General features: G+C 32.8%; 55 protein-coding genes (1 of these 55 running past the window's edge). 17 read left to right on the plus strand and 38 right to left on the minus strand.

The window, feature by feature from the left end:
* Nucleotides 1-68: 68 nt before the first annotated feature.
* The 3 genes from ASE21_RS20500 to ASE21_RS20510 all read right to left on the minus strand — a co-directional run bounded on the left by ASE21_RS20500 (nt 69) and on the right by ASE21_RS20510 (nt 5,834).
* Nucleotides 69-2,297 (minus strand): TonB-dependent siderophore receptor, encoded by a 2,229-nt coding sequence (locus tag ASE21_RS20500; protein WP_057124562.1) that lies wholly within the window; start codon nt 2,295-2,297, stop codon nt 69-71.
* A 222-nt stretch (nt 2,298-2,519) separates the two neighbouring features.
* Complete coding sequence (locus ASE21_RS20505) at nt 2,520-3,245, minus strand: DUF4198 domain-containing protein (RefSeq protein WP_057124563.1); 726 nt, start codon at nt 3,243-3,245, stop codon at nt 2,520-2,522.
* 138 nt (nt 3,246-3,383) lie between these two features.
* Nucleotides 3,384-5,834: a TonB-dependent receptor gene (locus tag ASE21_RS20510; protein ID WP_057124564.1), complete on the minus strand. Its 2,451-nt coding sequence runs from the start codon at nt 5,832-5,834 to the stop codon at nt 3,384-3,386.
* Nucleotides 5,835-6,078: 244 nt separating this feature from the next.
* On the opposite strand from ASE21_RS20510, the gene ASE21_RS20515 reads away from it, so the two are divergent.
* Complete coding sequence (locus ASE21_RS20515; protein WP_057124565.1) at nt 6,079-7,239, plus strand: MFS transporter; 1,161 nt, start codon at nt 6,079-6,081, stop codon at nt 7,237-7,239.
* A 306-nt stretch (nt 7,240-7,545) separates the two neighbouring features.
* Here ASE21_RS20515 and ASE21_RS20520 read toward each other — a convergent pair whose 3' ends face one another.
* The 5 genes from ASE21_RS20520 to ASE21_RS20540 all read right to left on the minus strand — a co-directional run bounded on the left by ASE21_RS20520 (nt 7,546) and on the right by ASE21_RS20540 (nt 13,663).
* Nucleotides 7,546-8,019, minus strand: a complete 474-nt coding sequence (locus ASE21_RS20520; RefSeq protein ID WP_057124566.1) for a hypothetical protein — start codon at nt 8,017-8,019, stop codon at nt 7,546-7,548.
* A 107-nt stretch (nt 8,020-8,126) separates the two neighbouring features.
* A complete protein-coding gene (locus ASE21_RS20525; protein ID WP_057124648.1) occupies nt 8,127-8,603 on the minus strand; it encodes a DUF6265 family protein in 477 nt (158 codons plus the stop codon).
* Nucleotides 8,604-8,929: 326 nt separating this feature from the next.
* The gene (locus tag ASE21_RS20530; RefSeq protein WP_057124567.1) at nt 8,930-11,233 is read right to left on the minus strand and encodes a type IA DNA topoisomerase; all 2,304 of its coding nucleotides are present in this window, start codon (nt 11,231-11,233) and stop codon (nt 8,930-8,932) included.
* A 214-nt stretch (nt 11,234-11,447) separates the two neighbouring features.
* Entirely contained in the window at nt 11,448-12,896 is a 1,449-nt protein-coding gene (locus ASE21_RS20535) for a hypothetical protein (protein WP_057124568.1), read from the minus strand.
* Between the two features lie 236 nt (nt 12,897-13,132).
* On the minus strand, nt 13,133-13,663 hold the full coding sequence (locus ASE21_RS20540) for a hypothetical protein (RefSeq protein WP_057124569.1): 531 nt from the start codon (nt 13,661-13,663) through the stop codon (nt 13,133-13,135).
* 191 nt (nt 13,664-13,854) lie between these two features.
* Here ASE21_RS20540 and ASE21_RS20545 point away from each other — a divergent pair, with 191 nt between their 5' ends.
* Nucleotides 13,855-14,646, plus strand: a complete 792-nt coding sequence (locus tag ASE21_RS20545) for a DUF5995 family protein (protein WP_057124570.1) — start codon at nt 13,855-13,857, stop codon at nt 14,644-14,646.
* A 416-nt stretch (nt 14,647-15,062) separates the two neighbouring features.
* Here ASE21_RS20545 and ASE21_RS20550 read toward each other — a convergent pair whose 3' ends face one another.
* Complete coding sequence (locus ASE21_RS20550; RefSeq protein WP_057124571.1) at nt 15,063-15,299, minus strand: helix-turn-helix domain-containing protein; 237 nt, start codon at nt 15,297-15,299, stop codon at nt 15,063-15,065.
* A 109-nt stretch (nt 15,300-15,408) separates the two neighbouring features.
* On the opposite strand from ASE21_RS20550, the gene ASE21_RS20555 reads away from it, so the two are divergent.
* The gene (locus ASE21_RS20555; RefSeq protein ID WP_057124572.1) at nt 15,409-15,756 is read left to right on the plus strand and encodes a hypothetical protein; all 348 of its coding nucleotides are present in this window, start codon (nt 15,409-15,411) and stop codon (nt 15,754-15,756) included.
* Between the two features lie 181 nt (nt 15,757-15,937).
* On the opposite strand, the gene ASE21_RS20560 is transcribed toward ASE21_RS20555, so the two are convergent.
* The 5 genes from ASE21_RS20560 to ASE21_RS20580 form a co-directional block, all read right to left on the minus strand.
* Nucleotides 15,938-16,276 carry a hypothetical protein gene (locus tag ASE21_RS20560; RefSeq protein ID WP_057124573.1) on the minus strand — a complete coding sequence of 113 codons (339 nt, stop codon included), beginning with the start codon at nt 16,274-16,276 and terminating at the stop codon, nt 15,938-15,940.
* 115 nt (nt 16,277-16,391) lie between these two features.
* Nucleotides 16,392-16,859 carry a hypothetical protein gene (locus ASE21_RS20565; protein ID WP_057124574.1) on the minus strand — a complete coding sequence of 156 codons (468 nt, stop codon included), beginning with the start codon at nt 16,857-16,859 and terminating at the stop codon, nt 16,392-16,394.
* Nucleotides 16,860-16,946: 87 nt separating this feature from the next.
* A complete protein-coding gene (locus ASE21_RS20570) occupies nt 16,947-17,840 on the minus strand; it encodes a ComEC/Rec2 family competence protein (RefSeq protein WP_057124575.1) in 894 nt (297 codons plus the stop codon).
* Nucleotides 17,840-18,529: a hypothetical protein gene (locus tag ASE21_RS20575; RefSeq protein WP_057124576.1), complete on the minus strand. Its 690-nt coding sequence runs from the start codon at nt 18,527-18,529 to the stop codon at nt 17,840-17,842. Before ASE21_RS20575 ends, ASE21_RS20570 begins: the two co-directional genes overlap by 1 nt.
* Nucleotides 18,530-18,577: 48 nt before the next feature.
* Entirely contained in the window at nt 18,578-19,588 is a 1,011-nt protein-coding gene (locus ASE21_RS20580; protein ID WP_057124577.1) for a ComEC/Rec2 family competence protein, read from the minus strand.
* Between the two features lie 285 nt (nt 19,589-19,873).
* Between ASE21_RS20580 and prfA the strand changes: the two genes are divergently transcribed.
* Both prfA and ASE21_RS20590 read left to right on the plus strand, forming a co-directional pair.
* The gene (gene prfA, locus ASE21_RS20585) at nt 19,874-20,950 is read left to right on the plus strand and encodes a peptide chain release factor 1 (protein ID WP_057124578.1); all 1,077 of its coding nucleotides are present in this window, start codon (nt 19,874-19,876) and stop codon (nt 20,948-20,950) included.
* A gap of 463 nt (nt 20,951-21,413) precedes the next feature.
* Nucleotides 21,414-22,745, plus strand: coding sequence for a DUF5723 family protein (locus ASE21_RS20590; RefSeq protein ID WP_057124649.1), 1,332 nt, complete (start codon nt 21,414-21,416; stop codon nt 22,743-22,745).
* Nucleotides 22,746-23,088: 343 nt separating this feature from the next.
* Here the strand turns inward: ASE21_RS20590 and ASE21_RS20595 are convergent, their stop codons facing one another.
* The 11 genes from ASE21_RS20595 to ASE21_RS20640 form a co-directional block, all read right to left on the minus strand.
* Entirely contained in the window at nt 23,089-23,484 is a 396-nt protein-coding gene (locus ASE21_RS20595; RefSeq protein ID WP_057124579.1) for a hypothetical protein, read from the minus strand.
* 33 nt (nt 23,485-23,517) lie between these two features.
* Nucleotides 23,518-23,871, minus strand: a complete 354-nt coding sequence (locus tag ASE21_RS20600) for a hypothetical protein (RefSeq protein ID WP_057124580.1) — start codon at nt 23,869-23,871, stop codon at nt 23,518-23,520.
* Nucleotides 23,872-23,907: 36 nt separating this feature from the next.
* Nucleotides 23,908-24,192, minus strand: coding sequence for a YtxH domain-containing protein (locus ASE21_RS20605; protein WP_057124581.1), 285 nt, complete (start codon nt 24,190-24,192; stop codon nt 23,908-23,910).
* A 49-nt stretch (nt 24,193-24,241) separates the two neighbouring features.
* Nucleotides 24,242-24,394: a lmo0937 family membrane protein gene (locus tag ASE21_RS21790; RefSeq protein WP_128414735.1), complete on the minus strand. Its 153-nt coding sequence runs from the start codon at nt 24,392-24,394 to the stop codon at nt 24,242-24,244.
* Nucleotides 24,395-24,427: 33 nt separating this feature from the next.
* Nucleotides 24,428-25,075, minus strand: coding sequence for a porin family protein (locus ASE21_RS20610; RefSeq protein ID WP_057124582.1), 648 nt, complete (start codon nt 25,073-25,075; stop codon nt 24,428-24,430).
* A gap of 50 nt (nt 25,076-25,125) precedes the next feature.
* Nucleotides 25,126-25,590 (minus strand): DUF4142 domain-containing protein, encoded by a 465-nt coding sequence (locus tag ASE21_RS20615; RefSeq protein WP_242410315.1) that lies wholly within the window; start codon nt 25,588-25,590, stop codon nt 25,126-25,128.
* Nucleotides 25,591-25,836: 246 nt separating this feature from the next.
* Entirely contained in the window at nt 25,837-27,621 is a 1,785-nt protein-coding gene (locus ASE21_RS20620; RefSeq protein WP_057124584.1) for a CHASE3 domain-containing protein, read from the minus strand.
* Between the two features lie 9 nt (nt 27,622-27,630).
* Nucleotides 27,631-28,080 carry a response regulator gene (locus tag ASE21_RS20625; protein WP_057124585.1) on the minus strand — a complete coding sequence of 150 codons (450 nt, stop codon included), beginning with the start codon at nt 28,078-28,080 and terminating at the stop codon, nt 27,631-27,633.
* Nucleotides 28,081-28,101: 21 nt separating this feature from the next.
* Complete coding sequence (locus ASE21_RS20630) at nt 28,102-28,653, minus strand: helix-turn-helix domain-containing protein (protein ID WP_057124586.1); 552 nt, start codon at nt 28,651-28,653, stop codon at nt 28,102-28,104.
* A gap of 161 nt (nt 28,654-28,814) precedes the next feature.
* Complete coding sequence (locus ASE21_RS20635) at nt 28,815-29,000, minus strand: CsbD family protein (protein WP_012024385.1); 186 nt, start codon at nt 28,998-29,000, stop codon at nt 28,815-28,817.
* Nucleotides 29,001-29,147: 147 nt separating this feature from the next.
* On the minus strand, nt 29,148-29,624 hold the full coding sequence (locus ASE21_RS20640; protein WP_057124587.1) for a Dps family protein: 477 nt from the start codon (nt 29,622-29,624) through the stop codon (nt 29,148-29,150).
* A 152-nt stretch (nt 29,625-29,776) separates the two neighbouring features.
* Between ASE21_RS20640 and pyrF the strand changes: the two genes are divergently transcribed.
* The 3 genes from pyrF (at nt 29,777) to ASE21_RS20655 (ending at nt 33,546) form a co-directional block, all read left to right on the plus strand.
* Nucleotides 29,777-30,595, plus strand: coding sequence for an orotidine-5'-phosphate decarboxylase (pyrF, locus tag ASE21_RS20645; RefSeq protein ID WP_057124588.1), 819 nt, complete (start codon nt 29,777-29,779; stop codon nt 30,593-30,595).
* Between the two features lie 98 nt (nt 30,596-30,693).
* The gene (locus ASE21_RS20650) at nt 30,694-31,494 is read left to right on the plus strand and encodes an ABC transporter substrate-binding protein (protein WP_057124589.1); all 801 of its coding nucleotides are present in this window, start codon (nt 30,694-30,696) and stop codon (nt 31,492-31,494) included.
* Nucleotides 31,495-32,052: 558 nt separating this feature from the next.
* A complete protein-coding gene (locus ASE21_RS20655; protein WP_057124590.1) occupies nt 32,053-33,546 on the plus strand; it encodes a catalase in 1,494 nt (497 codons plus the stop codon).
* A gap of 214 nt (nt 33,547-33,760) precedes the next feature.
* Here ASE21_RS20655 and purU read toward each other — a convergent pair whose 3' ends face one another.
* The 6 genes from purU to ASE21_RS20685 all read right to left on the minus strand — a co-directional run bounded on the left by purU (nt 33,761) and on the right by ASE21_RS20685 (nt 39,096).
* Nucleotides 33,761-34,615, minus strand: coding sequence for a formyltetrahydrofolate deformylase (gene purU / locus ASE21_RS20660; RefSeq protein ID WP_057124591.1), 855 nt, complete (start codon nt 34,613-34,615; stop codon nt 33,761-33,763).
* 110 nt (nt 34,616-34,725) lie between these two features.
* A complete protein-coding gene (locus tag ASE21_RS20665) occupies nt 34,726-35,436 on the minus strand; it encodes a DUF4197 domain-containing protein (RefSeq protein ID WP_057124592.1) in 711 nt (236 codons plus the stop codon).
* Nucleotides 35,437-35,540: 104 nt separating this feature from the next.
* Nucleotides 35,541-36,101, minus strand: coding sequence for a hypothetical protein (locus ASE21_RS20670; protein ID WP_057124593.1), 561 nt, complete (start codon nt 36,099-36,101; stop codon nt 35,541-35,543).
* A 208-nt stretch (nt 36,102-36,309) separates the two neighbouring features.
* Nucleotides 36,310-36,729 (minus strand): cytochrome c oxidase assembly factor Coa1 family protein, encoded by a 420-nt coding sequence (locus tag ASE21_RS20675; protein ID WP_057124650.1) that lies wholly within the window; start codon nt 36,727-36,729, stop codon nt 36,310-36,312.
* A gap of 239 nt (nt 36,730-36,968) precedes the next feature.
* Nucleotides 36,969-37,310 (minus strand): hypothetical protein, encoded by a 342-nt coding sequence (locus ASE21_RS20680; RefSeq protein WP_057124594.1) that lies wholly within the window; start codon nt 37,308-37,310, stop codon nt 36,969-36,971.
* A 178-nt stretch (nt 37,311-37,488) separates the two neighbouring features.
* Nucleotides 37,489-39,096 (minus strand): murein L,D-transpeptidase, encoded by a 1,608-nt coding sequence (locus tag ASE21_RS20685; protein WP_057124651.1) that lies wholly within the window; start codon nt 39,094-39,096, stop codon nt 37,489-37,491.
* A 290-nt stretch (nt 39,097-39,386) separates the two neighbouring features.
* Here ASE21_RS20685 and ASE21_RS20690 point away from each other — a divergent pair, with 290 nt between their 5' ends.
* Nucleotides 39,387-42,827, plus strand: coding sequence for a methylmalonyl-CoA mutase family protein (locus tag ASE21_RS20690; protein WP_057124595.1), 3,441 nt, complete (start codon nt 39,387-39,389; stop codon nt 42,825-42,827).
* An 82-nt stretch (nt 42,828-42,909) separates the two neighbouring features.
* Complete coding sequence (locus tag ASE21_RS20695; protein WP_128414736.1) at nt 42,910-43,689, plus strand: hypothetical protein; 780 nt, start codon at nt 42,910-42,912, stop codon at nt 43,687-43,689.
* Nucleotides 43,690-44,242: 553 nt separating this feature from the next.
* On the opposite strand, the gene ASE21_RS20700 is transcribed toward ASE21_RS20695, so the two are convergent.
* Nucleotides 44,243-44,554, minus strand: a complete 312-nt coding sequence (locus ASE21_RS20700) for a hypothetical protein (protein WP_057124597.1) — start codon at nt 44,552-44,554, stop codon at nt 44,243-44,245.
* Between the two features lie 204 nt (nt 44,555-44,758).
* Here ASE21_RS20700 and ASE21_RS20705 point away from each other — a divergent pair, with 204 nt between their 5' ends.
* A complete protein-coding gene (locus ASE21_RS20705) occupies nt 44,759-45,175 on the plus strand; it encodes a helix-turn-helix domain-containing protein (protein WP_057124598.1) in 417 nt (138 codons plus the stop codon).
* Nucleotides 45,176-45,438: 263 nt separating this feature from the next.
* Here ASE21_RS20705 and ASE21_RS20710 read toward each other — a convergent pair whose 3' ends face one another.
* The 4 genes from ASE21_RS20710 to ASE21_RS20725 all read right to left on the minus strand — a co-directional run bounded on the left by ASE21_RS20710 (nt 45,439) and on the right by ASE21_RS20725 (nt 48,171).
* The gene (locus ASE21_RS20710; RefSeq protein WP_057124599.1) at nt 45,439-45,825 is read right to left on the minus strand and encodes a hypothetical protein; all 387 of its coding nucleotides are present in this window, start codon (nt 45,823-45,825) and stop codon (nt 45,439-45,441) included.
* A gap of 373 nt (nt 45,826-46,198) precedes the next feature.
* Complete coding sequence (locus ASE21_RS20715) at nt 46,199-46,600, minus strand: T9SS type A sorting domain-containing protein (protein ID WP_057124600.1); 402 nt, start codon at nt 46,598-46,600, stop codon at nt 46,199-46,201.
* A 422-nt stretch (nt 46,601-47,022) separates the two neighbouring features.
* The gene (locus ASE21_RS20720; protein ID WP_057124601.1) at nt 47,023-47,385 is read right to left on the minus strand and encodes a secretion protein; all 363 of its coding nucleotides are present in this window, start codon (nt 47,383-47,385) and stop codon (nt 47,023-47,025) included.
* Nucleotides 47,386-47,769: 384 nt separating this feature from the next.
* Nucleotides 47,770-48,171 carry a hypothetical protein gene (locus ASE21_RS20725; RefSeq protein ID WP_057124602.1) on the minus strand — a complete coding sequence of 134 codons (402 nt, stop codon included), beginning with the start codon at nt 48,169-48,171 and terminating at the stop codon, nt 47,770-47,772.
* Between the two features lie 447 nt (nt 48,172-48,618).
* On the opposite strand from ASE21_RS20725, the gene ASE21_RS20730 reads away from it, so the two are divergent.
* From ASE21_RS20730 to ASE21_RS20740, 3 genes are all read left to right on the plus strand, one after another.
* Nucleotides 48,619-49,491, plus strand: coding sequence for an AraC family transcriptional regulator (locus ASE21_RS20730; RefSeq protein ID WP_057124603.1), 873 nt, complete (start codon nt 48,619-48,621; stop codon nt 49,489-49,491).
* Nucleotides 49,492-49,744: 253 nt separating this feature from the next.
* Nucleotides 49,745-50,614, plus strand: a complete 870-nt coding sequence (locus ASE21_RS20735; protein ID WP_057124604.1) for an alpha/beta hydrolase — start codon at nt 49,745-49,747, stop codon at nt 50,612-50,614.
* 84 nt (nt 50,615-50,698) lie between these two features.
* Nucleotides 50,699-51,220, plus strand: coding sequence for a hypothetical protein (locus tag ASE21_RS20740; RefSeq protein ID WP_057124605.1), 522 nt, complete (start codon nt 50,699-50,701; stop codon nt 51,218-51,220).
* Between the two features lie 66 nt (nt 51,221-51,286).
* Here the strand turns inward: ASE21_RS20740 and ASE21_RS20745 are convergent, their stop codons facing one another.
* The gene (locus ASE21_RS20745; RefSeq protein ID WP_057124606.1) at nt 51,287-52,255 is read right to left on the minus strand and encodes a TerC family protein; all 969 of its coding nucleotides are present in this window, start codon (nt 52,253-52,255) and stop codon (nt 51,287-51,289) included.
* A 220-nt stretch (nt 52,256-52,475) separates the two neighbouring features.
* Nucleotides 52,476-53,492, minus strand: coding sequence for a glutamine synthetase beta-grasp domain-containing protein (locus tag ASE21_RS20750; protein ID WP_057124607.1), 1,017 nt, complete (start codon nt 53,490-53,492; stop codon nt 52,476-52,478).
* A 428-nt stretch (nt 53,493-53,920) separates the two neighbouring features.
* Between ASE21_RS20750 and ASE21_RS20755 the strand changes: the two genes are divergently transcribed.
* From ASE21_RS20755 to ASE21_RS20765, 3 genes are all read left to right on the plus strand, one after another.
* Nucleotides 53,921-56,110, plus strand: coding sequence for a glutamine synthetase III (locus tag ASE21_RS20755; protein WP_057124608.1), 2,190 nt, complete (start codon nt 53,921-53,923; stop codon nt 56,108-56,110).
* A gap of 163 nt (nt 56,111-56,273) precedes the next feature.
* Nucleotides 56,274-57,452 (plus strand): AIR synthase related protein, encoded by a 1,179-nt coding sequence (locus tag ASE21_RS20760; RefSeq protein ID WP_057124609.1) that lies wholly within the window; start codon nt 56,274-56,276, stop codon nt 57,450-57,452.
* A gap of 91 nt (nt 57,453-57,543) precedes the next feature.
* On the plus strand, nt 57,544-57,671 hold the start of the coding sequence (locus ASE21_RS20765; protein WP_057124610.1) for a hypothetical protein. It continues 229 nt past the right edge of the window; only the first 128 of its 357 coding nucleotides appear in the window; the start codon lies at nt 57,544-57,546; its stop codon lies beyond the right edge, outside the window.

Consider the following 57,671-nt stretch of genomic DNA (forward strand, 5'->3'; position numbering starts at 1 on the left):
AAAAAACCTCACCTTTTAAAGATGAGGTTTAAGTTTTCGAAATTAAAAAATAAATCTAATTCAAAAGTTTAGAATTTATATCGCAGACTTGTCATAACCTGACGAGGTGCAATTGGGTTTACACTATAATTTTCGTGAACCGTATAATTTAATTCGTTTGTAATGTTTGATAATTTGCAAAGAATTGAGATTTTTCTCCAGGTATATCCGGCAGAAACATCAATTGTCGTGTAGCCTTCTAAAGGGATTTCTCTGTGGTAAATACCATCAGGATATTTGGTGGTGTCAGTACTATATTGGTCATTCCATCCGCCTAAACGGTCACCAATATAATTTCCAATCGCGCCCAGAGATACTCCTTTAAACAAGCCATCTTGTACAGTGTAAAAGAAACTTAGGTTTGCGGTATTTGCAGGAGTTCTGACAAGACGGTCACCTTCTATAAAACTTCCGTTTAAACCAGATGTTTTTGTATAACGCATATCGTTGTAGCTGTAACCTGCAATAATGCTAAGTCCTTCAATTGGTCTTGCGGTAACATCAACTTCAACACCTTTACTTTTAGTTTCTCCACTTAAAACTTTCACGTTTGTATCTGTGTTTAAGCTTCCGTCAGCTTTAAATTCAGCTGTTTGAGCAAGATTGCTGTTTGTGATTTGATAAACAGTAACATTAGTGCTTAATAATCCCTTAAGGAAATCAGTTTTAATACCTGCTTCATATTGATCAATAATAGAAGGCTCAATTGGTTTTAAATCTGCTGTAGTTCCTGTGTTTGGAGTAAACGAAGTAGAATAACTTCCAAAGATAGAAACGTCTTTTCTTGGCTGATATATTAAACCAAATTTTGGAGAAAAAGCGTTATCTAATTTTTTAGCCCCAATCGTTGGAACAGCATTTTCCGGACTTACTGTTTGTACTCCTGAAACCAAAGTTTCTTTGTAAGTGCTGACTTCTGCTTCCTGCCATGACCAGCGAATTCCCGCAAGAACTTTGAATTTTTCTGTAATTGAAATTAAATCCTGAAAATAAACACCAAAACGATTGGTTTCTGTTTTTGCAATTTGAGTTGCTCTGGCGTCAGGAATATCATTTCTTTGAGTCGATGGATCAAAGGTGAAAAGATTTATTGTGTCATAATTTGCAGGACTAAATGCAAAAGTATAAGCTGTTACAAAAGAGTTTTCCCAGTCTGCACCTGTAAATATTTGATGTTTTACAGATCCGGTATTAAAGTTCCCCTGAAGACTTAACTGATCTCCTAATACTTGCTCTGAATTTTCGTTTTGCACTAATGGTCTTGTCCAATTTCCAGTTGAAGTTACAGTAGATAATTGTGCTGTCGATTTTGAAGTTCTGTCATAAGTTTGGTAAGAGCTATTGAAATTAAGCTTCCAGTTTTTATTGAAATCGTGATTTAACAATACAGATGCACTAGCAGATTTTGTATTACCATTTGACCAAAGTGATCCGTAAAAATTATTACGAGGTAAATCAAGGATTTTTGTACCAATAATTCCCGTTCCAAAATCAGGAGTCCAGTCGGCAGTTAAATAATCTCCCTGAACCGTAATTTGTGTTTTAGGATTAATAACAAAAAGCAAGGACGGATTAATATATAAACGCTCGTTTTTAACAACATCTCTAAAGCTTTCTGAATTTTCATAAGAACCATTAATTCTAAAAGCAATGGATTTACTAAGACCGCCATAAAAATCAAAAGCAGGTTTATAATAGTTAAAACTTCCCATTTGCATCGATATTTCGCCGCCGCTCTTAAATTGAGGTGTTTTGGTTACAAGGTTTAGAATTCCTCCCGGAGCAACATTTCCGAATAATAATGCCGAACCTCCTTTAAGAAACTCAACTTTATCTAAACCGGAAACATCTGGAATTGAACCAGCATTGTAACGAAATCCGTTTTTAAACATATTATTGGCAGACATGTCGTAACCTCTTGAGAAAAAAGATTCCTGAGCACCGCCTCGGGCAGAACCTACATAAACGCCATTTGCATTTTTTAATACTTCACTTAATCGAATTGCCTGTTGTTGTTCAATAACTTCAGAACCAATAACTTGAATAGTTTGCGGATTATCCATTGGTTTTAAACCGGAACGAACTGCAGTTACCGGTTTCGGTTCATTGGTTTTAGTTACTACAACTTCATCTAGGATTTCTTCTTTTTTGTTTTTTACAGTATCGCTAACTGAGGAATTTCTTTTGTCGTTCGTATAATTTTGACCGTAAGAGACAAAACTAAACAACCCGACTACAATAAGTAAAGTATATTTCATGGTATTTATTTGGATTCAATTAAAATAATGGCCGCAAATATACAATTGGCATTTGTGTTAACAAAATTTATGAACGTGTTTTATTGTTTAAAATTTATTTATTTTTTTAAATATTTTTATTTTTTTTTTGTTCTGTTCTTTTTTTTCAAATAATAAAAAAAACCTTGCCGTGAAGCAAGGTTTTTTAAATTGAAATTAATCTAAGAATGAAGTTAAAGAATATTATTTTACTGTAATTTGGCAGGTAGCCATTTTCCAGATTTCATCATATTTTTTGCCGTTATGTTCTCCGGCAGTTTTTTCAGTATAAGCAAATTCTACCATGTAATTTCCTGACCATAAAGGAGTAAAAGAAACCTCACCTTTATCATTTGACCATAGTTCTTTTTCCCATCCGTTTGGAGCAATAACTTTGATTTTTTGCTCTTTTGCAATAGCACCATTATATAAAGCAGCAACATTTATTACCGCATTTTTTTTCGCAGCATCTGCATCTGCAGAAAAAACACTGATAACATTGTTATTAACTGCGGCACTATTTCCTGCATTTTTGTTTCCAACCACAACAGTTGCACTGGAATTATAATCTAACTTCATTGTACCATATACATCTTTTACCGTATGATGCATTACAATGGTATAAACTCCGTCTTCATCCGGAGTAAAAAATGCCTGATATTTATTGTCCAAAGCCTTTGCAGTAAGTTTTGTTTCTTTTTTTGAAGGAGAAATTACAACCAAAGAGAAATCTTTTAAATCAGAAAACCATTTGTCTGCCTTTGTAATATCATTTTCTGAGAATTCTCCAAAATAAACTGAAATTTCCTGGGCTTTTCCTTTTGTTCCGGCTGCTTTGGTTTCGATCCAAAGTGCGTGGGCAAAAAGCTGAGGTGCTGCAAAAAACATTAGAAATAATAAGGCTATTGTTTTTAAAGTATTTGATTTCATAAGGTCACATTTAAATTTTTAGAATGATATTTTTTACAAACATAACTCTTATTTAGAATAATTAAAAATAAAAATTCATAAAAAAGCCCCGAAATTGTTCAATTTATGAACATCGGGGCTTTTTTAATTTGAAATTGTCTAAAATTTATAAGCAAAACTTACTAAAGCATTTCTTGGTTTTTGTGGGTTCACCGTAGACCAGCCTCCGTTAAAATAATCTTTGTTTGTTATATTATTTATATTTAAGCTTACGCGAAATTTATTTGAGCTGTAAAATAGAGATCCGTTTAGAACGGTATATTCTGGTAAAACAAATTTTCCGGTAACCTGACTGTCCACAATAACATTATCGCTGGCGTAATTTCCTCCAAAACCAATTCCGAAATCTTCTAAAAATCCTTCACCAAATTTATAAGATGCCCAAAGGTTTATAAGGTTTTTGGGTCCTGCCCAAAATGGTCTTTTTCCTGTTTCGAGCCATGGATTTGCTTCGTCTCCTTTTATTATTTTGCTGTCGTTGAAGCTGTATCCTGCTATGATACTTAATCCTTTTAACGGTGCAGCATTCAGGTCAAATTCAAATCCTTTGCTTCTTGCCGTGCCTCCCTGCACTGAATTTACTACACTTCCCGGTGCCGATGTAACTAAATTCTCTACCTCGATGTCATAATAACTTACCGTTGCATTCAGCTTATCTGATAAAAGATTTGCTTTTACACCAAACTCTAACTGATTAGCATGTTCCGGTTTGAAGGTTTTTGTTCCCATTGGCTCTTTTGTAGTTTCATCATACACAACAGTTGGAGAAATGTTTCTAAAACCATTCATATAATTCGCAAAAAGAGCTAATTTATCTTGTATAGGCTGATAAAGTAAACCAAATTTTGGAGATAAAGCAGTTTGGTCATAATCATCCTCATCTGTTGTGACGTCTCCTTTAGTATCAAAATAATCCACACGTAAACTTGCCATTGCAAGCAAACCTGGAGTTATGTTGATAACATCAGATGCATAAGCACTATATGTGGCTTCTTTACCGGTATAATTTGTTACACCGGCAGATGCCAGAACATTATCTACAGAACTGCGTGTAGGATATCTGGGATCAGCTTCGATACCGGTTTCAGGATCAATATAATTTACATTTCCCTGTGGCGTTACGTTATAAAACCAGGCATAACCGCTTCCGCCAAAGATTAGCTCTTTTGCGTAATAATCAAGTCCAACAACTAATCGGTTACGTAAAGTTCCTATTTTAAAATCACCAATAAAATTTTGCTGAATGTCTGTTGTGATAGTTTGCGACTGATCTTTTGTAATGCTTAAACCAAATTCGCCTTTACCATTTTGATTGTCATAAATATAAGAGTAGTAGCCATCAGATTTAGAAGAACCTCTTGAAAAAGCGGTTTGTAAGGTCCATTGATCCGATATTTTATAATTCATCTGGGCCTGTAAATTAAATCTTGGGTTTTTCATAGTCAAATCATTACTATAAAAAGAAAGATGAGTATTATAATTCAGTTCCTCCAGATTTGCAAACTGTAGTTGGGATTCTCTTCCTAAAAACAACATTGGAGGAGTTGTTTTTTCTTCCTGCATAAATTCGGTATTTATAAGAAAAGATACTTTATCATTTACTTTATACGAAAGGGAAGGAGCAATAAAAAGTGCTGTACGAAATCCCGCGTCCTGAAAACTGTTTTCTGTTTGATAAGAAGTATTTACTCTAAATAAAACATCATTATTATCATCTAATGGCGTATTAAAATCTGCCGTAACCCTGCTGAGTCCAAAACTTCCTGCTGTATAAGAGAATTCTCCGCCAAAACCTTCATATGGTTTTTTGGTTACCGTATTAATAAGACCTCCGTAACAAACTAAACTGCTGCCAAATAAAGTTCCGGACGGCCCTTTTATAACTTCAATTCTTTCGATGTTTGCAGGATCAAGACTACCATTTGTTAAACCTGGCAATCCGTTTACGATATTGGCCTGCGCTTCAAATCCGCGAAGTGTGTAGTAAGAACTTCCATCGCCTCCACGGCCTGTAGATTCCCATAATTTCTGGATTCCGGGTACGTTTTTTAAAGCATCGTCATAAGCCGTAATGGCTTGTTCTTTCATTAATTCAGAAGAAACGACATTGTAAACCTGAGGATTTTCGATATTTTTCAGAGGCATTTTAGAAACATAAGTGCTTTGTTTTGGAAATGCTTTTCCTCTTGAATTGGTAATAATAACTTCTTTCAACTGTTTGTCAGAAACTTTTAATTGCAGGTTTACTGCAGCGGTTTCGTTTTCTGTAACAATTACTTCATTTTCAATAGTTTCGTAACCTGTTAATGAAATTTGTATGGTATAGGTATTAGCTTTTATACGGTTAAATTCAAAACTTCCGTTTTCATCTGTTACAGTCCAGTATTTAGAATTTTTTAAAACAACATTAACTCCGGCTGCCTGCTCGCCGTCTAAAGTGGTGATGGTTCCTTTTATTTTTCCATTGTTTTGTTGAGCAAATAGGGCAGTGAATGTAAACAGGAAACTGATTAAGAGAAAACAGGATGTTCTCGAATTTTGGTAATTCATTTTTTCTTTTTAATGGTTATAGTTAACTTATTTAGAACGAATAAAAACAAATCAAAAATAGAAATTATTACATTAATAAATAATATTTCACTTCATAAATTATCGGTTTAATTATAAGTCCAACGAAAAAAGAGTTTTTTGTTTTTAATAGAATAAATCGAAAGAATGAAGGTATTTATTAAATGTAAAACGGACAATAATTCGTTTTAAAAGCTTTATTTTTGCAATCTGAAAAAGCAGCTTCATGATTTTACCCATCTTTAAAAAGATTCAAAATACGCCTCGTGGATTCCGTATCGCCAATACTGTATTTTTTTTCCTTTCCGGATTTGGATATTCTTCCTGGGTATCCCGAATCCCGCATATCCAAGCACAATTACATTTATCTGAAGCCGAATTTGGAGCTGTTTTATTTGCATTTCCAATTGGCTTAATGCTGACAATGCCTTTTACAGGAAAACTATTAAATAAATACAGCAGCCGTTATATTATGCTTTTAGGCGCAATTATGTTTAATATTGTATTATCACTACCGGGTTTGGCCGCTTTTGTCTGGCAGCTGGTTATTATACTTTTAATTTTTGGAGCCTCCCGAAATATTTTCAATTTATCGATTAATGCACAATCTCTTGAAGTTCAGAAATTATATCCAAAATCAATTATAACCCGTTTCCATGCGGTTTGGAGTATTGCTGTCTTTTCGGGAGCGGGTTTGGGTTACGTAATGGTTACCCAGCATATTGCACCGGCACATCATTTATTGGGCGTAAGCGTATTTATGCTGGCCCTTACCGCTTGTTTTTATCCGTTAAGTATTCATAATGAACCAGTACCGGTTAAAAAGAAGTTTTTTTCAATGCCGGAAAAAAACCTGATAAAATTTGCACTCATCTGTTTTGTATCTATGGCCTGCGAAAATACGATGTATGACTGGAGCGGGATTTATTTTGAAAACATCTTAAAAGCTTCACCAAAGTTAACTAGTGCGGCATTTGTGTTTTTTGCAACAGCTGTAACCCTGGGACGTATATTTGGAGATTATGGCGTAATGAAATTTGGAACCAAAAAAATCCTGCTCTACAGCGGAATATTGATTACTTTAGGTTTTGGGATTTGTTTTATTCTTCCGTATGCTTATCCCACTATTTTTGGATACGTTTTAATCGGATTTGGGGTTTCTTGTGTGGTTCCGTTGGTATTTAGTATTGCGGGAAGATCATCAAAACTTAGCAGCGGTTCTGCTTTAACTTCTATTTCGACAATTGGTTATCTTGGGTTTTTACTTGTTCCGCCAATGGTTGGTTTTATCTCTGAATATCTTAGTATGAAATTTGCGTTTTTAATTATGGCGCTTTTAGGTATTATGATGATTTTTATGGTGAATAAGATTGGGGAGAATGAGTAAATTTTTTTTTAAGGTTCTAAGAGGCTGAGGTGCTAAGGTGCTGAGGTAAAAAGGTACAAAGTTTTTCACTTGCCTCCAGTTTTAACTGGAGGGATTTAATATATCATAAAAAAGGCTTTAGCAAAACTATTGAGAGTTTGGCTAAAGCCTTTTTTATTCAAATCTTATTCCCCCTAGCTGAAGCTAGGGGCTATGAAAAAACTTTGTTGTTTTGCGATATTGTTTATATGTAACAACGGTTTTAATCCGTATTTTTTTTAGAATATTTGACCTTAAAGTTCCTTAGGAATGCTTCTTTGTACAATTCTATTGATTCGCTTTTTGATCTAATACATCAAGAAATTTTTTCCATTTGGATTTATCGATAAGATAAGAATATTGAAAACTTGCTTCATACAATCTTATTTTATCTTTAAACTCCAATGTGTCAATGCAAAATAAACCAAGATGTTTTTTTTTATTTAAAAATTGAACTGAATATACGGCATTTGGGCAGCAACAATAACTTGTTTTTTCAGCATTTATAAATATTTCGTCAAAACTTTCGATTTGATTTTCATTTACAACTTTAAATTCTTTTATAGGAATTAAAGAATCAAGATCTCTTGACCTGCTTTTTATTGCTGTTGTATCATAAAGTTTAATGATAATTTCTGTACTGTTTGATTTAGTATTATTAAAAGAAAAATTATCCCAAAGATTTTCAATGGTAGTATTTGCTCCTTTGTTACAGCTGCAAAGTAATACAGAAAATAGAATCGATAGGAATACTTTTCTCATTTAAGTTTGAGAGTTGTTTAATTATTTTGAGGATAGAAAAAATCGTCTGTTGGTTTTAATTTATATCGATGAATATATTTATTTTAATTTGCATTCGAATCATTATGCTATTTTTTCGTCATCACAAACTTCTCAGAACTAGGTTTCCCATTCAATTTACCGGAAATTTCAGCTGTCAAAGTATTATTGGCACCTTTTGTATAGGTGATTTTTTGAGGATAATCGTGTTTTGCGTTTTCAAAAACCAATTGTTTGTCTGATTCTGCAGTTGATGGAAAAGCTGCTGCTTTTTCTTCATTCTGACCTTTTACAGTTGCAAAATAAGTTAACGTTTCTCCCTTTTGAGCCAAAACAATAGTTTCAAAATGAAGGGTATCTTTTCCTTTAATAAAATAAGAAGAAGCATTGAAAGTACTATCGTTTAGTTTTTCCCAGTTTTCAGTCAGAATTCCGTCTGGCGATTTGTTTTCCCAATTTCCAATCAGCCAGTCGGCCAATTTGATTTTGTCTTTTTCGACAGTTTCTTTTTTCTGGCAGGAAACAAATGCTATAATAAAAGCAGCAATAGTAATTTTCTGAAGCATAATTGAGTTTGTTAGATTGAAGCTAAGGTATAAAAAAAAAGTTTTCGCCACGAATTTCACTATTTTACACGAATTATTTTTTTGAATGTTTGCCAGGAATTTAACTAATTGTCCCGAATTATTTTTTAGAATATCGGCCATAGATTAAAAAGATTAAAATGTTTTTTTCTCACGCAGATTTTGCAGATAGAGCAGATTTATCTTAGATTTTATTTAAAAAAAAAGAATAATTTTTAGAAAAAATCCAATTTAAAAATTAGTGAGATTAGTGCAATTCGTGGCAGAAAAAATCCTTTTAATCTTTTGAATCTGTGGCAAAAAAACCTTTAAACAGCAGCACTCAAAATCTCATAAACCAATTCCTTCGTTGGTTTTTGATCTTTAAGTTTGGTACGGACTTCATCAAAAGTGACTTTAAAATCACAGCCCGATTTATATTCTGCGCAGCCGTAAGCAGTTTTTCCTTTCAATATTGTTCCTTTTTTGCATTTAGGGCACAACAAAGAATCTGGTGTTTCTTGTTTTGTCTTTTTTGCCTCGGTTTTTTTAGGTTCTAATTTCAGTTTATAATTTTCTTCAAAACGAATTAAACCCTCGACTGTTCCTAATTCGGTTTTAAAACCTTTTATATTTACGGTTGATCCTTTTTGAAGTAATCTTAAATATTGACTTTCCGTAATTTTTTTATCAGAAAAAATATAAGGAAGTACAAAGTCACAACCCGATTTATATTCGCTGCATCCAAAAGCCGATTTTCCTTTTATAAGATTCCCTTTTTGACATTTCGGGCAAGTTTCTGCCGAAATTCCGTCAGCCTTCTTTTTCTCAGGCTTTGCAGTTGGTTTTTGAATCGTAGCAGCATGCGAAATATTAGCGTGTTTTGTTTCGCTTCTAACTTCTGTAACCAGTGCTTCAACCATGCGTTTCATGTTTTTAATGAAAGCGCCGGCCGTGTAAGTTCCTTTTTCAATGTCTTTCAGCTGTTTTTCCCAGGAACCGGTAAGTTCAGCCGACTTTATTAATTCATTCTGAATTGTATCAATTAACTGAATTCCAGTAATTGTTGGTAAAACCTGTTTTTTGTTTCGAACAATATACTGACGTTTAAAAAGCGTTTCGATGATATTTGCGCGTGTAGACGGACGCCCGATTCCGTTCTCTTTCATCAATTCGCGTAAATCTTCGTCATCGACTTGTTTTCCGGCGGTTTCCATGGCGCGCAGTAAAGTTGCCTCGGTAAAATGATTGGGCGGTTTAGTTTCTTTTTGAATAAAAGAAGGTTCATGCGGACCTTTTTCTCCCACAACAAATCCCGGAAGTAAATCCGGTTCTTTTTCTTTTGCATTTGGATCTTCAAAAACGATACGGAAACCTTTTTTGAGAATTTCTTTCCCAGTTGCTTTAAAAGTTACCTCTGCCGCTTTTCCTATTACGGTTGTATTGGCAACGAGGCAGTCATCATAAAATACAGCGATAAAACGTTTTACAATAATATCATAAACCTGCTGCTGGTTATAGGGAAGATTGATTTCGATTCCGGTTGGAATAATCGCATGGTGATCGGTTACCTTTTTATCGTTAAAAACCTTTGGCGATTTTTTTATTTTCTTTCCTAAAAGCGGTTCTGTCAAATGGCTGTAATTCGTTAATTTTTGCAGAATTCCCGGCACTTTCGGATAAATATCTCCCGGAAGAAAAGTCGTATCAACTCTGGGATAGGTTATCGCTTTCTGTTCGTATAAATTCTGTGCAATTTTAAGGGTTTCCTCTGCCGAAAATCCAAATTTTTGATTGCAGTAAACTTGCAGACCCGTTAAGTCGAAAAGCTTTGGGGCATATTCATTCCCGTTTTTTTTGTCAACAGAAACAATTTCAAAATCACTTTCTTTTACTTTTTCTGCCAGAATTTCTCCGTCTGCCTTATTTAGAAAACGGCCTTCTTCGTAACTAAAAAGTGTTTCTCTGTATAAAGTCTGCAATTCCCAATAGGGTTGGGGTTTAAAGTTTTCGATTTCTTTAAAACGGTCTACAACCATTGCCAAAGTTGGCGTCTGAACACGGCCAATAGACAAAACTTGTTTGTAACCTCCATGTTTTACAGTATACAAGCGTGTGGCATTCATCCCGAGAAGCCAGTCTCCAATTGCTCTTGAAAATCCGGCGTAGAATAAATTATCGTAATTCTCAGAAGGTTTTAAATTGTCAAAACCTTCTTTTATGGCTTCTGTAGTTAATGATGAAATCCAGAGTCGTTTTATTTCGCCTTTGTAATGCGCTTCATTCATAACCCAGCGCTGGATTAGCTCTCCTTCCTGTCCTGCATCCCCGCAGTTTATAACCAATTCGGCTTTGTCGAAAAGACTTTTGATGATTTTAAACTGCTTCTGGATTCCCGAATTCTGAACGACCTTGGTTTCGAATTTTTCAGGAAGCATGGGCAGATTGTTTAAATCCCAGCTTTTCCAGTGCGGTTTGTAATCGTTAGGTTCTTTTAAGGTGCATAAATGTCCAAAAGTGTAAGTCACCGCATAACCATTTCCTTCATAATATCCGTCGTGTTTGGTATTGGCGCCCAAAACGGATGCAATTTCGCGTGCTACACTTGGTTTCTCAGCAATACAGACCTTCATTTTTCTCTTTCTTATTCGTAAGCGAAATTAGGAATTTTTTCTAAAAAAGATGCTAAGGTTCTAAAATGCTAAGGTTCTAAGTTATTTTCTTGTGTGATGATTTAAAAGAAATTTAAGTAAATCTATGTAGAATAAAATATAAAAACCACAAACAGAAGCTTGTGGTTTTTTGTATTTATAATTTTCGCTTTGCTTTAAAAGTAAAACAGAACTGTTATTTTTTGGCTCTTAATTTTTGGCGTAAATTGAATTGTTTAACAATTTCTTTGACATGCTCGTCTTTGATTTGTTTTCTGTTTAACCCCTGAAGATTTTGTACATATCCTGTAAATACATGGCTGATATAAAGAGGCGAATTGGTTGAATTATTAGATGTATTGTGGCAGGAGAAACAATTAACAAGATTGCTGACTGAATTTCCATGTATTGATGACGGACTAAAACCTACCTGAACATACGTTTCCATAGTAATATTGTAGGCAGAAGTAGAGCCTCTGGTTAATTTTCCGGGTGCAGAATTGGAAAGATCATAACTCAAGGAGTCCAATAAAGCCGCTTGTGCCGGAGTACCATTGTATCCTGCGGTATTAATCCATAAGGAACCATTGTAAAAATAATTGTTCCAGATTCCTTTTAGCTGTGTCTTAACGCTTTGATTAATAGTTCGAATATTATTCAGGTTTTCAGAACCGTTTTGGCTGGTCTGCATAAAAAGCTGAACATTATGAGAACCTTTCATAGCTTTTTCTACAGGAACACCGTATTTGTAAACAGAAAATACATCAGTATAAATTCCATTTCCCGAAGTTATGTTAGTAACTGTTGCAGTGGTGTTTTTATTAAAAAAAGGATAATCTACTGTACTTGTTACGGGCGCATCTGTTGTTGGGGTAGCTTTTGACCAATCGTAAGCAGGTGCCAGATTTTCATGTTCAAAAGTAGCCCATACAAATTCGGGATGGTTTTCTACAACTCCCACTACGTGCATTCCCAAAAGTGCTACTTTGGTTTTTACTCCATTTATTACTCCCTGGGTAACAAAATATGAAGAAGCATCTTTAAGGGCGCTCGCATCAATCCATGAAGTTTTAAGTTCTAATGAGCCTACTGGAAAAGTTATGCCTTTTACTTTAGTAGAATCGCTTTTTGCTATTGGACCATATTTTAGCATTGTTCCATACATCAGTTTGTCCATAAATATAGAATAGTAAACCGTAGCAGATTTAGGAACACCGGATGAAAAATTAGGTGTTTTTAAAATATCAGTAGAACCACTTGCCTGAGCAGTATCTGTTAAAACAATACCATTGCCCGGGTCTAATTTCTGACCAGCGGCATTTACCTGAATCATATTGTTTATAAAGAAAGGTGTTCCGTTGGTTTCGTTAGTCAGCCAAAGAAATTTCTGCCATGACCATTGATGAAAGTCGCAGTTTGTAACTGTTTGATTGTTGGCAAAGACACTTGTTGGTCCTTCATTTGGTGGAGGAGTCTGGCGCGTGTTGTTTACGATCGTAAACCAATTGGCAGGAGCTAAACAATCTGAGCTTGCATTACTGTTGTTTGCGGTTGTATAATTATCTTTTTCTCCTTTTGCGTCCTTTTTACAGGCACCGAATGAGATTAGAATGATAAAAAACAATACCATTTTTGTAGTTTTCATAACATGAGGCTTAAGTTAATTTTTGAATTATTTCTTTTGAATACCTGAAAGTAGATAATTAAGAAAGTAACTATTAAAAAAATGTCATAAGTCCTCCATATTGAGTTATAAAGCCAATAAAAAGGTGTATTAATAAAGACTTAAAATTCTTTTTTTCTATTTCAGCATATAAACAAACAACCCGAAAAGAATCTCTCTTTCCGGGAAGTTTTTTGAATTAGTACGCACTTAATATTTTATAATGAATTTTCTAATTTCCATTTACCTTTTTTCATGATATTATAAATATTATAACTTTGATAAAGGTTTCCACTTGTATCTTTTATTGTAATGTATATTTTAAAATCAGAAGTTTGGAGTCCTGGATCAGAAAAGAAAGTATCCGGAACCGACATAAAATAACCCGTTGAACCCCAGCCAATAGCATAAGGAGCTCCAACACCATTTACTTTTGAGTACCACCAAACAATTGTGTCTAAATCAGGATTTGCTATAGTACCCGTATATGTCCAGGTAAATAAATTTGATCCGGATTGTAGGTAAGTTGGTCCAGTGCCGGTTACTGCTGATGTTACTATGGTATTAGTAAGGGCAGCTTTTGAGGTTGTACTGTTTTTTGATAGCGTTTCTTTTTTTACAGCGTTATTCATATTCCCTGACTCCGGATTCTCTTCAGAACAGCTTTGAAGCAAAAACATACCTGACATTGTAAAAGCGCAAAGGATTAATCTGCCAAAAGGGTTTTTCATTGGGGCAATTTTTTTCATAATTTTCCTGATTAAATTTGTTAATGTTGTAAATACTTGGGGATATAGATTTTAATAAATCTGTGCTAATATAATTGCTTTAAAAAGGATTATGTTACGGGAAACACGTAAATATTTTTTTACAAATTAATTTAACGAAACAGTAAAATAATTATATTCGTTCTTCTCAATTTAACCATAACCAATTCTAAATGAGTATGAAACAAGCCCAAACTATAAACGAAGTAATTCAGATACTGGATGAAATAATCCAAAAATCAAAAGTAGAGCAAAGCAATATCGGGTTATTTGCTACGCTGTATCGTGAAGTTACGGTAAGAGTCAAAGAAGGGATTCAGAATGGTTCTTTTCAAAATGGGGAACGAATGGAAAAACTCGATGTCATTTTTGCCAATCGGTATATCAAGGCGTATTATCAATATCAGGCCAAAGAAAAACCATCTGAATGCTGGGGATTTGCTTTTGAACAAGCGGAAGATTTCTGGCCGATAGTACTGCAGCATTTACTGCTCGGAATTAACGCACATATCAATCTGGATTTAGGAATTGCATCGGCAGAAGTGAGTACAATAGAAAATATTGAAGATTTAAAACATGATTTCGACAAAATAAACGCCATTCTCAGCAATTTGGTAGGCGGCGTCGAAAAATGCTTAATTAAAATTTGGCCAACACTTACGTGGATATTAAAAGCAACAGGCAAAATAGATAATTTCTTTATTGATTTTAGTATGGAAACTGCAAGGACCGGTGCCTGGAAATTTGCCACCGAATTTGTGGCGGTTCCGGAAAACGAAAGAGAAGCCTGCACTCAATTAAGAGACAGGAGAATAAAAGAAATCGCCCGACTGGTTTCGAATCCGGGATATTTTGTTAGTGTCGTTTTCAAATTCATTCGTTTATTCGAAAAAGGAACTATCACTCAAAAAATAATCGACATGCAGATCGCCGAAGAAAAGAATATGGAATGCCTTGTGGCTTGATTTGAAAGTTAAAACTAAAAATCCCTAAATAGTAAAGTGAGGTTTTTTTAAGGTTCAATTAGTGACTATTTTTCTATTTTCTTTTTTAGAAATTTTACTAGAATAAATAAAAGATATAAAATAAATAAAAGAATTATTAAGACAAGTACTTGCCAAAGCAATAATCCAATTTCGAAATTATTAAAAGTTTGTTCCATTTTTTTATTTAAAGATAATTTTTCCCAGCGATTATTTTTGCCGTTAGTATTATTTTGCCTCTGTACCTGATTCGATTTTTGTTGATTCTGAATATCGAAGCCTGTATCGTTAGTGCTGTTACATTTTTAAAATCTGCTAAGCTTTCGTTCAGTGAACAAAGTTTTGAAATTGATTTTAATTGTTTTCATGAGCGTGAGGCTCGCACAAGCAACGAGGATTTACAAATTCTTGATTAATTCGCTTGGATGAATTTTTAAGGCTTGCGCAATTTTGAACAAAGTTCCAATTTTCATTTCTTGTGAGCCTTTAATATATTTTCTTAAATTTTCTACATCTAATTCGGCATCATGAGCAACTTCTCTTGACTTTAATTGATTGGCATCAATCACATCTTTTATCTTGATTCCCAACTGTTTTACAACTTCTGGAATTTCAGTTTTTCTTTCTCTTTTCATAGAAATGAAATTACAAGTAATAGATTGTTTAGATATGATTGTTAAAAATCGATTGTTTTCAACCGAAAAATTATATATTTGTTTCAATTGTAAATTAAATCTTATATATATGAAAAATCAAAATGACGATAGAATCGCAGAAATTTTACAATTAATGAATAAAGGAAAGTATTTCACCAAACTAAAATTAGAGCATAAAGAAGACAAATCATTTACGATACCGCTAAAAGTATCTTCATACAACGAATTAAATTTAATCGTTTCAGATTTACTTAAAGCAAGTATAGTTTTGATGAATAAGGAAGCACGCAGTTTTGCTGTTTTTCATAAAGACACAGATATTAATGTATTGACTTTACTTGAAATTGCATTGCAGCTTTTGCCGGAAGACGAAATGGTTTTGGTGGATGATTTGCATAAACTGCATTTTCAGCCTGATGTGTTAGGGGAGAAGTAAGAAGTTTTTTCTCTTTTTTATAATTAGAAATGCGCAGAAGTTTGACACTTTTACGCATTTTTTATTTCCACATTAAGATAAAATCAAGTAGATTAAATATAATTATTTTGAGCCAATTCTTCTCTTTTGGTTTAGTTTTCATTCTGTATTTTTTTTCACAATTTAGTGTTCATTTTAAAAACTAAAGTATCTTTTTTTCCTGATTCAAATATTGTGCACTTTTGGAATCATAATAACTTTCATTAATTTCCAAAGTATTATACCCTTCTTTAGTGAAGGTAATTTGTGGATTACCTTCACATTTGGCAATTCCGCAGCCATAACCTAATATAATACTAAAATATCCGTTTACACTTGAAATATCTTCTTTATCTCCTTGCTCTGAAGTCATTTTAACAGTAACATCTTTTAAGCGTTCTCCACTTATAGCATCAATTACAACTCCATCTGTTCCTGTTTCGGCATCGCAGGAAACTAAAAAAAGAGGGATAATAACTAAGATTTTAATATTGAATTTCATTTAGGATGTTTTGTTAGTTTCTAAAGTTGTCGCTGACTGTCTGGGCGAATTTACAATATATCCACAAAGATTAGCTTTTTTTATTTTTGATGTTGGGTTATTGTTGCGGTTATTACTATAGCATTGAATCAAAATCTTTTAATATTGCTCTCATTAATTTTTCTCCATTTTCACCTAATTCAGAGTTACTTAATCCTAGATCTTTTCTCATCTGTTTTAAAACTTCCGTAAGCATCTTAATATGTTCAGCAGTCTGATTTGGATCATTGCTATCAAATATATAGATGTATTGCATATAATCGCTAAAAGAATTAACTACACTTGGAGGGGCGAAAAGTATATTTTTTTTATAAAAATCATAAAGCCTATTGATGTCAAATGATTTTTGTTTCTTCTCATTCCTCCCAGCAAAAATATCTATTATAATGTTTACAAAATCTTGGTAGGCTTGTCTTCTTTCTTTTGCATTTTCATTAAATAATTCACTTTTTTTATCTAAGTATCGTTTTAAAAGAAAACCAACTCCGCCACCCGCTAAAGGAAGTGAAATTGTTATTAAAACTTCGATTGCTTTCTCATTCATAGTTTTAAAATTTATGTTATAGAAATCTAATAATAGATTTAATTAAACATTTATAGATTAGATTAGAAAGGCTTTAATATATTAATACTAATTTTTAGTTTTTATTGATAGAAAAGGCTTAATGTAATAATCTTTGCCAAATTCAACGAATATTTCTCCGTCCGTTCTAGTTGTAAGACAGTTTCTTATTTCGCTAGAACCATTATTATAAGTGACTTTCAATCCACTTGATTTTTGAGAATATCTTGATGTCGCACTTGTGTCGCAAAATCTACCATCTGAAATAATTGTTAATTTTGGATTTACAAGATTCACAAAATCATTATTATATCCAGATTCTCTACCGTGATGTGGTGCCAATAATATATCAGCATTTTTAATTGCTGTTTTAAATAATTCATTTTGCAAAAGTTCTTCAAAAGAACATTTTTCATTATCCCCAGGAATAACTACTTTGATATCTTCAAACTGTATTACAGTAATTATACTATGATTATTAAAATTATTTTTGTTACAATTAGTAGGATGAAATGTTTTTATTGATAAGCCACCGTAATTAGATGCGATTCTTGGATTACTTGTATTTGTATCACTAATAGGAGTGTTATATCGATCAGTAATTTCGCAATATTTTTCAAATATGGGCTTATCTCTATTTCTTATAGTTCTTGTAGCTTTTTCTTCTTGCATTACCTCTTCATTTGTTATATGGTCTGGTCTTAGTAAAGCTTTAGGTGAAAGACTGTCAAAATTTAGAATATCTTCAATATGATCAAAATGTGGATGCGTAATGATAACATAATCTAATTGATTAATATCCATATGTTCTTTAAGGTACATTAAAGGACTGAATCCATTATTATTATCATCAAAAGATCCAATTCCTAGATCAATAACAATATGTTTTCCGTTGGGTGATTTGATGTAAGTTGCATGACCAGCTTGTACATCCCAAAAAATCATTTTTACAGTTTGATTCATTATTTTTCGCTTAAAAATTGTTCATAAAGTGTTTTTGCATAATAATTTCCAAATTTCTTTATAATGAACTTGGAAAAAATTACTGGAAACGTATAAATAGCTACTAATATCACTGAGGTAATTTTAAGTGTATTGTCTTTTGTTATATATGAATAAATTAAAATCACAATACTTATTATTAATGCGATTAAAGAACCTCCTATCAAATTTCTAATAAATCCATATTCTATATTATGTCTAAACAAGAAAGTATTTCCTCGTAATAAATTCCGAATCTGAGATACTGCAAAGACTATTTGTTTCTTTGATTCTTCTATTTCTGAACTCTCTTCAGTTTCATTTTTTAATTTAATTTGAAACTTTTCATTTATTTTTTTTCTTATTTTGGATTTTGTGTTTTTATCTATTTTTGAATCTTGCCACAGTAACATTTTTGTGGTTGGCATTTCTATTTCTTCTTTAAAATATATTCTTTGAAATAGTTCTTTTGACACAATCCTATTTATTTGAATACTGAGAAATATTACTGCTGCTGAAATTCCAAAACCAGCTAATGATGGAAGTATTGTATAAATTTGATTTAATGATGAATATAGTTCTTTATTTAATACATAATTTATAAAAATTATTATTGGAATCGCTGTCAAAATAGTTGGGAACAATCTTGCTCTAACAAAATACTGATTCATAGGTTGTAATTTAGATATATTAAAAATAAAAGTCTAGAGATATAATTTTTAGCTTATTTTAAAGATGAAATATGCATCTAAACTTTTAGTTAAAACTGGATCACTCCAATTGCGATTACTTCGAAAATCTCTAGCAAATTCATAATTTTTAACGTAAAAATAAATTTTATCTTTAATATCCATTATTATATAACCAGCCTGATTATTTGTTATTCTTATTGCAGGGTAACTGTCGTATGCAAGATGTTTTGAACTGGCATTTCCAAATAAAGTTACTCTTGGTTTAAGAGTTTTTAAAAAATCATAATTTCTTCCAGAATCTCTGCCATGATGGGGAGCAAATAATATGTCTATGTTTGATACTTCTCTTTCGAAAGTTTTTAGAATATAGTCCCAAGTTTTATCTTCACTATCTCCAGCAAATAATATTTTCCAATTCCCGCCTCCTGGTTTAGGCGGAGTATACAAAAGTACATATGAAGAATCATTCCAATTTTCTTTATCGTTGCAATGTTTAATTAAATCAGGAGTTGGTGAAAGTATTTGAATGTGGTCCTGATTATAATAATCATTAACATCTGTTGAATAGTATGTTAATCTTTTTGGTGATTCATATTTTGTATCACGAATTTTTTTATAAAATTTCCAATCATCCATATTATACCCCCCGGAATTAACTTTGTTAGATATTTCCTTGGTATTACAAGTATCCCAGATATTTTGAATTGAAAACTCTTCATAAAAATCTTTAATTCCATCTAAGTGATCCATATCTGGGTGAGTAATAATAAACCTGAATATTGAATTTATATTAAACTTTTTGAGGTATTGAATAGGGTTGTCCGGAACTTTTTTCTGTTTGTAATCTTTTTTGTCATTTGGTACTTGAGTTCTCAAATACATATCTTTTCGAATTTGTGAATTACGGACTTTTATTTCTTCAGCTGTGTCATAATCATTATAAGCATTACTTACATCAATTACAGAAATTCTGCCGCTATCATGTTCGATAATGTTACAATCGCCTTCGAGAACATTTAAAAAGTGAATTTTTGACATATTTAATAGTTTTTGTTTACATGTAATAAATTATCTCAAATATAAAATACTAATATTCAATGGTTTTATGGAAAACCGTAAAACTTGAAAATAAGAATGAATATTCTCGCTGGATAAAAATCTATTCCAATTTGATAATTCAAACATCGCATTTAATTTAAATTTATCACTAAGTAAAAACACCTGATTTGTTAAAAGAAAAATCCTAAAAATTCCTAAAAAATCAACACTAGAATTTTCCACAAAAATTTTGTAATTTTGCAGTCCAATTAAAGGAAAAAGAAAATGTTAGATAGACTTCAATATGTAAAGCAGCGTTTTGATGAGATTTCGGATTTGATTATTCAGCCGGATGTTATTGCTGATCAAAAACGTTATGTGCAGCTTAACCAGGAATATAAAAGCATAAAAGCACTGGTTGAAAAGAGAGAAGAATATATTATAGTTTTGGCAAATATTGATGAGGCTAACGAAATCATTGCAGACGGAAGCGATGCTGAAATGGTGGAAATGGCCAAAATGCAGCTTGATGAAGCAAAAGAGCGTCTGCCTGAACTTGAGGAGGAAATCAAATTTATGCTGATCCCTAAAGATCCTGAAGATGCTAAAAATGTAATGGTCGAAATTCGCGCCGGAACGGGTGGGGACGAAGCCAGTATTTTTGCCGGTGACTTGTTTAGAATGTATACCAAATACTGCGAAAGCATGGGCTGGAGAACTTCGGTTGTCGATATGAACGAAGGAACTTCGGGAGGTTTCAAAGAGGTTATTTTTGAAGTTTCGGGAGAAGATGTTTACGGAACTTTGAAATTTGAAGCTGGTGTTCACCGCGTGCAGCGTGTTCCGCAGACTGAAACGCAGGGTCGTGTGCATACATCTGCAGCAACTGTTATGGTTTTACCGGAAGCAGAAGAGTTTGATGTACAGATCGATATGAACGATGTTCGTGTAGATTTTTTCTGTTCATCAGGACCTGGAGGACAATCTGTTAATACTACGAAATCGGCAGTACGTTTAACGCACATTCCAACCGGATTAGTAGCGCAGTGTCAGGATCAGAAATCGCAGCATAAAAATAAAGATAAAGCTTTAATCGTATTACGTTCTCGTTTATACGAAATGGAATTGGCCAAGAAACAAGAGGAAGACGCAACAAAACGTAGTTCTCAGGTAAGTTCCGGTGACCGTTCGGCTAAAATCCGTACGTATAACTATGCGCAAGGTCGTGTAACAGATCACAGAGTTGGTTTGACACTTTATGATTTAGGAAACATCATGAATGGTGATATCCAGAAAATCGTTGCCGAATTACAGCTGGTTAACAATATGGAAAAACTGAAGGAAGCGTCGGAAGTTTATTAAGGTTTTGAGGTACTAAGATGCTAAGGTTCTGAGTTTTTTTTAGATTTTGAACTTTAATTAAAATATATAAGCCGAACGTAAGTTCGGCTTTTTTTTGCAAAAACCTCAGAACCTTAGTGTCTCATAACCTCAGTCCCTTTTTAAAAAACTCCGTTTTTTCTTAAACTTTCAAAATGAAAATTGTAGAAAAATGATGCACAATATTATGTCCGTATTATCTTGTAATCTTCCAAATTTTCTTGAATAAATAAATACAAATACTACAGACTTTCTCTGTGAAGTAAGATTTATATATCTTTTTTGTAAAACTAAGAACCTTAGTATCTTAGTGTCTCACAACCTTCAAAAAAAACTTAACCTGCAGTTAAAGCGGGTTAAGTTTTTTTTTGAAATTATTTGTTTAATATTTGTGCATCTTTCATCAAAAAAAGGAAATAAACTAACCAACCAATTAACTAATTTTATGAAGAGAACTTTACATTTACTTTGCTTCTTTGGGAGCTTTTTTTATGCGCAATCGCAGTCGTATTTTGGCTTTCGAGATGATAATTATGCCGGAATCCAGAGCGTATTATTTAATCCGTCTTCGATTGTCGATTCTAAATACAGAGCAGATATTACCATTTCATCTGTAAGTGCCACCGGACAAAACGATTTGTACAGCGTTAATTTTGCCCAAATATTTGACGGCGGTTATGATCTGGATGCTGATGCCAGGAAAAATTTTAAAAGCAATAACAGAGGGAATTTTAATTTAGACATTCTTGGGCCTTCATTTATGATGAATATCAATCCCCAAAATAGTATCGGTCTTTTTACCCGCGTGCGAAGCATAACAAATGTAGTAGATGTTAACGGACAGCTTATTGATGAGGTAAATAAAGATATTGATGCCTCAAATAGTTTTTTAATATCTGGCGGAAATCCAAATGGTGTTACGAATTCTTGGGCAGAAATTGGCGCCAGTTACGGAACTGTATTATTAGACCGCGATGAACATTTTTTAAAAGGCGGAATCACAATAAAATATTTAATGGCGGGAGTAAACGGATATATTAACGGAAATAACCTGAGTGTTGCCTTTACTAAGAATAATGCCAATCCGGCTCTAAGCCAGTATTCTTCTACAGGAACATTAAGAACTTTGGCAAGTTACGATTATGAAAATAATCAGGATCCGGAATTTGATATGACTTCTGCCGGAATTGGTTTAGATTTAGGCTTTACATATGAATACCGCACTAATTGTCATACTTGTATCGGGAACAGATATAAACTCAAAGCAGCCGTTTCTGTTACGGATATTGGAAAACTTAATTATAAAAATGCTGTCGAGAATACGTATGATTTAACTGGAAGTGTTACTCAGGATGACATTGATAATTCAGATGATATTTTTAATTTCTTTGATACATATTATACTAAAACAGCATCCAGAAAAGGAGTAAAGGCTAATTTGCCAACGGCTTTGCATACCAGCTTTGACTGGAACATTGACAATAAATTTTATCTGAATTTAAGCAGTGATTTTGGTTTGGTTGATTCTAAAAAAATCAATGCAGCTGCAATTGCTAATTCGATAGCATTTACGCCCAGATATGAAACCAGACAATTTAGTTTTTATCTTCCGGTAACCTGGATGGAGTATAGCGGAACACAAATAGGAACAGGTTTTAGAGCCGGGCCATTATTTATTGGTTCAGGTTCGCTTATTTCTAATCTGTTTTCCAATAATTCAAAAGGTGCCAATGTGTATGTTGGCCTGAAATTACCAATTTATCAGAATTATAATTAAGATGCTAAGTTTCTGAGTGGCTGAGGTTCTAAGTTTTTCTCTGAATTTGTTTTTAATGAAAAAGAGACTCTTTCACTTTGTGAAAGAGTCTCTTTTTTGGTTTGAGAGAACTTATTGCTTAGAGCCTTAGCATCTTAGAACCTTAGTTCCTCAGAACCTTAAAAATATAGTGAAGTATTAACCTTTTAACCGTTTGTAATAGCAAAAACGTATAGCGGGTTAGATACCGAAAAATACTCTAGTGTATTCAAAACATTTATATAGATTAGAGTACATGTATACACCATTTTTTAATACTATGTGGCTTAACTTTTCCATAATGTTTAAAATTTCAGTTTAACAATTACTCTTGTGATGATCCGTAATATGATGATTCTTCTTCTTCTTCATCTTCGTGAGAAGTATCATTTGAAGGTTCGCCTGGTTTTGATACCAGATTAGTTACAATAAGCTGAACGACTGATCCTAAAATACCTTTAAACATCGAATCGCTTTTTCCAACTATAAATCTTTTGGCAAGATATCCAATTCCAATGCTTATTGCAGACTGTGCGATGTGACTTTTAAAACCAACTGTTTCGTTAATTTCCTCGACAGTATTTCGAATAAGGTTAAGAGGTTTTAAATTCTCTTTAATATCGTCAATATGATCTTTAATCGCGCACCATTCTGTATCCTGGCGTTCTTCTAATAGTTTAATTCTCTGATTTAATTCATCAATAGTGTAAATAGGCTCCATAATAGTCTTTTTATATTAATTATTAAATCAGGATTATTTTTCTTTTAAAATACTCGATACAATCGAATTTCCAATTGGGGTTTTAATCAGTTTGTGATGCGTTTTGTGCAGTATAATAGCCACAATTAAGTAAAAAAGTGCCATGATAAAAAATCCAAAATAATATTCCCCCAGTTCTTTACCAATCCATAAGCTTAAACCAACATTCAGGAATAAGGTAAAAAATGCAACAACAACGCCGACTGCTATCTTAGAAGCTAATGATGAAACACCATCAGCGACAGAACAAACTGTTTTAAGTTTTAATAATTCTAAACTTGTTTTAGTATAATTTTCTGCTTTTTCATAAAGATTTAAATTCTCGTTTGTTGTTGCATTTGGTTCCATGATATTGGTATTTATGGTTTGAAAAATCACTTATATTTAGTAGTTCGATTTTACAGTTTTAGCTTCGTCTTTTACTGTATTGAAATCATCTTTTACCTGATTGAATTTGTTTTTTCCTTCTTCGATGATGTCTTTACCGTTTGAAGTGATTGTACTTACAATACCATCAAATTTTGTTTTTAAATTATCACTGTAATCTTTCGATTTATCTTTGATTTTTTTTCTTGTGTTTGAACCTTTATCTGGTGCGAATAATACTCCTAATAATGCTCCTGCCGCTGCCGCTGCAGCGATTCCTAAAACTGTGCTAGTTGCTTTCATAATATTGATTTTTAATAGATTAATATATTTATTTAATGTTGATTAAATTTTAAACCTCTCGTCCTTTGATAAGTCTTAGTAAAATCGCAATAATGGCAATTACTAATAAAATGTGTATAATACTTCCGAAACTGTACACAAAGAACCCAAGGGCCCACAGTATAATTAGTATTACTGCTACTGTGTATAATAAATTTGACATGGTTTTTTATTTTAGGGGTTAGTACTCAATTGTTTAATTTAACTTATACGAAAGGTATAATGTCAAATTGCTGTTTTTAGCATCTGGAAATGTATACGTTGTTCCGGCTACAGTTCTTTCTTTTCCAACTGTTGTAAGACCGTAGTTGTAACGTAAACCTATGCTTACCGGACTAAAATCTACTCCGACACCGGCAGAAATACCTGCATCAAATTTGTTTAAATCGTCAGTATCAATTTCCTGCTCAAAATTAATATCTCCGTCTCCTGTTACTTTAGAATCTACCAGGTAAGATGCATATCCACCGGCATGAACGTTAAAGTTTTTAGTAATATTTACTCTCACTAAAAGTGGAACTTCGATATAGTTTAATCTGAATTTTGCATTTCCTGTCGCTAAAGCATTGTTGTAATCTAATTCAGCACCTTTTGTAGTAAATAAAATCTCTGGCTGAATGGCTACAAAGTCTGAAATAGGAAGAGTAGCATAAACACCGGCATTAAATCCGTATAAAATATTGTTATCATCTACATCTTCACCACTTCCGTATAAATTCGACATGTTGAATCCTCCTTTTACACCAAACTCTGTGGTAACATTATTGTCCTGAGCGTGCAGCATTCCAAATGAAGCTGAAATAAAAAGGGTTAAGGCGCATAAAAAATTTGTTTGCATTTTCATAATTAAAATAATTTAGTTAGTAATCCGGGCTTTTAAATAATCGTTTTTTTTTAATTTTTTTCTGTAATAATACTTTCTGTTTCTCTTAAGAGATTAAATTGTTCAGGCAAATACTTCAATACTAATTTTAAAATTATTTTATCGTTAGTTTCTTTAGAAACGCTTTCTAATAACTTAATCTGCTGTTTCAGGCATTCTTTCATAGAATTTAAATAAACTCTGTTGAAATCTGCAGAATTTGCGGTAATCAGATCGTAAGTATCTCTTCTGTGTGCTGCATTTATTTCAGATATTATAATGAGCTTTTTATTCGCTAATTCTGTAATTTCCTGCAGCAGTCGATTTTGATGTCTTTGGATTTTTTTACCTAAAATCACTATCGAATTGTCTGAACTTTTTTCTTGTGCAATTTGACTTTTTGAAATAATCTTTTTTCCAATATTGGCCGTTTCAACAAAAAAGAAGGCAACTGTTTCTTCTTCTTCATTTTTTGTAAAAGTTTCGTTTTTCTTCAATGTGTTTTCTATCGAATTATTTTTTTTGCATGATGAAACAAAAATTATAATCAATAAAATAAGAACCTTGAAAATCGTTGCTTTCACTACTGGAAATTCTTTCATTATTACTTCATAAAGTATTACATTACAAAGATGCTAACGAATACAACGTTTTGCTTTACAGCATAAAAAAGAAACGTTATATAATTCCCATAAAGAATTTATATAACGTTTAAGATGTAGTGTTTTAGGGTGTTAACAGAGTTAGTCCGGTAAGAATATGGTAAAAACAGAACCTTTATTTATTTCACTGTCGGCCATAATATAGCCTTTATGGTTGTCTACGATTTTCTTACAAATTGCCAGACCAATTCCGGTACCCGGATAATCTGTTTTTGAATGAAGGCGCTGAAATAAAATAAAGATCGTTTCTTTAAACTGAGGATCAAATCCCATTCCGTTATCCGTAAAAGTTATTCGGTGGTATTTCTTTATATTCTGATCTAAAATTCCGGCATAATCCTGAGAATCGATTTTTGTACTTTCAATTGTTATAGAAGGTATAGTATTAGGTTTGCTGTATTTTAAAGAATTTCCGATCAGGTTAATGAAAAGCTGTTCAATCTGATAAGGAATAACAGAAAGCTTTGGAAGTTTATTAGCAACAATTACGGCACTTTTTTCTTCGATAATTTCTGTTAATTCAGATTCTGCATTTTGAAGCAATTCGTCTAAATTCGTTTTTATAAATTCTTTTTTTGTGGTATTGGTTCTTGAAAACAGCAGCAAATCGTCAATAAGCACACGCATTCTTTTTGCCGAAGCTTCAATTTTTGCAATATAATCTTTGGCACTTTGCGACATAACCTCTTTGTCGGCATCTGAAACCCTCGAAATAAAAGTCTGGATTTTTCTCAGTGGTTCCTGTAAATCATGACTGGCAACGTGGTTAAAAGAAGCCAGTTCTTTATTGCTTTTTTCAAGTTCTTTGTTGCGTTCCTGTAATTCAATGTTTAGTAAATGCTCATCGGTAATATCAAAATTAATTCCGAGTAAAATTTTACTTCCCTGCTGGTCGGTCAATAATTTTCCGGTAGATTTAAAATATCGCACTTCATGGCTCGGAAGCAGTACCTTATAATAAACAAAAGGAAGTTGTTTGTTGTTTATAATTCCTTCAATAGAATTTGAAACATTTTCTTTATCATCAGGATGTACAAAATCAAGGAAAGTTTCTTTTACCGGAACAAATGCGCCGGGTTCGTAACCCAGTAAACGATATTGATTGTCTGAATAGTCAATTTTATTGGCGTCTAAATCCCATTGCCAGGTACTGAATTTACCAATAGTTTCCGACTCAGAAATTAATCCGTTTGAAATTAAAAGTCTTTTATTGAAAACTTTTAAACGCTGGAAATCTTTGCTGATTTGTCTAAAAGCTAAAAGGATAAAAAATAAAGCAGTTAAAAATAAGGAGATAGAAAAAAGCGGACTTAATGAAATTTCGTCGTCGTAAATTTTAAGCCTGTTTTTTAGATAAGTTTTCTCTATGTCATTCATTTCGTCTACTTTAAAACGAATGTTTTCCATCAGGATTCGTCCCCCGAACATATGATTATCGAGTCTTCGTTTATCATATGTTTTGGGATCACTGTATTTTAAACAATTTTCAAACGAAACAAAACGCTGAATAATAAGCTTAAATAACTTTCTAAGATTTTCCTGCTGAACAGGATTATCAAAAGTTAGTTTTTTTAATGCAATAAATGAAGTGTTTACCTTATCGCGGGAGTAAATATATGGAGTTAAAAAACGGGCATTTCTGGTAATGATATAACCTCTCTGCCCGGTTTCGGCATCCTTAATTGCTGACATTAATCTTTCCAGCTGAATGTTTATTTCGTAGGTATGCATAACCAGTTTACTTGATTCGTTCAAGTCCTGGTTATGTTTATACGCAATAGAAGAAAGAAATAACAGAATGAAAACTGCGATTACAAAAATAACTCTCAAAGAGTTTGAAGAATTAAAATTTGGTATCCATTTCATTGGTAGACTTTATTTTAGTCGCAGCAAGAAATTATCACGATTTAACCCAGAGGTATGATAGTGCCAGTTTACGGTCACGACTTCATTAATTATTTTTTTAAGCGTGTTAAAATCGCTTGGTTTTTTAATATAAATATTGGCACCCTGAATAAAGGTGTCTTCAATATCTTCTTCTGAAGAAGATGTAGAGTAAATCGCAATAATTATATTTTTAAGATGGTCTGTTTTTTTAATCTCAATCAAACATTCTTTACCGGTTTTCTTTGGCATGTTCAAATCCAGAAACAGGATATCGGGAAGTTTGTTATCAGAATCCATTAAGTAATCCATTAACTGCATTCCGTCATGAACAAATTCTACATTCGTTTGTATTTTGATTTCTTCAAATGCATCTTTAAAAAAAAGACGATCATCTTCATCATCGTCCGCCAGTAAAATATTTAATGCGTTTTTCTGCATTTTAGTGTGGTATTTGGGTTTTTATTTTAAATTTTCTCTACGTTTCTTGATTATTCTCTGAAATGCTGACGGAGTAATTCCTGTTGTGTTTTTAAACTGCGTACTCAAATGCGCAACACTCGAGTAATTTAGTAAAAAAGCAATTTCTGTCAAACTCATTTCGTTAATAATGATCAATTGTTTTGCTCTTTCAATTTTTTGTAAAATAATGAAGTTTTCGATAGACGAATAAGTTACTTCAGAAAAAACATTGGATAAATAACCATAACTATGGTTAAGCTTTTCTGCCAAAAATACGGAACTTTTATAATTATTACTGTCTTCCATAAAGACAAGTTCAATTATCGCATCCTTGATTTTTTGAACTAAAACACTTTTTTGATTTTCAACTACTTCAAAACCATGCGGACTTAGATTGTTTTTTAAAGATTCGAGTGCATCAGCATCAAGATTGTCATCAATCTCAATCTCTCCAAATCCTAAACTGGTAAAATTAATATTATTTTGTTCCAGGTTTTGTTTTAGATAAAGAGAACAGATAGTATTAATGTCGAACTTTATAAATAGCTTCATTTTTGAAAAAAATTTGGTTAAAGATAATTAAATTATTTGTGGTTACAGCGTTTAATCTTTTTAAAAAATAGATAAACACTGATAAAAATGAATGAAACCTCAAAAAAATACCGTCTAATACTTTAATTACTAGACGGTATTTCCTGATTGAGTCCTAAAGTTTACAAATCTGACAGTATTTGATGAAATTCTTCTTTAGTTTTACCTAATTTTTGCTGTAGTCTTCCGTACATTTCATCTTCTTTACCTTCAGCAAACATTAAATCATCATCTGTCAGTTCAGCATATTTTTGCTTAAGTTTACCTTTCAACTCATTCCAGTTTCCTTTTATTTCTGTAGTATTCATAATCGTGTTTATTTGTAATTTATAATGTAAAATTGCAATTTCCCGTTCGGTTTTTGTTACACGAATTTTCAGGATCGTTGCATAATTTTCATTAGGATATTTTAATCTATGTTGAAATTTAACCTAAATAATCAGTATCTAAGTTTTTTACGCCTGATAACGGCGCAGGACCCAGGCCATTTTTTCATGTTCCTGAAGCAGTCCTGTCACAAAATCTGCAGAACCTGCGTCATTGGTTTCATTTTCAAAAACCGGAATATAATCTCTAAACTCCGTTACCAGCTGTTCGTGGTTTTCTAAAAGTTCTTCCAGCATATGTTTTTGCGAAGCATATTCTTTTGGAGATTCTTTTAAAGTCGAATTTTCGATAAATTCTTTCATTGTACCGATTGTTTTTTCGCCAAGCTGACTGATTCTTTCAGCAACTTCGTCAATCTGCGCTTCCAGAATTCTATACTGTTCTTCAAACAATTTATGAAGTTCCATAAAACTGTTTCCTGAAATATTCCAGTGAAACTTTCTGGTTTTTACATAAAGAGTCATTTCGTTAGACAGGATAGTGGCTAAAATAGTAGAGCTTTTTTTTAAGTTAGCACTTGATATTCCGATGTGTGGCGTTGTCATAGTTGTCTGATTAGGGTTTGTTCAAAAATAAAAAGAGAGTTCGTTTTTAATTTTACACAATTTTTTAAAGATGTTATATGAATCCAATGTGAAGCTCAAATTCGCAAACCAATAATATTATTTGTAATTTTGCCGCACTAGTAAAAAACAATATGACGACACAACAACTACACGAACAAATTCTTCAAAAAAAATCATTTTTATGCGTTGGGTTAGATCCAGATTTAACTAAAATCCCGCCTCATTTATTAGACACAGAAGATCCTATTTTTGAGTTTAATAAAGCCATAATCGATGCAACACACCATTTAACGGTAGGCTACAAACCTAATACTGCCTTTTTTGAAGCTTATGGAATAAAAGGTTGGATGTCTCTGCAAAAAACAATCAATTATATCAACGAAAAACATCCTGAAATTTTCACTATTGCCGATGCAAAACGCGGCGATATTGGCAATACGTCAAGCATGTATGCAAAAGCTTTTTTCGAAGATTTGAATTTTGACAGCGTAACCGTTGCACCTTATATGGGTAAAGATTCGGTTGAGCCATTTTTAGCTTTTGAAAACAAACATACGATAATGCTGGCCTTAACATCTAATGAAGGCGCTTTTGATTTTCAGACTTTAAATACAAACGGAAAAGAATTATACAAACAGGTTTTAGAAACTTCTAAGACATGGAAAAACAGTCATAATTTAATGTATGTAGTTGGTGCTACAAAAGCTGAATATTTTACCGATATCAGAAAAATAGTTCCGGACAGCTTTTTATTAGTTCCCGGAATTGGTGCTCAGGGCGGAAGTTTATCTGAAGTTTGCAAGTACGGAATGAATGATAAAATTGGCTTATTGGTAAATTCTGCAAGAGCAATTATTTATGCATCAAAAGGAACTGATTTTGCAGAAAAAGCAAGAGAAGAAGCTTTGAAAGTACAGCAGGAAATGGCTTCTATTATAGCTAATAAATAAAGTTTTGAGTGGCAGTTTTCAGTCTCAGTACTAATTACTAAAAATTGTGACTGCTACTCAAAACTGAAAAACTGCCACTGAAAACCGAAAACTGAAAAATGAAACAACTAACAGATCAAATAGGGAAAGTTCATTTGTTTGAGACAGCTCCAAAACGAATTATTTCGCTGGTTCCTTCTCAAACCGAATTGCTTTATGATTTAGGTTTAGAAGAAAAGATCATCGGAATAACAAAGTTTTGTGTACATCCGTATCATTTTAAATCAACGAAAAAAATTGTTGGGGGAACAAAGAAAATTCACTTAGAAAAAATAAAGCTCCTTCAGCCGGATATTATCATTTGCAATAAAGAAGAAAACACAGAAGAAATTGTCAATCAATTACAGGAAATCTGCCCTGTTTGGGTCACGAACATTGTATCTGTTGAAGATAATTTTCAAATGATCACAGACTTTGGGCAATTATTTAACTGCAGGACCGAAGCGCAAAAGTGGAATGATAAAATAAATTTTGCCCTGAGCGATTTCAAAAAATATATTCAGGATATTGAAGTTAGGAAAGCAGCCTATTTTATTTGGAAAAACCCTTATATGGCTGTTGGAAAAGACACTTATATAAATGAATTACTAAAGCTCAATCATTTTAAAAATATATACGAAGACAAAGGCCGTTATCCTGAAATCGAATTAAAAAAAATGCGTTTGGAAGGCGATCCTGATGTTGTTTTTCTTTCTTCAGAACCTTATCCTTTTAAAGAAGAAGATGCTTTTGAAATTGGAAGATTTACACATCACGCCAAAACTGTTTTTGTAGACGGTGAAATGTTCTCCTGGCATGGCAGCCGTTTGTTAAAAGCTTTTACTTATTTTAAAGTACTGCACGAACGCTTAAAAGTTTAAAAATTAATTTTAAAATCCCAATTCCCGAATTGGGATTTTTTATTAGAATTTAAGTTTAAATCATTTAGAATTTAATCAAAAAAAATGCCGGCATCTCGAAGACGCCGGCACTATTTAACTAACCAAAACCAAAATAATAAATAACCAGTTTATTACATTACAAAGATCCGACATATATTCATCTTATGGTGTTAAGGTCTTGTTATTACTTTGTTGGATATAAGTTAATGTCCGGATTTTAGAATTATCTATGTAGTTCTGAGATATAAAAAAAGAATGCCGGCATCTCGAAGACGCCGGCATCATTTAACTAACCAAAACCAAAATAATAAATAACCAGTTTATTACGTTACAAATGTCCGACATATATCAATCTTTTGCTGTTAAGGTTTTGTTATTACTTTGTTGACCATAAGTTAAGATTTCTAAAATCGCTGTTTTGAGGTTTCTGCAATATAAAATAATTTTTGACTATTAAAAAATAATAACAATCAATTTTGTTTATGAATATCCTAACCATAAGTTTGTATATTTGATAAAACATTAAAAATCAGCAATATGGAATCAAACAAAAAATTAACAACTGCAACGGGAACTCCCGTTCCTGACAATCAAAATATCCAAACGGCCGGACCTCACGGACCCGTTTTATTACAGGATTTTTGGTTTTTAGAAAAAATGGCACATTTTGATCGTGAAGTAATTCCGGAACGCCGTATGCATGCAAAAGGATCCGGTGCTTACGGTACATTTACTGTAACTCATGATATTACAAAATATACAAGAGCCGACATATTTTCGGAAATTGGTAAAAAAACAGAAATGTTTGCCCGTTTTTCTACTGTTGCAGGAGAAAGAGGTGCTGCTGATGCCGAAAGAGATATTCGTGGTTTTGCTTTAAAATTTTATACTAATGAAGGAAACTGGGATTTAGTTGGAAATAATACGCCGGTTTTCTTTTTTAGAGATCCAATGAAATTTCCGGATTTAAATCATGCCGTAAAACGTGATCCAAAAACCAATTTAAGAAGTGCTGACAACAATTGGGATTTCTGGACTTTATTACCCGAAGCCTTACATCAGGTTACAATTGTAATGAGCGACAGAGGAATTCCAAGTTCGTACAGACACATGCACGGATTTGGCAGCCACACTTTTAGTTTTATCAACAGACAAAATGAAAGACATTATGTGAAATTTCATTTTGTAACGCAGCAGGGAATCGATAATCTTTCAGATGAAGAAGCTGCCAGATTAGTAGGAGGAGACAGAGAAAGCCATCAGCGTGATTTATTTGATGCAATTGAAGAAGGAAATTTTCCAAAATGGAAAATGTTTGTTCAGATCATGACAGAAGAACAGGCTGAGAATTATCGTTTTCATCCTTTTGATTTGACTAAGGTTTGGTTAAAAAGTGATTTTCCATTGATTCCGGTTGGAGAATTTGAATTAAATAAAAATCCTGAAAACTATTTTGCAGAGGTAGAGCAGGCAGCTTTTAATCCGGCACATGTTGTTCCGGGAATTAGTTTTTCTCCGGATAAAATGCTCCAAGCACGTTTATTCTCTTATGGCGATGCCCACAGATATCGTTTAGGAGTTAATAATTTTCAGATTCCGGTAAATTCTGCAAGATGCCCTTATAATACTTTTCATAGAGACGGCGCAATGCGTGTTGACGGAAATAACGGTTCTAAGAAACATTACGAGCCAAATAGTTTTGGTGAAATGCAGGAGCAGCCAGAATTTAAAGAACCACCATTGAAACTTCATGGAGATGCGTGGGCACACAATTTTAGAGAAGATGATAATGATTATTTTACTCAGCCTGGATTATTGTTCCGCTTACTGACTGACGATAAAAAACAATTATTATTTAAGAATACTGCTGCCCAGGTTGGCGGTGCGCAAAAGTTTATCCAGATTCGCCACATCAGAAATTGTTTTAAAGCAGATCCGGCATACGGAGAAGGAGTGGCAAACGCTTTAGGCTTAACAATGGAAGAAGTGAATACTTTTGACGATCCAAGATTGTCGATTGTGGTTCGTTAAATTTTTTAAGGTTCTTAGGGGCTAAGAGACTAAGGTACTAAGGTTTTCTTATTACGTTAATTAAAAAGTAAACCCGACAGATTTAAAAAACCTGTCGGGTTTGTTATTTTTATACTCAAAGAGTTTTAACTCTTATAATTATTCAAAGTAAAAAACTTAGAACCTTAGCCTCTTAGAATCTTAGCTTCTTAGAACCTTAGCCTCTTAGACCCTTTTAAGAAAAAACCACTGTCTTATTACTATATACCATTGTTTTTCTTTCAGAATGCAGTTTAATAGCCCGTGCCAAAACAATTCGTTCTAAATCTCTTCCTTTCATAATAAAATCTTCAACAGAGTGGATATGCGATACCCTGGCAATATCCTGCTCAATAATCGGACCTTCGTCTAACTCTTCGGTAACATAATGGCTTGTTGCTCCAATAATTTTTACACCGCGTTTAAACGCTGAATGATAAGGTTTTGCTCCCGGAAACGCAGGTAAAAAAGAATGGTGTATATTTATAATTCTGTTTTCGTAAAGCGAAATTAATTTTGGCGTTATAATCTGCATGTAGCGCGCCAGCACAATAAAGTTTACATCATATCTCTTTAAAAGTTCAATCTGCTTTGCTTCGCCTTCTTCTTTATTGTCTTTTGTAAAAGGTACGCAGTGAAACGGAATATCAAATCGCTCAGCAATTGACCTTAAATCATTATGATTGCTTATAATAACCGGAATTTCAACATTGAGTTCTCCTGCGCTGTATCTTCCTAAAATATCAAACAAGCAATGATCGTATTTAGAAACAAATAACGCCATTTTTGGTTTTTGATCCTGATTGTACAAATCCCATGACATATTAAAATCGACTGCAAGAGTTTTATTAAAATCTTCTTTTAAAGTATCAATCGTAAATTTAGGATTGGTAAATTCACATTCCAACCGCATAAAAAATACATTTTGCTCCACATCAACATGCTGATCGATGTAAGTGATATTTCCTTCTACCTTAGCAATAAAAGTAGTTACCGAGGCAATAATGTTTTTTTGATCCTTGCAGTGAATCAGAATGGTTATTTTTTGCATTTTGGGTTTATTTTATTTTGGGTTTAATCGGTTAATTGTTAATTTGTTTAACCGCTAAGTTTGCAAACTTTTAAAGCTTTGAGCCTTTGTAACTTTGCAGCTAATAGAAATTATTTTCCGTCCTGAAGTGCAAAAACACTTTTTAATAAAGGTGTTGTTCTGGCACTGATATTATTACGGATTTCTTTTTCTTCTACAGCGATCATTTTAAAAACACCTGCCAAAGCCTGATTTGTTGTATAATCAGTCAGATCAGGATTTACTTTTTTAACCAGCGGAATAGTATTGTATTTATTTATGATTTTTGTCCACACGACATCGGCGCCTACTTTTGCAAAAGAACTTTTAATTACAGGATTAAATTTTCCGTATAAAGCCGTGGTAGTACTTCCTTGTAAATAAGATGTCGCTGCAGTATCATTTCCTAACAAAATATTTTTAGCATCTGTAAATGACATATTTTTAACTGCCGAAACGAAAATTGGAGTTGCTTCTTTTACAGCATCTTCTGCTGCACGGTTCAGCATTTTAATACCTTCATCGGCAAGAGAGCTTAAACCGACTTTTCTTAAAGTTGCATCTACTTTTTGTAATTCTTCGGGCATTAGGATTTTTACAGCTTCATTTTTGTAAAAACCGTCTGTTGCAGTTAATTTACTCACTTGTACTGTGATTCCTTTGTTTAAGGCTTCTTTTAATCCTGAAGCAATATCGACACCGCCAACACCCTGAGACATTTGAGGTAATTGACTTAAAGTTTGCTGCATCTCTGCACAGGAGGTAAGAGAAAATGTAAGGGCTAATATTAAAATCTTTTTCATTAGTAGGAATTTATTAAGTTTCAAAAATACTACTTATTCAAAAATAAAGCCACAATTTTATTTAAAGCAAAGTAACATTTTGTTGTAAACTTAACAATAATCATTTAAGGCCAGCTTGTACGGTTATCATACTGCCAATATTCTTTAGAAGAAATGTAAGTAGGCTGCAGTTTTATTTTTCGGTTGTTATGGGAATCAAAAAACTCTACTCGTATGATTTTTTCTCTGCTGTCATCGGTTAATTCGATGTTTCCTTCCGCATCATCAATTATTTTCTTTTTTTTCAGGTATAAAGCAGGTTTTTCAATACTATACTCTGTAGCAGCTTCATCATTTAGTTTCAGGCGACATTCTATTAAGTTTCCATTGCTGTCAAATGATTCAGTTCTTCTTAGAAAATTATCTTTATAGTAATATATTTCAAAAGCAATACTGCAGGATCCCGGAAGCAGTTTTTTATTTTGAAATCGAAAACGGAGTATCTGATTTTGTTCATTTGTAAATTCGATTGAACCATTTCCTTCTGCATTAACATCTTGATGTAATATTCTGAAAGGTTTTGAGAATTGTTTTATTCTATTAGCATAAGCATAGTAATTTCCGTTCTGCGCAAATGATGTATGGAATAAAAAAAAAGATATAATTATAAAAAAAGGAAATTTCATTGTATTGATAAATGTTTTAAGTTAATGAAGCGATGCTAAATAATATCTTCCTAATTGATACAAGTTTTTTTGCTGAAAAAGAATGTACTTTCGTTTTTCCTTAATGTGCATACGCAGAACTTTCAATAGAAACTTTATAAATCAATAAAATATTCGCCAGATTTAAGGAACAGAATTACTTTCCTGAATCGTTCATAATATATTTTTGTTATTTCTTCAATAAATCAATCTCTTCATCTGTTTTATCAATATAAACAGACATTTGCTCGTATTTCCATTTTCCTCTTTTTGTGCCCACAATAAATAATGTTGCTTCACCTTTTGGACCTTTTATAGGAATTTGTAAATCGCAATCTCCGGTATCGTTACTGATATTAATACTTCCGGACATTATTCCGTTAGTTTCGAGAGGACTTCCTAATTTTTGAATTACCATTTTATTTTGCTGAGCGGCAGCCATCGACTCCTTAAAAGCATCAGAATCTTTCATCATTGAGGTAATTCCAAAAAAGATTCCTCCTAAAAAGAGGCCAAAAAGTACTATAAGGCTTAAACATCCTGTTGGAACAAACCATTTCCAGTTTCTGTCCCACCAATTTTTTTTCGGTTGATAATGATCGTCTTGCATAATGTTTTTGATTTGGTTTAATTTCTGAAAGATATTAATTTTCAGAATAATCAAAAACTATTTATCTTTTTTGCAGAACATTTCTGATCATCACAAATAAAAAATCACCTTACAATATAATTATAAGATGATTTTTAAGGTTTTATTAGTTCTAAAATCAGTTGAATTGTAGATTATCTGACTTTCCTGAACTTATGTCTAACCTCAAAGTGTTATTATAATTCGGGACAAAAAAGGTGTTAAGCGGATTGCAGGGAATATAAATCTGGATCGTAAACTGGTTCGATTTGCATTAAATCAGCTAAGATTTTTTCAGTATAATCTTTTCCTCCAACCGCGAGATAAAATAAGGATTTTGAAAGATAAAATGGTATTAATGGCAGTCTGTTCCATCCCATTGCTATATTTTTCAAAAAATGTTTTAATGCGTATTTAAATGTATTTTCTTCCGGACGAATAAAGTAAATCGTATAACTTTTAATTTTCGTCATTAAATCTGGAAACATTACAAATCGTGCACCTTGTTGTATTAATAGATTAATTTCAAAAAGTGATAATCCTTCTATATTTTCTGCTTTCATGGTAAATTGATTTTGTAAAATAATAGTAGTTTAATTATAGTACAAAGTTCGCCCTGAACGCTCTGTTATTTATACCGTAAAAGTTTTTAAAATAATAAGTTAGGTTTTTTTTGAAAAAGAAATCGGAAACTCACTGCTGAATTTCCGATTTCAATTTATTTATGATTTAAGTGTGGTATTAGTTTGAAGCTACCCCGTCTACAGGAAATAAAAAGTTATTTAATTCTGTATCTTTTTCATACACATCCTGATAAAAACTAACTTCTCCGGAATCATGTACCCATGATGTAAAATATGTAATGTAAATTGGCACTTTATTTGGCAGTTTAAACATAGTTTCTGCTTTTCCGTCCATAGCTTTATTGATTTTTTCTGTAGTCCATTCCGGATAATCTTTAAGCATTGCAATTGCTAATTCTTTTGCTTTATTTACATTAATACATCCGTGGCTGAAAGTTCTTCTTTCAAAATCAAATAGAGATTTTGCAGGCGTATCGTGCATGTAAATATCTTCAGGATTTGGGAAAATAAATTTCACTAATCCAAGAGAGTTATTTGGTCCCGGTTTTTGTCTTACCATTCCATTGGCCATTTCCATGTTGTGATCGGCTAAATAATTAGGATCGGCAGCAATTTTCATTTTTAATTCGTTATCCACAATACTTTGAGGAACTGTCCAGTACGGGCTAAAAACAATTTTGTCTATATTTCCGTTAAAAATGGTTGTTTTAGTAACAGCAGATCCAACAAAAACTTTAGAAGTAAGTTCCGGTTTTCCGTTTTTTACATAAACCAATTCAAAAGATGGAATATTTACAATAATATATTCTTTGTCTTTTAGGATTTTTGGAGAAATCCAACGGCAGCGTTCCATGTTCACCATCAAGGTATTAATCTTGTCTTTAAGCGGAATATTCATTTCCTTAATATGATCTTCAGAAAGAATATAGTTTGGTTTAAATCCGTTTCTAACTTTGTACTTCATCACACCATCCATTAATTCCTGATCATAAAAATCGCTTTTAGAATCTCGTTTTAAATCTCCCAAAATAAATAATCTTGTTCTAACCTGGCCAATAGTAGGTGAAGTGGCATCTGGTCGAAGATCTTTATAAGGTTTTTCGGCAACGATTGGTTTCCAGACATTCGCTTTTTCTATTTCTCTGTATTGTTTCAGAGCATCCTGTAATTTGTAATATTGGTTAAAAAGAAGCTCATCATTTTTCTCTAATAAAGTAGGTTCGGTTATTAAAGAATCTAATAAAGCGTCATAAGATATTTCTTTTTTTGGAAGAAGCCATCCTGTTTTTTTAGCAGTTTCGGCATCTAAACCAACATATACACGATTCATATATATAATGTATGCGGCACTCAAAAGCATATCAGCATCTGCTTTTGATGGTTTATCTTTTGATTTTTTGGCAAATATTTGATCGATTTCATATTTATAAGGAAGCTCAAATACTAAACCTTCCTCATAAGTGTCATTTAACTTCTCATATAGTTTTTTACCAAACTCGTTGATTTTATCATCTTCGTACCAAATTGGCCCGTATGATCTTGTTTTGTATAATGACACAACTTCGTTTTGATATTTTTTAAGATCAGAATATCTCTTAAAAAAGTCTTCTAAAACTTCACTGTCAACTTTTGTATCTGAATTATTATTTAGATAAGATTTATTTAAATCAATGTTTTCACTTATATTGCTATATTCATTTTTACCGTACGATAATATAGTAATACTAAGAGCTAAAATTATGCTTAATGGATATGTTGTTTTCATTTTCATTTAAATTTTTACGTTACTACTTAGACTTCAAGTTCTGGTAAAAATCCGGGGCCTTTTCTACATTGCTAAATTACTTTAGGATGTTGAGAATGAGTTGCTTTATTCAATTTAGATTTTTCAAAATTGCCACATGCAGGTTTATATGGTATAAATCAGATAATTACAATTTTTGTTACCTGTTTATTAACGAAATCGATATATTTTTTAAAAACATAAACGTATGATCCTAACCGAATATTAAAATATTTTGTAAATTGCTCCCTTAAAATTATCATATTCATAAAATGGAACAACAAATACCATATATTCCTAAAAATAAAGTAAGAATTGTAACCGCTGCTTCGCTTTTTGACGGTCATGATGCGGCAATTAATATAATGCGTCGTATCATTCAGTCGACCGGGGTTGAGGTAATTCACCTTGGTCATGACAGAAGTGTTGAAGAAGTTGTAAATACAGCGATCCAGGAAGATGCCAATGCCATTGCAATGACTTCTTATCAGGGCGGACACAATGAATACTTTAAATATATGTACGATCTGCTTCATGAAAAAGGCGCAGGTCATATTAAAATTTTTGGAGGAGGGGGCGGTGTTATTCTCCCATCTGAGATTTCAGAATTGCATGAATATGGTATTACAAGAATTTACGCTCCGGATGACGGCCGTTCTTTAGGTCTTCAGGGAATGATTAATGATTTGGTACAACAGTCTGATTTTCCTATTGGAGATAAATTGAACGGAGAAATCGATCATATCGAAAATAAAGTGCCGACGGCAATTGCACGTTTAATTTCGGCAGCTGAGAATTTCCCTGAAATTGCAAAACCCGTTTTTGATAAAATACACGAAAGCAATACTACTTCTAAAATTCCGGTTTTAGGAATTACAGGAACAGGCGGTGCCGGAAAATCATCTTTGGTAGACGAATTGGTGCGCCGTTTTTTAATTGACTTCCCGGAAAAAACAATCGGATTAATTTCTGTCGATCCTTCGAAAAGAAAAACCGGAGGAGCGCTTTTAGGAGACAGAATCCGTATGAATGCCATTAATAATCCTCGTGTATATATGCGTTCGCTGGCAACACGCCAGTCGAATTTGGCTTTATCTAAATATGTAGCCGAAGCCATTCAGGTTTTAAAAGCGGCAAAATACGATTTGATTATTTTGGAAACTTCCGGAATTGGCCAGTCTGATACAGAGATTATGGACCATTCTGATGTGTCCTTATATGTAATGACTCCGGAGTTTGGTGCAGCAACGCAGTTGGAAAAAATCGACATGCTGGATTTTGCCGATTTAGTGGCTTTAAATAAGTTTGATAAAAGAGGTGCACTAGACGCTTTGCGTGATGTAAAAAAACAATATCAAAGAAACCATAACCTTTGGGATAAAAATCCGGATGAAATGCCGGTTTTCGGAACGATTGCTTCGCAGTTTAACGATCCTGGGATGAATACGCTTTACAAAGCAATTATGGATAAAGTGGCAGAAAAAACAGATTCTGACCTCAAATCTACTTTTGCAATCACTAAAGAAATGAGCGAGAAAATCTTCGTGATTCCGCCCCACAGAACACGTTATTTGTCTGAAATTGCAGAGAATAACAGAAGTTATGATGAAACAGCACTAGCGCAGCAAAAAGTCGCACAGAAATTATACGGAATTTTCAAAACAATAGAATCAGTTTCTGGAAAAATACCGCAAATCACAAAAGCAGGAATCGACGATAATAGTGTCATCCTGAGCGGAGTCGAAGGACTTGACGAAAACAGAATCTTTTTGAATCTTTTACTGAATCAATTCGATAAAGTAAAAATGGACTTAGATCCGTACAATTGGGAAATTATCCTGAATTGGGACGAAAAAGTAGCGAAATATAAAAATCCGGTTTATTCTTTTAAAGTTCGTGATAAAGAAATTAAAATCGCGACACATTCTGAAAGTTTATCGCATTTACAAATTCCAAAAATTGCTTTACCGAAATACGAGGGCTGGGGCGATATTCTGCGTTGGAATTTGCAGGAAAATGTTCCGGGCGAATTTCCTTTTGCATCGGGATTGTACCCTTTTAAACGTGAAGGCGAAGATCCGTCGAGAATGTTTGCGGGCGAGGGCGGACCGGAAAGAACCAACAAGCGTTTTCATTATGTAAGTGCAGGAATGCCGGCAAAACGTCTTTCGACTGCTTTTGACAGCGTTACTTTATACGGAAACGATCCCGATTTGCGTCCGGATATTTACGGAAAAATTGGAAATGCCGGAGTTTCTATCTGTTGTTTAGACGACGCTAAAAAATTATATTCAGGTTTTGATTTGGTTCATGCATTGACTTCGGTAAGTATGACCATCAACGGACCTGCGCCAATGTTGTTAGGTTTTTTTATGAATGCCGCAATTGATCAGCAATGTGAGATTTATATTAAAGCCAATGATTTAGAAAAAGAAGTTGAAGCCAAAATCAACAAGCTATATAAAGACAAAGGAATCGAAAGGCCTAAATACCAAGGCGAACTTCCGGCTGGAAATAACGGTTTAGGATTAATGCTTTTGGGCGTTACCGGAGATCAGGTTCTGCCTTTGGAAGTATATAATGAAATTAAAGTAAAAACGTTATCTCAGGTTCGAGGAACAGTTCAGGCCGATATTTTAAAAGAAGATCAGGCACAGAATACTTGTATTTTCTCAACAGAATTTGCTTTACGATTAATGGGAGACGTTCAGGAATATTTTATCACTAAAAACGTTCGTAATTTTTATTCAGTTTCGATTTCTGGATATCATATTGCAGAAGCGGGAGCAAATCCAATTACGCAGTTGGCCTTCACGCTTTCAAATGGTTTCACTTACGTGGAATATTATTTGAGCCGCGGAATGAACATCAACGATTTTGGACCAAATTTATCCTTCTTCTTTTCGAATGGAGTAGATCCAGAATATTCAGTAATTGGTCGTGTAGCGCGTAAAATTTGGGCGAAAGCCATGAAAAATAAATACGGTGCGAACGAAAGAGCACAAATGCTGAAATACCATATTCAGACATCTGGGCGTTCTTTACATGCGCAGGAAATTGATTTTAACGATATTAGAACGACTTTACAGGCTTTGTATGCCATTTATGATAACTGTAACTCATTGCATACCAATGCTTATGATGAAGCGATTACAACGCCAACAGAAGAGTCTGTTCGCAGGGCAATGGCAATTCAGCTGATTATTAATAAAGAATTAGGGCTGGCGAAAAATGAAAACCCAATTCAAGGTTCATTCATCATTGAAGAACTAACAGATTTAGTTGAAGCTGCGGTTTTACAGGAATTTGACAGAATTACAGAAAGAGGCGGTGTTCTTGGTGCAATGGAAACCATGTACCAAAGATCTAAAATTCAGGAAGAAAGTTTGTATTACGAAACCTTAAAACACAATGGCGATTTCCCAATTGTGGGTGTAAATACTTTTCTGAGTTCAAAAGGTTCACCAACAGTAATTCCGGCAGAAGTAATTCGTGCTACAGAAGAAGAAAAACAATATCAAATTACGATGCTGGATAACTTACACCAGTTTCACGAAGCGAAAGTAAACGAGCATTTAAACAGCTTACAGCAAGCCGCCATTAAAAACGAAAATTTATTCGATTATTTAATGGAAGCTACAAAGGTTTGTTCGTTAGGGCAGATTACTTCGGCATTGTTTGAAGTGGGCGGACAGTATAGAAGGAATATGTAAAATTCTTTATTATAATTTAAAAAGCACGTTTAGTTAACTAAATGTGCTTTTTTATTGAGAAAGTAATTATTTTTATTATTCAATGAATAGACTAAAATTTAATAATCGAATGAGTATAACTAATTATTCAAATGAAAGATTATTTCACAGACTTTTAAATAATAAGTCAAGTAAAAATTATTGGAAATATATTGGTGAATTAAGAAAACGAACTGAAAAGTCTGTTTTTCAAAAAAGCTCTGAACTAATTAAATCAGAAAAAGCTAAAGAAAAAATTATCGGAATAAATATTTTGGCTCAATTTGGATTTCCGAGATTACACTTAAAGCAGATTTTAAAATTGTATTTCAATTTATTAAAAACTGAAACTGATAAAAACGTAATTAGTTCTGTTTTTTATGGAATTGGGCATAATAATGAACACCTAAATGATAAACAAATCGATATAATTTGCTATTATAAAGATCACAAAAGTGTAAATGTGAGACATAGTTTGGTTTATGCAATTCTTGGTGTTGAAAAAATCAAATCTATCGAGACATTAATTCAATTAAGTGAAGATAAAAATTCGGATATCAGAAATTGGGCAACATTTGGATTAGGAACACAAATTACCACAGATAATGAAATAATTCAAGATGCTTTATGGAAAAGAATAAAGGATAAGGATGAGGACACAAAATTTGAAGCAATAGTAGGTTTAGCTAAGCGTAAAATTAAGGATATAAGAAATGTTTTAAAAAATGAAGTTGAGAACATGAGTTTTATAAATCCATTACTTATAGAAGCAATTGAAGAGTTTAAAGATCAGGAACTTTTGTTTTTGTTAAATCAACAAATAGAAAATAAAAAACTGACTTAGTTAGTGTGCATAGAGAGGGACGCTCGCTCCACCAAAATTTATAATTCTAAAAATTTTGTAAAGAAACTTTAAATCAAATGTTCCCACGGAACGTAACATCCGTGTTCTACCAACGAAATGTTCCAATGGAATATTCTGCGAAAAATTTATGTTTCGTAGAAACATTTCGGTGATAGATTTGCAGTATCAAATTTTAATATCGTCCTGTAAGGACGTTTGGATTTGATTTTATTGTTTGTACAAACGCAATTATTGAAATCTAATGAGAAATTTGTTTGATTACAATTTTAGGTAACTTTGTAAAAATATTCCGCTAGCGCGAGCGTCCCGCTCGTGAACGCAAAGTTTATCTTTTCCAGTATGTCATTTCGAGGAACGAGAAATCTTCGCAAGAAGCTCCGTAAAAAATGTCTCCAATCGTTGTAGAGTTACTAGTGAAGATTTCTCCTTACGTCGAAATGACATGACTGATGCTATTAAATTGACTACAAATTGTAGTCAACTTAATAAAAAAATATACCGTTACTATTAGTTACGGTTTGAAATTATAAGTTTAATCAACAACCTCCCCAACAAATCCCAAAAACTCCATTTCATCCAAAGGAAAAATAGAAAGAACAGTTTCTAAAATAAGCGACACATTAATAGCCGAACTTTTGTTTTGAGAACTTGGCGGATCGTGATCGAGAGCCAAAATGCACATTTTTAATAAATCGGTAATAATACAGCCGAGTTCGAGATAACTTACAACTTTAATCTGCGCAGTGTATTCTTTAGAATTATCGCTGGCAGGTTTTAAGGTTTTAAAATACAAGGCAGTTAATTGTTTCAGACGTTCTAGGCTTTTAGTTTCATTTACTTCCATAATGTTTGTTTTTTATTGGCTTATAATTAATTGCTTTACAATTTGAGTTTTATAAAATAATTATAAGAAAAATTGTACTTTTGTTTGATTCGGCGAAGGAAGAAATAAAATAATTTTTACAATACCAGTTTTGTTGGTATTAAACTCATTAAATAAGTTTTTTACCAATGAAATTTTTTTACACTTAATTAGTATCTTTGAATTATGAGCACATTTACAAAACCAAATCACATAGGACGAAAAATAAGCCGTATACGTGAACTTCGCGATATGAAACAAGAAGCTTTGGCTTATGCGATGGGAATTAGCCAGCAAACTATTTCGGCTATTGAAAACAGCGAAACGGTAGACGAAGAAAGACTGACAGAAATTGCAAAAGCGCTTGGTGTAACAGTTGATGCTATTAAAAGTTTTTCAGAAGAAGGCATGATTAATTATTTCAATACTTTTACAGATACAAAAGATAGCCAAGTAAATTTTGGAAATAGTAACAATTGCACTTTCAATCCATTAGATAAATTAATGGAAACGGTAGAAGAAAATAAAAAACTCTACGAGCGTTTACTTCAGGCAGAAAAAGATAAAATCGAATATTTGGAGAAATTGCTAAAAGAGAAGTAATTAGTATTTTTTAAAATATAGAAAACCTCCCAGAAACGGGAGGTTTTTATTTTTAATAGAGAATTAAAGAGTAAAATTCTATACAGTTTGTCATTCTCCTTCGTCGAAATGACAATATTGGGGGTATAAAGTTCTAAGGAAGTTCCGAAGGAACAATATATATTGTAGAGATGGATTTTAATCCATCATAAAAATCATGAACATAAAAAAAGCAGCTCTTGGTAAGGAGCTGCTTTCATTTTTTTGAGGGGCAAAAAAAGTGGTTAACGACGAAATCCTGGACTATAGTTTACAGATTCGTCTAACTTAACTGTTTTTACCTTTTTAGCAGCAACTTTAATTTCGTGCTTAGCGACTTTGTCGTTTGCTTTAACTTCAAGAACATAAGTTCCGGCTGGAAAACCTTCAAGACTTATTGTTTTTGAAACTTCCAATTTGTTTGCTGCAGATTCTCCCGCATAAAGTAAATTGTGATTTTCGTCGTAGATAGAAAAAGATGATTTTTCAAATGTGTCTAAAGAAAAGCTAACTACTTTTCCTTTTCCAGTTTGAATGTTTAAAATAAAATCGCCTTTTCCATCAATGGCGTAAGTAAATAATGTTGCAAAAAAGAGGGCTGCAACTAACCCAGTTTTGGTAAATTTTGTCATGTTTTTTTAAAGTTTTATTACTAAATGTGGAACGTCCAAAACTACAAATACAAATTTAATTTTCCGCAAAAAAATCACGTTTTTTAATACTTAAAATGCTGAATTAAAACTATTTCTGTGTTTTGTCTACGCTATGTACGTAAATACGGGGGCTGCGGTTTGAAAAAAAAATATTTTTTTTAATGCAATAGAAACCAGACAGATACAATTATTAAGAATAATTTTCCAAATTTTTTCGATTTTTTAAAAAACCGAAAAATTTAACATAAAAAAAACAGCTCAATAACCACAAAGAGCTGTTTTTAAAACAATCACAGTTTTAACTTTACTAACTATCTAACCTTAGTTTATACTTGTAAAAAGTATAAGATTTTTAGCGCACTGCTACGCTTGTATTTTTATCAGAAACTGTTTTGTAAACAGATGAAATTGCTTTTGCAGATAATACAGTCGTATTATTTGTAATCGTAATTTCGTGTCTCACTTTTTTTACGTTGTCTTCGGCTTCTAAGAAGTAAGTTCCTTCCGGAAATTCTTCTAAACTAAAAGTTCTTAATATTCCATCTTTACCTGAAGCAGTTTCAGAATAAATTAGATTTCCGTCTTGGTCGTAAATTGCCAGGTTTGCTTTTTGCAATTTGTTTATTGCAAATGTTATAAGCTTTCCGTCAGCTTTTATTACATGAAGATTAAAGTCTCCATTTCCATCAATTGCATACGTACTTCCTGTAAAAAGTACAGCACATACTAAACTCAATTTTAAAATCTTTTTCATAACTGTTAGTTTTAAATTATTAGTTTAATTCTCTGATGTAAAATTACTACAAGAGTGCCTGTTTTTTATCAACCCTGTTTTCCAATTTCGATGCTGTATTCTCATTTACGAAACCGTTATAGGTTAAAGTTTGAATTATTTTTATCGTTTTTGTTAATTCGGTTATTATTTTTCAAAGAATTTGCAAATTCTTGAATTTACCTTTTTCTTACATTTTGTTAATAATCAAAGTCCCAAAAATGCTGGTTTGTAAATTTGATTTTACCAAAAGTAAAGCACAAAAAAAACAGCTCAATAACCACAAAGAGCTGTTTCTAAAACTTACGTTTTTAAACTTTACTAACTATCTAACCTCATTTTTATACTGTATGCGAGTATAAATTTTTCAGTGCTTTTGCACTTATATTTTTAGCAGGATCTGCTTAATTTAATGTCAGGGCTTTTGAAGACAAAACAGTAGTTTCATTTGTTACTGTAATTTCGTGTCTTGCTTTTTTGAAGTTGTCTTCAATTTCTAAAAAATAAGTTCCGGCTGGAAATTCTTCTAAACTAAATGTTCTTAAAATTCCGTCTTTACCAGAAGCGTTTTCAGAATAAATTAAATTATCGTTTTTGTCATATATACTAATAACTGCTTTTTGAGTCTGGTTTAAAGCAAATGTGATTACTTTTCCGTTAGCTCTTAATACATGAAGGTTAAAAGCGTTATTTCCGTCAATTGCATAAGTACTTAATCCTGATAAAAGTACAGCACATACTAAACTCAATTTTAAATTCTTTTTCATACTATTTGTTTTTGATGTTTATCTCTTCTCTAATTCTCTGATGTAAAATTACTTTAGTTATATGTTTTTTTTATTTACTCTATTTTCCAATTTCGATGCTATATTCTCATTTACGAAACCGTTATAGGTTAAAATTTGAATTATTTTAGGTGTTTTTGTTAATTCGGTTATTATTTTTCAATGTTTTTGAAAAGATGCTGAGGTCCTAAAATGCTAAATTTTTAAGTTTTTTAAACTTGAAACCTCAAGCCTGAAACAAAAGATCAAAAAGTTTGAAACAAAAAAAAACAGCCCAATAACCACAAAGAGCTGTTTTTAAAACTTACGTTTTTAACTTTACTAACTATCTAACCTTAGTTTATACTTATGAGAAGTATAAGTTTTTTAGCGTACTGCTACACTAGTATTTTTATCAGAAACTGTTTTGTAAACAGATGAAATTGCTTTTGAAGATAAAGTGGCAATCTCATTGTTTACAGTAATTTCATATCTAACTTTTTTTGCGTTGTCTTCAACTTCTAAGAAGTAAGTTCCATCAGGAAAATCCTGTAAGCTGAAAGTTCTTAAGATTCCGTCTTTACCTGTAGCATTTTCAGAATAGAATAAAGTACCTTCTTTATCGTATATAGCTAATTTTGCTTTTTGTAATTGGTTAAGACCAAAAGTGATTACTTTTCCGTTTTTCAATACATGAAGATTAAAGTCCTCATTTCCATCAATCGCATAAGTGCTTACACCTGCAAAAAGAGCAGCACATACTAAACTTAATTTTACAATCTTATTCATCGTATTTGTTTTTAAATTATTATCTCTAATTCTCTGATGTAAAATTACTTAGTCTTGTCTATTTTATATCAACTCTATTTTCCAATTTATGTGCTATATTCTCATTTACGAAACCGTTATAGGTTAAAATTTGAATTATTTTAGGTGTTTTTGTTAATTAGGCTGTTATTTTTCAAAGAATATTAATTGTTAACTTTTATAAAATTTCCAATTTTCTTACAGAAATAATGAATATCTATAAAAGCAGTCGAATAAATACGATATCCTGAAAAAATCTACAATAAAAATACGGGTCGTATAAAAAATGCCTGTTTTTGAATAATGTCTAAACTAGTTTTTTGTGTGTTTTGGTGAAAAATTCTCATTTACGAAACCGATATAGGTTAATTTTTGAATTTTATTAGACGTTTTTGTTAAATTTGTTATTATTTTTTAAAAGGATTTATCATGAAGACAATTGCCCCGGCTCTTGAAGTGATAACTAACTCATACGGAAGTTCTTTTACCTACACTAAACACGCTGAAAAGACCAATAGCAAAGCTCATTTATGGCATTATCATCCAGAGATTGAGTTGGTTTATATAAATGGCGGGGCAGGAAAAAGACAAATAGGAAGCCATGTTTCCTATTATACGAATGGTAGTTTGATTCTGATAGGCTCTAATTTACCGCATTGCGGTTTTACGAATGAACAAACGGGAAATGTAAACGAAACAGTCATTCATATTAAACCTGAGTTTTTAGGGAATGGTTTTTTGGCAGTACCGGAAATGAGAAAAATTCAAAATGTTTTAAGTCAGTCTAAAGGCGGAATCGCTTTTGGAGGAGAAACTAAAAAACATATTGGAAAAAAAATCGAAATGATGGAACAACAGCTTCCGTTTGAACGCCTTTTGACACTTTTAAGTATTCTGCACGAACTGGATTCTTCTGAAGAATACACATTGCTTAATGCAGATGGCTTTGCAATGGAATTACAAACACAGGATAACGATCGTATGAATGTGGTTTTTAATTTTGTGAAAGATAATTTCCAGCAGTCAATCGCAATAGATGAAGTTTCGAGTTTAGTTAGTATGACAACGCCTTCATTTTGCAGATATTTTAAAAAGATTTCGAACAAAACGTTTACGGAGTTTGTAAACGAATACAGACTGGTTCATGCTTCAAAACTTTTGGCCGAGAAACCAATTAGTATTAATGAAGTTTGTTACGAAAGCGGTTTTAATAATTTCAGCCACTTTAGCAAATCTTTTAAACAATATACAGGTAAAAGCGCATCACAATATCGTCACGAACACAAAATTATAATTAGTTAGTGGTTTTTAAGCCACAGATTACACAGATTAAAATGATTTTTTAAAATTCGTTATAAGCCAGTAGAAAAATAATTTGTCTAATTTACTATAGAACAACTTTTCATAAAAAAATCTCAGAATCTGTGTAATCTGCGGCTAAAAAAAATATAAAATTCATAAATCCGATTAGTGTAAAACTGGTCGGATTTTTCATTTATAGTTTATTCAGAAAAAAGGTATATTTACATTCCTTAATTGAAAAAAAACTATCAAAATGAAAAACCTCAAAATTTTAGTATTCTTTATTTTTCTGTTTGTTTCGTCTATGTCATACGCAGCAAAAGTAGATACTCTTCAAATTGCAAGCGCAGCTATGAACAAGACCTACAAAGCGGCTGTAGTTTTACCAAACTCTTATGCAAAAAGCAAATCGACGTTTCCGGTACTATATTTATTACATGGAGCTTACGGGCATTTTAGCGACTGGCTGAAAAACACTCCCAATAAAAAATTAGTTCAGAATTTATCAGATCAATATAATCTTATTATTGTAATGCCGGAAGGTGAGACGTTTAGTTTTTATCTCGACAGTCCTGTAAATAAAGAAAGTCAGTTTGAAACTTTTATTACACAGGAAGTTATTCAAAAGGTAGATAAAACATACAGAACAATTAGCAATAAAAGCGGAAGAGTCATTACAGGACTTTCTATGGGTGGTCATGGCGCTTTGTATCTGTCTGCCAGACATCCGGATTTATTCTGTGCTGCCGGAAGTATGAGCGGAGCAGTAGATATGAGCACGATGCTTAACCGTGAATCTTCGGCGCAGGTGATAAAATTAATGCAGCCTGTTTTTGGAGACAGAAGTGATAATTCTGAATTATATGCGCAGCATGCCGTTATGGGAATGCTGGATAAAATAAAAGCAAACAAATTGCCTTTAATTATTGACTGTGGCGTTGATGATTTTTTAATCGAACCTAACAGAGAATTACACCGCAGATTGGTATATAATAGAGTAGAACACGATTATACCGAAAGACCGGGGGCACATACTTGGGAATATTGGGAAAATTCCTTACCTTACCATGTATTATTTTTTAGCAAAATCCTATTTAAAAATCAGGTTGTTGCAAAAAAATAATTAGAAATTTTGTTCCAAAGCCAGTTTAACAAATTTTTGGTTTGGTTTTTGGAATGCTTTTATAAACTTATAAAAATATATATTATGAAAAAGATACTTACGTTATTCGCAGTTGTTGGATTATTCGCGTTTACAGGCTGTGAAGGGCCGGAAGGGCCTCCGGGACAAGATGGTCAAAAAGGTGATCCTGGTTATATTAATGAAATATTTGAAGTAACATTAAGTTTTACTAATTCCAACAATTATGGAATGACTTATGAACTTGATCCAGTAATATCTAAAACCGATAATGTTTTAGTATATGAATTAGTTAATACTAATGATAATATTGATACTTGGGCACTTTTGCCTCAAGTATATTATTTTAATAATGGGACTGCACAATATAATTTTAGTTTTTCATTTGATCAATTTTCAATTTTTATTGATTCAAATTTGGCGTTAAATACTTTACCAGTTAGTTTTACTACTAATAAAACTTTTAGAGTTGTTATTATTCCTGGGGCAGTATATAATAAATCAGTTAATAAGGTAGATTATTCTGATTACAATGCTGTAATTAAAAAGTATAACATTGATGACAGTAATGTTAAGAAATTAAATTAATTCAAGAATTAAAATAAAAAAAGGAAATCGAAAGATTTCCTTTTTTTATTTATATGTATTTTTGAATTATTCCAAATCAGAATCAGTAAGTTCTTTTTCTTTTCCAAACTTAAGAGAAACTAAAATTCCGACTAAAAGAGAAAGTGCTATGAATCCTAAAGATGCCCATTCAGGAATGTGAATCCATTCGTGAAGCAGCATTTTTAATCCGACGAAAGCTAAAATCGCCACTAAGCTGTATTCTAAATAACTGAATTTTGCCAGCATATTTGCAAGGAAGAAATACATGGAACGTAAGCCAAGAATCGCAAAAATATTAGAACTGAATACTAAAAACGGATCTGATGTAATGGCAAGAATGGCAGGAACACTATCTACAGCAAATAAAACGTCCATTACTTCAATTACGATCAAAGCAACAAAAAGTGGAGTAGCTGCTTTTTTTCCTTTTTCTGTAAAAATAAAAAATTTCTCATTCTCCATCTGAGATGTAATCGGAATAACTTTTCCTAATGTTTTATATACAAAAGAATCTTTTGGATTAAAATCTTCATCTTCTCCTGAAAATAACATTTTTATAGCGGTAAATAACAAGAATGCGCCAAAAACATAAGTCGTCCAGGTAAATTTGTTGATTAGCATTACTCCAAAGAAAATCATTAATCCGCGGAAAATGACTGCTCCCAGAATTCCCCAGAATAAAACACGATGCTGGTATTTTTGAGGTATTTTGAATGAAGCAAAAATAATCGCGATTACAAATATGTTATCAACGCTTAAAGATAATTCGATTAAATAACCCGTAATAAACTTCATCGCAGCAACTGCGGGTTTTAACTTGTCAGGATTTGCAATATAGTCTGTTGTGTAAAGCCAATAAATTACTCCCGAAAACAAAAAAGAAAGTGTTACCCAAATGAGTGTCCATTTGCTGGCTTCTTTAGTGCTGATAATGTGAGGTGTTTTGTTAAAAACTCCTAAATCTAAAGCAAGAATAAAAATTACGGCCAATAAAAAGAGAATCCAGACTATCATGATATATGTATTTTTAATGATTTACAAAGATAAGTTTTGAAGTTTAAATTAAAAATTAATTATAAGAAATGTACTTTTAAAATTAAACTGATCTGCTGCGGGTGAAAATGTGAAATTGAGCTGCTTGTAAAAACTTATTGTTCCCGGAATCATGAGATGAGTTATAAAAAAAGTGCCGGTAATTAAACCGGCACTTTTAAAATATATTATAAGCTTAGAATTAGATCGCTGATTTAACAGTTTTGATAATTCTTGCAGCAATTTTGTATGGATCTCCGTTTGAAGCTGGTCTTCTGTCTTCCAGCCATCCTTTCCATCCTTTTTGAACAGTCATCAAAGGAATTCTGATAGAACATCCTCTGTCTGAAACTCCATAAGAGAAATCGTGGATAGAAGCAGTTTCATGTTTACCAGTTAAACGCTGGTCGTTGTAAGCTCCGTAAACCGCGATGTGCTCAGCAGTAACAGGACGGAAAGCTTCACAAATTCTTTCGTAAGTTGCCTGATCTCCACATGTTCTTAATACAGTGTTAGAGAAGTTAGCATGCATTCCGGAACCATTCCAGTCTGTATCTCCAAGAGGTTTTGGGTGATATTCAATATAGTAACCATATTTCTCAGTCAAACGGTCTAATAAGTAACGGGCAACCCAGATTTCATCTCCGGCTTTTTTAGCTCCTTTAGCGAATAATTGGAATTCCCATTGTCCGCAGGCAACCTCCTGGTTAATACCTTCAAAGTTGATTCCTGCAGCGATACATAAATCAGCGTGTTCTTCTACTAATTTTCTTCCGTGAGTGTTTTTTCCACCTACAGAGCAGTAGTACATCCCTTGTGGAGCAGGGTATCCTCCAACAGGGAAACCAAGTGGAAGTTGTGTTTTAGTATCCATAATGAAATACTCTTGTTCGAATCCAAACCAAAAATCGTCATCTTCATCATCAATTGTAGCTCTACCGTTAGAAGGGTGTGGTGTTCCGTCAGCATACATAACTTCAGACATTACTAACCATCCGTTGATACGTGTTGGATCTGGATAAATTGCAACAGGAACTAAAAGACAGTCAGAAGAACCACCTTCAGCTTGTTTTGTTGACGAACCATCAAATGACCAATTTCCAAGTTCTTCTAATGTTCCTTTGAAATTTTCGTGCTCTTCAACTTTAGTTTTACTTCTTAGATTTTGAGTTGGTTCGTATCCATCTAACCAAATGTACTCTAACTTAATTTTAGCCATAATAATATAAATTTATTTTTTTTGTTTTTTCGCTGGGTCAAATATAGATTTATTTTTTTAGTCCTAAAAATTAGGGGGCTATTTTGTTTATCGAAGTATAATTTTTTTGAGAAGCGCAATTTTGACAGGGGTATATTCTAAAAAAAGCAATTTTAAATACTTAAAAAAAATAAATTCGTAAAAATAAGGGTAAGTTTTTGAATTTTAAGGTTAAGGAATTATGAAAAAATGTTTATTTAATGAATAATACTGAGGTTTTTTGTTATATTTCTTTACAACGCAATGACTATTCTTTAAAAAAGGCTTTATATGTTGAAAATTTCGCTTATAAAATTCTCTCTTATAAGTTTAAAAAAGGGGCTTTTATTGTTTATATTTGTTCCTCATTTTTTTAATGAAAATTTTTACGAATTTTTAAAATTACATACATGTCAACATTACGTTTCCAAGCTTTAAAAGAAGCTTCTACAAGAAAGCCGGTACACTTTGAAGAAATTGATAAGAAATCAAATCTTTTTGGATCAAATGTGTTTAATGAAAAAGCAATGAAGCAGTTTTTAACTTCGGATGCTTTAAAAGGAGTGAGAGATGCCATACAACACGGAACGAAAATAGAAAGAAAACTGGCAGATTACATTGCCATGGGAATGAAAGAATGGGCATTGTCAAAAGGCGTAACACATTATACACACTGGTTTCAGCCTTTAACCGGAACTACTGCAGAAAAACATGATGCTTTTTTTGAAACCTCGTATGACGGAAGCGATCCTGTAGAGAAATTTGGCGGAGCACAATTAGTGCAGCAGGAGCCGGATGCCTCAAGTTTTCCAAATGGCGGAATCAGAAATACTTTTGAAGCCAGAGGTTATACAGCCTGGGATCCAACTTCGCCAGCCTTTATATATGGTACAACTTTATGTATTCCGACAGTATTCATTGCTTACACGGGAGAAGCTTTAGATAATAAAATACCTTTATTAAGAGCCTTGTCGGCAATTGATGAAGCGGCTACGGAAGTGTGTAAATACTTTGACAAAAACGTAAAAAAAGTAACAGCAACTTTAGGATGGGAGCAGGAATATTTTCTTATTGATAAAGCTTTGGCAAATTCACGCCCGGATTTAATGATGACTGGAAGAACTTTATTAGGACATACGTCTGCAAAAGGACAGCAGTTAGACGATCATTATTTCGGATCAATCCCAACCCGCGCCCTTACTTATATGAGAGATTTGGAACAGGAATGTATGTTGTTGGGAATTCCGGTAAAAACACGTCATAACGAAGTAGCACCAAATCAGTTTGAGTTGGCACCTATTTTTGAAGAAACCAATTTGGCAGTTGACCACAACTCTTTATTAATGGATGTGATGCAGAGAGTCGCAGAACGTCATGACTTTAAAGTATTATTTCACGAAAAACCTTTTAAAGGAGTAAACGGTTCCGGAAAACACAATAACTGGTCATTAGCAACAGATACCGGAGTTAATTTATTGAGTCCGAGCAAAACTCCAATGAGCAACTTACAGTTTTTGACTTTCTTTATAAATACTATTAAAGCGGTAAACGATAACGAAACTTTATTAAGAGCTTCTATCGCAACAGCCAGTAACGATCACAGGTTAGGGGCAAACGAGGCACCGCCGGCCATTATGTCGGTTTTTATTGGAGCACAGCTTACAAAAGTTTTATCTGAGTTAGAAAGTGTTACAACAGGAAAACTTTCTCCGGAAGAAAAAACAGATCTTAAATTAAACGTTGTTGGTAAAATTCCAGATGTATTATTAGACAATACAGACCGTAACAGAACTTCGCCTTTTGCCTTTACAGGAAATAAATTTGAGTTTAGAGCCGTTGGATCCAATTCAAATTGTTCCAATGCAATGACAACTTTAAACGCTATTGTGGCAAAACAATTAAAAGATTTTAAGAATGAAGTCGAAAACCTGATCGAGTCAAAAGACATGAAAAAGGACGATGCTATTTTTAATGTTTTAAGAGAATACATCAAACAATCTAAAAAAATCCTTTTTGAAGGCGACGGTTACAGCGAAGCCTGGGAAAAAGAAGCAGCAAAAAGAGGTTTAAGTAATTTTAAAACAACTCCGGAAGCTATTAAAGCTAAAGTTTCAAAACAAGCATTGGATTTATTTGCTGAATTAGGAATCTTTAATCATGTAGAAGCCGAAGCGCGTTACGAAATCGAATTGGAAGAATACACTAAAAAAATCCAGATTGAAGGAAGAGTTTTAGGAGATATTTCGAGAAATCACGTAATTCCAACCGCAATTCGTTATCAAAATACATTGATTGAAAATGTAAAAGGATTAAAAGAAATTTTTGGAAAAGAATTTGAAACAATTGCCAGAGAACAAATTGTCCTTATTAAAGAAATATCAGGCCATATTGAAGGGATCAATTCTAAAGTTTTGGCCATGACCAATGAAAGGAAAAAAGCAAACCAGTTGACCGATGCCCAAAAAATGGCCGAAGCCTATTGCAATAAAGTAAAACCATATTTTGAAGATATTCGAAATCACTGCGATAAACTGGAACTTTTGGTTGATGATGAAAGCTGGACTTTAACAAAATACAGAGAGTTATTGTTTACTAAATAATTTTATTTAGCCACGAATTACACGAATTAATTTCAAAAATCATCCATAATGGATGATTTTTGTTTTGTATGAATAAAAATTAGTGAAAATTAGTGTAATTCGTGGCAAACTTTTTTTAAAAAAAGGGATTATCTTTGCACCACATCAACACAAACTAATTTTCATGAGTTCAGATTCTAGCAAAAGATATGCACAAAGAGGTGTTTCGGCATCAAAGGAAGACGTACATAACGCTATAAAAAATATTGACAAAGGATTATTTCCACAGGCATTCTGCAAAATTGTTCCGGATTATTTAACACAGGACAACGACCATTGCTTAATCATGCATGCAGACGGAGCAGGTACAAAATCGTCTTTGGCTTACATGTACTGGAAAGAAACCGGAGATCTTTCTGTGTGGAAAGGAATTGCTCAGGATGCTTTAATCATGAATATTGACGATTTGCTATGTGTTGGCGCAACAGATAATATTTTGCTTTCTTCAACCATTGGAAGAAATAAAAATTTAATTCCGGCTGAAGTTATTTCGGCAATTATCAACGGAACAGAAGAATTAATCAACGAATTAAAATCTTTTGGCGTTACGATTCATTCAACCGGAGGAGAAACTGCAGACGTTGGAGATGTTGTTCGTACAATTATTGTTGATTCTACCGTAACGGCCAGAATGAAACGAAGTGATGTTGTAGATAATGCCAATATTAAAGCAGGAGACGTAATTGTTGGTTTAGCTTCTTTCGGTCAGGCTTCTTATGAAAAAGGGTATAACGGAGGAATGGGAAGCAACGGATTAACTTCTGCTCGTCATGACGTTTTTGGCAAATATTTAGCAAAAAAATATCCGGAAAGTTACGACGCTGCTGTTCCGGAAGAATTAATTTATTCAGGTCAGGTAAATTTAACGGATGAAGTTGAAAACAGTCCGATTAACGCGGGTCAGTTAGTACTTTCACCAACCAGAACTTATGCGCCAATTATCAAGAAAATTTTAGATAAATACACTCCAAAAGATATTCACGGAATGGTGCATTGCAGTGGTGGTGCGCAGACTAAAATTTTACATTTTGTTCAAAATTTGCATATCATAAAAGACAATTTATTTCCGGTTCCGCCATTGTTTAAATTGATTCAGGAACAATCAAAAACCGACTGGAAAGAAATGTATCAGGTTTTCAACTGCGGCCATCGTATGGAAATTTACGTTCCTGAAAACATTGCACAAGACATTATAGAAATTTCAAAATCTTTTAATGTCGATGCACAAATCGTTGGTAGAGTAGAAGCTTCAGATTCTAAAAAGCTGACAATTATAAGCGAATACGGAACATTCGAATATTAATTTTTTTCTGTAGAGATGCACAGCAGTGTATCTTTCGTAATGTTAGACGCACTGTTGTGCATCTCTACAATTAATCATAAACACCAATATTATGTACGAATTGCTTTTTTGGAGATATTTAGACGAAATTTACCTCAATAATCAAGAAGTTTATGAAGCTCTTCTTGAAAAAGAAGAAGTGGAAGGTCTGGCTGTTCTTCAAATTGAAGTAATTATAAA

The organism is Flavobacterium sp. Root901, from assembly GCF_001429765.1.
Taxonomy (GTDB): domain Bacteria; phylum Bacteroidota; class Bacteroidia; order Flavobacteriales; family Flavobacteriaceae; genus Flavobacterium.

What these genes read in the sequence shown, in the direction of transcription:
- ASE21_RS20530 (WP_057124567.1), bottom strand. Translation starts at nt 11,233, where the DNA reads ATGAAGGTCTGTATTGCTGAGAAACCAAGTGTAGCACGCGAAATTGCA.
- ASE21_RS20600 (WP_057124580.1), bottom strand. Translation starts at nt 23,871, where the DNA reads ATGGAACCAAATGCAACAACAAACGAGAATTTAAATCTTTATGAAAAA.
- ASE21_RS20725 (WP_057124602.1), bottom strand. Translation starts at nt 48,171, where the DNA reads ATGAATAAGATTGTAAAATTAAGTTTAGTATGTGCTGCTCTTTTTGCA.
- ASE21_RS20715 (WP_057124600.1), bottom strand. Translation starts at nt 46,600, where the DNA reads ATGAAAAAGATTTTAAAATTGAGTTTAGTATGTGCTGTACTTTTTACA.
- ASE21_RS20655 (WP_057124590.1), top strand. Translation starts at nt 32,053, where the DNA reads ATGGAATCAAACAAAAAATTAACAACTGCAACGGGAACTCCCGTTCCT.
- ASE21_RS20540 (WP_057124569.1), bottom strand. Translation starts at nt 13,663, where the DNA reads ATGAAAAAAATTGCCCCAATGAAAAACCCTTTTGGCAGATTAATCCTT.
- purU (WP_057124591.1), bottom strand. Translation starts at nt 34,615, where the DNA reads ATGCAAAAAATAACCATTCTGATTCACTGCAAGGATCAAAAAAACATT.
- ASE21_RS20750 (WP_057124607.1), bottom strand. Translation starts at nt 53,492, where the DNA reads ATGGCTAAAATTAAGTTAGAGTACATTTGGTTAGATGGATACGAACCA.
- ASE21_RS20695 (WP_128414736.1), top strand. Translation starts at nt 42,910, where the DNA reads ATGAATAGACTAAAATTTAATAATCGAATGAGTATAACTAATTATTCA.
- ASE21_RS20670 (WP_057124593.1), bottom strand. Translation starts at nt 36,101, where the DNA reads ATGAAATTTCCTTTTTTTATAATTATATCTTTTTTTTTATTCCATACA.
- ASE21_RS20720 (WP_057124601.1), bottom strand. Translation starts at nt 47,385, where the DNA reads ATGAAAAAGAATTTAAAATTGAGTTTAGTATGTGCTGTACTTTTATCA.
- pyrF (WP_057124588.1), top strand. Translation starts at nt 29,777, where the DNA reads ATGACGACACAACAACTACACGAACAAATTCTTCAAAAAAAATCATTT.
- ASE21_RS20550 (WP_057124571.1), bottom strand. Translation starts at nt 15,299, where the DNA reads ATGAAAAGAGAAAGAAAAACTGAAATTCCAGAAGTTGTAAAACAGTTG.
- ASE21_RS20685 (WP_057124651.1), bottom strand. Translation starts at nt 39,096, where the DNA reads ATGAAAACAACATATCCATTAAGCATAATTTTAGCTCTTAGTATTACT.
- ASE21_RS21790 (WP_128414735.1), bottom strand. Translation starts at nt 24,394, where the DNA reads ATGTCAAATTTATTATACACAGTAGCAGTAATACTAATTATACTGTGG.
- ASE21_RS20605 (WP_057124581.1), bottom strand. Translation starts at nt 24,192, where the DNA reads ATGAAAGCAACTAGCACAGTTTTAGGAATCGCTGCAGCGGCAGCGGCA.
- ASE21_RS20610 (WP_057124582.1), bottom strand. Translation starts at nt 25,075, where the DNA reads ATGAAAATGCAAACAAATTTTTTATGCGCCTTAACCCTTTTTATTTCA.
- ASE21_RS20620 (WP_057124584.1), bottom strand. Translation starts at nt 27,621, where the DNA reads ATGAAATGGATACCAAATTTTAATTCTTCAAACTCTTTGAGAGTTATT.
- ASE21_RS20560 (WP_057124573.1), bottom strand. Translation starts at nt 16,276, where the DNA reads ATGAAATTCAATATTAAAATCTTAGTTATTATCCCTCTTTTTTTAGTT.
- ASE21_RS20535 (WP_057124568.1), bottom strand. Translation starts at nt 12,896, where the DNA reads ATGAAAACTACAAAAATGGTATTGTTTTTTATCATTCTAATCTCATTC.
- ASE21_RS20510 (WP_057124564.1), bottom strand. Translation starts at nt 5,834, where the DNA reads ATGAATTACCAAAATTCGAGAACATCCTGTTTTCTCTTAATCAGTTTC.
- ASE21_RS20520 (WP_057124566.1), bottom strand. Translation starts at nt 8,019, where the DNA reads ATGAGAAAAGTATTCCTATCGATTCTATTTTCTGTATTACTTTGCAGC.
- ASE21_RS20740 (WP_057124605.1), top strand. Translation starts at nt 50,699, where the DNA reads ATGAAAAAGATACTTACGTTATTCGCAGTTGTTGGATTATTCGCGTTT.
- ASE21_RS20745 (WP_057124606.1), bottom strand. Translation starts at nt 52,255, where the DNA reads ATGATAGTCTGGATTCTCTTTTTATTGGCCGTAATTTTTATTCTTGCT.
- ASE21_RS20665 (WP_057124592.1), bottom strand. Translation starts at nt 35,436, where the DNA reads ATGAAAAAGATTTTAATATTAGCCCTTACATTTTCTCTTACCTCCTGT.
- ASE21_RS20595 (WP_057124579.1), bottom strand. Translation starts at nt 23,484, where the DNA reads ATGGAGCCTATTTACACTATTGATGAATTAAATCAGAGAATTAAACTA.
- ASE21_RS20570 (WP_057124575.1), bottom strand. Translation starts at nt 17,840, where the DNA reads ATGAATCAAACTGTAAAAATGATTTTTTGGGATGTACAAGCTGGTCAT.
- ASE21_RS20710 (WP_057124599.1), bottom strand. Translation starts at nt 45,825, where the DNA reads ATGACAAAATTTACCAAAACTGGGTTAGTTGCAGCCCTCTTTTTTGCA.
- ASE21_RS20555 (WP_057124572.1), top strand. Translation starts at nt 15,409, where the DNA reads ATGAAAAATCAAAATGACGATAGAATCGCAGAAATTTTACAATTAATG.
- ASE21_RS20500 (WP_057124562.1), bottom strand. Translation starts at nt 2,297, where the DNA reads ATGAAATATACTTTACTTATTGTAGTCGGGTTGTTTAGTTTTGTCTCT.
- ASE21_RS20590 (WP_057124649.1), top strand. Translation starts at nt 21,414, where the DNA reads ATGAAGAGAACTTTACATTTACTTTGCTTCTTTGGGAGCTTTTTTTAT.
- ASE21_RS20525 (WP_057124648.1), bottom strand. Translation starts at nt 8,603, where the DNA reads ATGCTTCAGAAAATTACTATTGCTGCTTTTATTATAGCATTTGTTTCC.
- ASE21_RS20650 (WP_057124589.1), top strand. Translation starts at nt 30,694, where the DNA reads ATGAAACAACTAACAGATCAAATAGGGAAAGTTCATTTGTTTGAGACA.
- ASE21_RS20680 (WP_057124594.1), bottom strand. Translation starts at nt 37,310, where the DNA reads ATGAAAGCAGAAAATATAGAAGGATTATCACTTTTTGAAATTAATCTA.
- ASE21_RS20735 (WP_057124604.1), top strand. Translation starts at nt 49,745, where the DNA reads ATGAAAAACCTCAAAATTTTAGTATTCTTTATTTTTCTGTTTGTTTCG.
- ASE21_RS20580 (WP_057124577.1), bottom strand. Translation starts at nt 19,588, where the DNA reads ATGTCAAAAATTCACTTTTTAAATGTTCTCGAAGGCGATTGTAACATT.
- ASE21_RS20755 (WP_057124608.1), top strand. Translation starts at nt 53,921, where the DNA reads ATGTCAACATTACGTTTCCAAGCTTTAAAAGAAGCTTCTACAAGAAAG.
- ASE21_RS20630 (WP_057124586.1), bottom strand. Translation starts at nt 28,653, where the DNA reads ATGAAGCTATTTATAAAGTTCGACATTAATACTATCTGTTCTCTTTAT.
- ASE21_RS20635 (WP_012024385.1), bottom strand. Translation starts at nt 29,000, where the DNA reads ATGAATACTACAGAAATAAAAGGAAACTGGAATGAGTTGAAAGGTAAA.
- ASE21_RS20575 (WP_057124576.1), bottom strand. Translation starts at nt 18,529, where the DNA reads ATGAATCAGTATTTTGTTAGAGCAAGATTGTTCCCAACTATTTTGACA.
- ASE21_RS20705 (WP_057124598.1), top strand. Translation starts at nt 44,759, where the DNA reads ATGAGCACATTTACAAAACCAAATCACATAGGACGAAAAATAAGCCGT.
- ASE21_RS20545 (WP_057124570.1), top strand. Translation starts at nt 13,855, where the DNA reads ATGAGTATGAAACAAGCCCAAACTATAAACGAAGTAATTCAGATACTG.
- ASE21_RS20690 (WP_057124595.1), top strand. Translation starts at nt 39,387, where the DNA reads ATGGAACAACAAATACCATATATTCCTAAAAATAAAGTAAGAATTGTA.
- ASE21_RS20640 (WP_057124587.1), bottom strand. Translation starts at nt 29,624, where the DNA reads ATGACAACGCCACACATCGGAATATCAAGTGCTAACTTAAAAAAAAGC.
- ASE21_RS20505 (WP_057124563.1), bottom strand. Translation starts at nt 3,245, where the DNA reads ATGAAATCAAATACTTTAAAAACAATAGCCTTATTATTTCTAATGTTT.
- ASE21_RS20730 (WP_057124603.1), top strand. Translation starts at nt 48,619, where the DNA reads ATGAAGACAATTGCCCCGGCTCTTGAAGTGATAACTAACTCATACGGA.
- ASE21_RS20760 (WP_057124609.1), top strand. Translation starts at nt 56,274, where the DNA reads ATGAGTTCAGATTCTAGCAAAAGATATGCACAAAGAGGTGTTTCGGCA.
- ASE21_RS20515 (WP_057124565.1), top strand. Translation starts at nt 6,079, where the DNA reads ATGATTTTACCCATCTTTAAAAAGATTCAAAATACGCCTCGTGGATTC.
- ASE21_RS20625 (WP_057124585.1), bottom strand. Translation starts at nt 28,080, where the DNA reads ATGCAGAAAAACGCATTAAATATTTTACTGGCGGACGATGATGAAGAT.
- ASE21_RS20700 (WP_057124597.1), bottom strand. Translation starts at nt 44,554, where the DNA reads ATGGAAGTAAATGAAACTAAAAGCCTAGAACGTCTGAAACAATTAACT.
- ASE21_RS20565 (WP_057124574.1), bottom strand. Translation starts at nt 16,859, where the DNA reads ATGAATGAGAAAGCAATCGAAGTTTTAATAACAATTTCACTTCCTTTA.
- prfA (WP_057124578.1), top strand. Translation starts at nt 19,874, where the DNA reads ATGTTAGATAGACTTCAATATGTAAAGCAGCGTTTTGATGAGATTTCG.
- ASE21_RS20675 (WP_057124650.1), bottom strand. Translation starts at nt 36,729, where the DNA reads ATGCAAGACGATCATTATCAACCGAAAAAAAATTGGTGGGACAGAAAC.